Below are 57671 nucleotides of genomic sequence, written 5' to 3'. Positions count from 1 at the left end.
TCCGGGAAATCAGAAATAATGGCATCAACGCCTAAATTCCTGACAAAGGTAATATCTTCGGATGAATTTACCGTCCAAGTATGAATCTGGAAACCATTTTGTTTTGCTTTCCCGACAAAATCGCCATTCAGCGAACCAAAAAAAGGATGGATACTGAAAGCACTGATTTCTTTCGCAAACACCAAAGCTGCTTCCGGATCTCCCTCAGTCAGGACACCAATCCGGATCAGCGAATTTAATTCTTTTACCTCTTTGAGTATTGGCCATGCAAAACTCGACACCAGAATATTTTGCAACTGGATTTCCCCCAACCGCAAAATTTTCCCGATTTCTTCCACCACGATTTTAGTCGCTAACGGATCTTTTATTTCAATATTCAGAAGTTTGTCTTCGGGCAGTATATGAAAAACCTCAACCAATGTCGGAATTCCTAATTTTTTAAATTCATCAACTGTAAAATCTTTTACGAAACCGGCCGCATTCTTAATAGTCCGGTCAACGGTTTCATCATGAATGACCACAGCTTCGCCATCTGCAGATAAATGCACGTCGAGTTCAATTCCGTCTGCGCCCAATTCAAAGGCTTTCAGAAATGATTCGATGGTATTTTCGGCCACATGACCTTTTGCACCGCGATGACCAATTTTAAGCATACCCAAAATTAAAAAAAACGCCTTTAAAAAAGACGTTTTTCTGATTACTTAACAGTTAATATTTTGTATTCCCAGGGTTTGAAACCCAGTTTTTGCCCTTTTGTAAGAATTACCTCTTTACCCGACATGTAATCCAAATATTTACCATCAAATCCGACGGTAAATTCCTGTGCGGTTTTACTTAAATTTCCCAAATAAATTACCTTTTTACCTTTTGCTTCACGCTGAAAAGCCAATACTTTGTCATCTGCTGAAGTTTGGATTCTTTTGTAAGCTGCAGCCGATTTACCACCGTTCAATGCCGGGTTTTCTGATTTCAGTTTTCCTAACTTCTGATATACTGCCATCATTTTACCAACCGTATGTGGAAATTGATCTTTTTCAAAGAATTTCAGTCTTCTGTTCAAATCATATTCCTGTCCGTTATAAACCAAAGGCATTCCAGGCATGATAAAAGTCAGTGCCGCAAACGTTTCCACAGCATCATTCAGACGCTCATATTCGGTACCGTTCCATGAATTTTCATCATGGTTTGACGTAAAGTTCATATAGATATCATCGGCTTCATTTGAAGTTGACACTTTTTCGATATAAGCATCAAAATCTTTCACCGTGTTCTCCCCTTTGTAAATTTTATTGAAAATATGATGCACTGTCCAGCCGTATTGCATATCAAAAGCATCCTGCATCAAATCAGGCTGTTCGGCTTCCATTAACATAAAAACAGGTTTCACCTTATTCAATTCGGCCGATGTGTTATCCCAAAAATCCCTTGGCACTTCCATGGCCACATCACAACGGAAACCATCAATATTATGATCAGTAATCCAGTATTTCATGTCTTCCAGCATTGCTTTGCGCATTTCAGGATTATCATAATTCAGGTCGGCCACATCAGTCCAGTCAAAAGGAGATACAAATTTCCCGTCTTTACCTTTTGTGTAATATTCAGGATGGTTTGTCATCCAGGCATGATCCCAAGCCGTGTGGTTAGCCACCCAGTCCAAAATAACATACATTCCGTTTTTGTGGGCGGTTTGCACCAGTTTGTCAAAATCTTTTTGGGTTCCGTAATTAGGCGTCACACTTCTGTAATCTTTAACCGAATAATGACTTCCGAAATATTTCGCTTTTTCATTTTCCGGAATTTGCTCAATTGAAACATTCCCGTAAGCTTTGCGGTTTTTCATTCCCACTTCGTGAATGGGCATCAGCCAGATAATTTTCACGCCCAACTTTTTCAATTTCGGAATATCTTTTGTAAACGCGTTGAAAGTTCCTTCCTGAGAATACTGACGAATGTTTGCTTCGTAAATCACTGCATTATCCAATGCAGAAGACTTATAATTATTGGTAATTCCTTTTTTGTTTTGGGCTGTCATCTGAAAACTGATGACCAGAATACCCAATATGCTGATTAATTTCTTCATTATAGTTTGATTTTAATTTTGGTTTCCTGATTTGGTTTTACTTTACATTTAATCTCCAGCACTTTTGCTGAATCTGTATAAGAGGTTTTAATTTCTCCGTTAATTGATTTAACCGATTTTGGTTTGGCAGCTATATTATGAAGCAGAAGTGTGATGGTTTTATCAGCTGATTTATACTTTTCACCCAATTCACATTCAATTTCCAACTCCAAGGTTTTACCTTCAGAATTAGATTCAAACTCCAACATCTCGTACATTCCTTTTTCATAAGCCTCCGGGGTTTTACCGTCATCGAAATAAAATTCCCTTTCACTTTCTTTGACCGAAGCATCATGATAATAATGAACCGTTAACTCATTTTGATTGTAACCTTCCGTATTTTGGGAAACATAAGCCATCGGGATAAAGCTTCCGCCACGGACAAAAACCGGAATACTTTCTTCAGATACATCTACCGATTTTATAGTTCCGCCATCATATTTCTCATGCGTATAAAAATCATACCAGTTGGCAGTTTTAGGAAAATACACCTCAGCCGTCTGTTGCCCTTTTTCTTTAATGGGGTGCACCAAAAAATCCTCACCCCACAAGTAGGAATCCGATTGTGTTAGTAAATTAGGATTTTCATCTTCTTCAAAAAACAAAGGACGCATTAGGGGAACTCCTTTTTTATGATTCTGAAAAGCCAGATTGTAATTATACGGCAGTAACATATAACGCAATTCAATCGCTTTTTTAGCCAAAACTTTTGCTTTTTCACTTCTGAAAACCGGCTCGGAAGGCACTTCTTCCTGTGCATGTGGACGGAATACCGGATTGAAAACACCATATTGCAACCAACGGATATACAACTCATCGTCAAGATTAGCTCCGGCAAATCCACCCAGATCCGAATGCATATAGCCAAAACCCTGCATCCCCATTTGCAATGCAATTTCGGTCTGACCGGACAAACCACCCCAGGTACGGTTCACATCACCGCTCCACGGAATCATGCCGTACCGTTGTGAACCTGAAGTTCCGGCACGCATTAAGATAAAAGGCCGTTGATTTGGAAAATCTTTCTGATAGCCTTCAAAAATCATTTTCGCCCAATGATTACCGTACAAGTTATGCACTTCATCAGCAGTTCCGGCCACGGTATTAGCAAATGACGGAAACACTTCGGGTTCACCAAGATCGCCCCAAACACCTGCCGCTCCTTTATTGGCCAAATCTTTATAAATATTCCAGAACCATGATTTTCCTTCCGGTTTGAAAACATCAACTAAACCTGTATTCCCGAAATAAAAATCCCAGGTTGCCGGAGTTCCGTCAGATTTTGTAACCAATACTTTTTTATCGGCTGCTTCGTTCCATTTGGATGAAGTCGTTAAAATAAACGGTTCGGTAATCGGAATGGTTTTGATTCCCATTGTATTGAAATCGGCTACCATTTTCTCAAAATCCGGAAAACTATCCCGGAAGACTTCCAGATTACCCATCGTTCCCTGAATATCTTTTCCGAACCAGTACAAATCCAGAATGATGGCATCCACCGGTATTTTTTCTTTCTGAAATTCCGCAATGGTTTTACGGGCTTCCGCTTCCGAATGATAACCAAAACGGGAGGCAAAATTACCCAATACCCAACGCGGCGGCATCGGTTGTCTTCCGGTTAATTTTGTATAATTCGAAATCAAATCTTCCCAGGAATCATCAATTATAATCTGGTAGGTTTTTCTTCCTGAAATGGTTTCATATTCCAGTGTATTGTTCTGCTGACTGTCTAAATCCAGATAACCAACCGGAGCATTGTCAAAATGAATCAGGTATTTTTTAGACGAAATCACAATCGGTAACGTGAAGTTCATCAGTTCAGAACGTGTTTCATAACCATAGTGGGCACGGTTGTACAAGGGTAATTTATTCCCGCGCCGGTTCATTCCCAACACACGCGCTCCGCCTCCGTATAAAACCTCATCAGATGCAAGATTGAATTGGATCACTTCAGTAGAATCGGCTTTGATATTATCTTTCACCAAATCCATCGGCAGGTGTTTCCTTTTGAAATAACCTGCTTTTTCGGAAGTAATCAACTTGCCGTTATGGTAATACGAAATTTGAAAGGGTTTATAATTAATTCTGACAGAAACTGTCTTACTGTTCAGTTGCAGAAAATCCTCCGATTTTGTCTGACTGTGACCAATTTTTTTATCCAAAACCACCGAATGCGATTCCGGTTTAAAACTTTCACCTTTTGGAACAAAAGAAGTTTCACAGATGAAATCATTTTTGAAATGAATAAAATAAGTCCCGTCTGAAACTGAAACTTCCAAACCGTTTGGCGTGGATTTATGCGAAAGGTATTTCCGTTCCGGGTTTTGGGCAAAAGAAAAAGCCGAAATGAATAATACGATTAAAAACTTCTTCATGTTTAGTTCAATTCTAAAATTAAGGCCGATTTCCCATCAACGGTAATCTCTTTGGTTACATCATATGTCATTCCTGAAAGCACATCTTTCCCTGATTTATAATATTGTATACTTTCTTTAAAACGATCCAACTTTATTATTTGCTTTTCCTTATTATTATTGATTACAACCATCACATTTTCGGTATCGCTGTAACGGAAATACACATAGACATTATTTTCGGGAATGTAATGTTTCAATTTTCCGGAGTGGATTACAGCTTTATTTTTTCTCCAGTTGAACAATTTAGCCGTAACATCAAAATATTGTTTTTGCAATTCGGTTCGTCCTGAAGCCGAAAAAGCATTATTGGCATCTTCTTTCCAGCCTCCGGGAAAATCCTGACGGATGTCAGCATCACCTTTTCCTTTATCGCCGGCCATACCGATTTCAGATCCGGCATACAATTGTGGTATTCCGCGCATGGTTGCTAAAATTGCCAAGGTCATCTGATATTTTTTGAAATCATTTTTATAAATCTGGTTCAATCGGTTGGTATCATGATTCTCAGCAAAAATCAAAAGGTTATTTGGATTCGCGTACAGAAAATCATTAGTGAAGTTTTCATAAAACTTAATCATACCATCGCTCCAATTGGCATTGTCTTCATTGAACACATTTCCGAAAACATCATGTAACGTAAAATCCATCACACTTGGCAGATACGAATTATAACTTTGTATTTTTGAAATCGGACTGTCTTTTTGCCAATAGGATATTTGCGCCTGATTGTGCATCCATACTTCACCTACAATATTGAAATACGGATATTCATCAGTAATTGCCTTAGTCCATTTTGCAATGCCTTCCTTGTCGTTATAAGAATACGTATCCACACGGAACCCGTCCAAATCGGCATATTCAATCCACCAAATGGCATTTTGCACCAAATAATTCACCACCAAAGGATTCGATTGGTTCAAATCCGGCATCGAAGGCACAAACCATCCATCCATACAATATTTTGCATCTCTTTCGGAAGCATTGGAATCAAATTGTGTCGTCATCCGGTAATTGCTTTGTGCAAATCCCGGAAACTGATGAAACCAATCATACGAAGGCAAATCCTTAAACATCCAGTGTTCGGCACCCCAATGATTTGTTACGTAATCCATGATCAATTTCAGGTTACGCTTTTTCATTTCTGCGGAAAGGCGTACATAATCTTCATTGGTTCCGTAGCGCGAATCAATTTTATACACATCCGATTGCCCGTAAGTATGATAGGAATAGACTTTATCATTGTCTTCACAAAGCGGTGTACTCCAAAGTGCCGTTACTCCCAGACTTTGCAAATAATCCAGATTTTGAACAATCCCTTCGATATCTCCGCCGTGTCTTCCTCCCGGATTTTTACGGTCGCCTTTTTCCTGCGTATCTACTGTAGAATCATTATTCGGATTTCCGTTCGCGAAACGGTCCGGCATTATGAGGTAAACCATATCCGAGCTGTCAAAGCTTTTTCTTTCCTTTGAATTGGTTTTCCTTTTCTTAATCGGATATTTCTTCGTAAACGATTTTTTCCCGTTTTTGAAAGTAAAAACCAAATCCTGCGCTGTTACATTTTTGGTATCAATGGTCACGAAAAGGTAGTTTTGGTTTTCGGTTTTTTGGACCGATTTAATGACAACACCATTGGAAACCAAAACTGTATTTTGTGCTATATTCTTACCATAAAATAGTATTTGCAGATCTGAATGGGTCATCCCTTCATACCAAAAAGGCGGTTCGACCTTTTCTATTTGGGCCAAAGCCGAAAAACTAATTAAAAGGAAGAAAAATATATGTTTCATTTTATGAAAGATAAAAACCCTAACAAAGCAAAAAAGCTCCATTAGGGTTATAAAATTATACGGTTACTAAACTGTTCGGTTGCACGGCTATTTCTTTTCCGAAAACATGCACCTCAATTGCGGCATTTCCTTCCAAAGAAAATTGGGTTTGATTTTGCGAAACAGAAACTTTAAGAATCTGGTTACGGAAATTAATTTTAAACGAATAATCTTTCCACTGAGAAGGAATTCTTGGTTCAAAATACAATTCGCCTTTTTTAACACGCATTCCACCGAAACCTTCCACTATACTCATCCAGGTTCCTGCCATAGATGTAATGTGCAATCCTTCATGAACTTCTTTGTTGTAATCATCCAAATCCAGACGGGAAGTTCTTAGGTAAAAAGTATACGCCTGTTCCATCCGGCCTAAAACAGCAGCCTGAATTGAGTGTACACAAGGCGATAACGAACTTTCATGAACGGTAAACGGCTCATAAAAATCAAAATGACGCTCCAATTCTTCTTTTGAGAAATGATCCTCAAAGAAATAAAACCCTTGTAAGGTATCAGCCTGTTTGATATAAGGTGAACGCAAGATACGATCCCAAGACCATTTTTGGTTGATCGGTCTTTCGGCTTTATCCAAATCGGATACTTTTACTAATTCCTTATCCAGAAAACCATCCTGCTGCAAGTAAACATTATGCTCTTTTGAATACGGGAAATACATATTGTCCGCTACTTTTTTCATGGATTCCATTTCGGTAGCAGTCAGTTTTACTTTATCAATGATTCTGGAATAATCAGCCGGATATTCTTTTTCAACATGATGGATTTGTTCCAAAGCATATTGAATACACCATTTCGCAATGTAATTAGTGTACCAGTTATTATTGACGTTGTTTTCGTATTCGTTTGGTCCTGTAACACCCAAAATCACATATTGGCTGCGCTTCGTTGAAAAGTTTGCCCTTTGGTGCCAGAAACGTGCAATCCCGATTAACACTTCCAATCCTTTTTCAGGTATGTAACTGTAATCACCGGTAAAACGATAATAGTTGTAAATGGCAAACGCAATGGCTCCGTTGCGGTGTATTTCTTCGAAAGTAATTTCCCATTCGTTGTGGCATTCTTCACCGTTCATAGTAACCATCGGATAAAGGGCCGCTCCGTTTTTGAATCCAAGCTTACCGGCGTTTTCAATCGCCCTGTCCAGTTGGTTGTAACGGTATGCCAATAAATTACGGGCTACTTCCTGGTCTTTGGTCGCCATATAAAACGGAATACAGTAGGCTTCAGTATCCCAATAAGTTGAGCCACCATACTTTTCTCCTGTAAATCCTTTCGGACCGATATTCAATCGCGAATCTTTCCCTAAATAGGTTTGGTTTAATTGGAAAATATTGAAACGGATTCCCTGTTGGGCTTTAACATCTCCTTCAATAGTAATGTCACTCATTTCCCAGATTTTTGCCCAGGCATTTTTCTGATTTTCAATTAAAGTATCAAATCCGTTGGCATTAGCTTTCGCAAGTATATTTTGAGCTGCCTGAACCAGGCTTTCTACAGAATGATTCATCGAAACCGTATAACCACCATATTTCTGAATGGCTACAGTTTGACCTTTTCCCGCCGAAATTTTATATACAAAAACTACTTTATCTGAAGTTTCTTCAACATTTACCGGAATAGCATTCTGATTATTGCCATCTACAAAAAAGGCATTTTGCATGAAAGTCGTTGCCGTAAAATGCGTTTTAAACGTACGTGCAGTCACAAAAGCTTCATTCCCGGAATGTTTTACATTTTGAGGCTCCCAGAATTTTCCTTCCCAGTTGGCATCTTCATTATGCACACCTGCATCAACGTATGGTTTGAAAACAATATCTGCTTTTGAATTCAACGGAGTGATTTCATATTTGATCGCACCCATTTCATCCAAATCCAGTGAAAGAAAACGGGTTACCTTTACCGAAACTTCTGTTCCGTTTTGAAGTAGAGCCTCAAACGAGCGGTAGTAAATTCCTTCCTGCATGTTTAATTCACGACGGAATTTTTTTACTGAGGAACATTTAGCCAAATCAAGGTTTTCCCCATTGATTTCAATATTGATCCCAATCCAGTTGGGTGCATTCAATACTTTGGCAAAATATTCGGGATAACCGTTTTTCCACCATCCCACTTTGGTTTTATCGGGATAATAAACCCCTGCTATGTAACTTCCCTGAAATGTTTTCCCTGAATATGCTTCTTCAAAATTGGCACGCTGCCCCATGGCTCCGTTACCAATACTGAACAAACTTTCAGATGATTTTACTCTCTCTGCATCAAACCCTTCTTCTATGATGGACCAATTATCTGGTACAATATAATCCTGATTCATTTTTATTTTGAAATTTGAAAATCTGAAAAACCTAAATTCCCAGATTCATCATTAATCTGTTTTAATTTTTAATTAGCGTTTCGATGAAACTATTGTCCATGTACAGAAAATTCGGGAAACAGTACTCAGCTTCTTTGAGTACATTTTTGTCTCCTATTCCGATGCTTAGCATACTGGCAATATTTGCAGCCTGTATACCGGCAACCGAATCTTCAAAAACAATGGCATTTTCGTTTGAAACACCCAATAATTGAGCTGCCCTGACAAATACCTCAGGGTCAGGCTTAGCATTGGTAACATCGTTACCATCAACAATCACGTCGAAAAAATGCAGTAATCCAACTTTTTCAAGTATGGGACGTGCATTTTTACTCGCAGATCCCAAAGCGACACCTTGGTTATTTCTTCTTATAAATTCGAGTGTTTCCCTGACATTTGGCAAGATTTCCGATTCATCCATCTTTTCAATATAAGACAGGTAATCTTCATTTTTTTGAATCAGCCATTTTTGCTTATCCTCTTCGGAAGCTTCGACACGCCCCAATCCTAAAATGATTTCAAGGGAACGAACCCGGCTTACTCCTTTGAGTTCTTCATTGTGTTCGGGAGTAAAAAGTATATCTAAACTCTCCGCCAATTTCTGCCAGGCCATAAAATGATATTTTGCCGTATCGACGATCACGCCGTCCAAATCGAATATGAATGCTTTTTTACTCATGACTTTATCCTTTTATTGCTTTTTCCTCTGTAATTAAAAAGTTACACAACCCTCCCAACACAAGTGAGGTTCCTGCCAGAAGCATTGGAGCAATTGCTGAATCTCCGAACAGTTTTGACAACGTATTGACTCCTCCCAATGAGGCGATGATTTGCGGAATTACAATAAACATATTGAACAATCCCATCATCATTCCCATTTTGTTCTCATTGACAGAACTCGAAAGCATGGCATAAGGCATGGACAAGATACTTCCCCATGAAAGACCTATAAGAAGAAATGAAACATTGAGCCAGCTTTGGTCTTTAATAAAACCCATTAAAATAAAACCAACTCCACCGGCAATCAATGAAAACATATGGATATACTTTCTGTTCACACTCCTTTTAGCCGCATAGAATGTCAGCAACAATGCAAAAGCCATAGAAGACAAACCGTACAATCCCATGGCTGAGCCAACTTTATCAGATGCCGTCTGGAATAATTTATTGGCAGTATCAAACACTTCCTGTTGGCCCGGTTTTGTAAAATCAAAAAGTTCTTTGTTGGGAGCCGGGGAATTAAACACATGTTCAGTCAAAGCCGGTGTAGCCATACTCCACATGGTAAAAAAAGCAAACCAACTGAAGAACTGGATAATTCCCAGTTTCTTCATTGTGGAAGGCATTTCCTTCAAAGAAGCCAACAAGTCACCAAAGAAATTTTTATCCCTTTTTTCTGCTTTGAAAGCTTCGATATCCTTTGGCGGATATTCTTTAGTAGTCAGAACAGTATACAGAATACTGATGAGAAAAACCAAAGCACCGATTCCGAACGCTATTTTTACATACTCGGGAATAACTCCGGGTGCTGAATTATCCTCAAACCCCATTTTATTCACTAACCAAGGTAAGTTTGAAGCGATCCATGTTCCGATACCGATAATAAGTGTTTGCAATACAAACCCATAAGACCGTTGCGAATCGGGAAGCTTATCAGCAACCAAAGCCCTGAAAGGTTCCATACTGACATTAATGGAAGCATCAAGAATCCACAAGAAACCGGCAGCAATCCATAAAGCTGATGAATACGGAACAAAAAAGAGCGCAAAAGAACTCAGTATCGCTCCAATTAAAAAATAGGGTTTTCTTCTTCCAAAACGGGGTGACCAGGTATTATCGCTCAGATAACCAATAATTGGCTGAACAATCAATCCTGTAAGAGGGGCTGCTATCCACAGTCCCGGAATTTCATGCGGTTCTGCACCCAATGTCTGGAAGATCCTTGACATGAACCCGCCTTGCAGTGCAAATCCGAATTGTATTCCCAAGAAACCGAAACTCATGTTCCAAATTTCCCAGAAACCTAATTTACGCTTTTCCATTATCGTAATTTAAAGTTTATACTACGATAAGCGTTTTGTGCTTATCAATACATATTTTTATTTTCGAAGTAAAAGTATATGCTTGATAATTGTGGTAAATATAATGATTGATTCCAATCATGCTCCATCCGGAAAATGAATTTCTTCACTACAACGTTAGAGTCTTAATAACTTTTTATCGGGTCGACTCTCTTTCGACCAGATACGTCTCTACAATTTCAACTGTGTAGAACTCATCATCCTCATCATTTTCCAATCGGTCAATCAATAATTTAGCAGCCCTCTTCCCCATTTCCACTCCATCCTGACTTACGGTTGTAATCGATGGTGTTGAGAATTTGGATATGATCCCGTCCGTAAATCCGATTACCGATAAATCTTCGGGAACTCTTTTACCTAATTTACTGGCTGCTTTGATGGCAGTTACGGCAAATAATTCATTAACGGCAAAAATTCCATCCATATCATGTTCGGCAACAAACTTTTCAATTTCAACTGCGCAATTTTCTATATCCTCGATTTTTAAAATCAGTTCATCCTTTACAATCAGGTTATTCTGTCTGAATGCCTGTAAATAACCATCGGTTCTCAGTTTACCCACACTCACATAATCAACCGTGGTGATGATACCAATTTTCTTCATTCCTTTAAAAACCAGGAAATTCACAGCATCCTGCGCAGCCGTTTTATCATCAATAATTACCTTATCACAAAAAATATCATTGGTCACACGGTCAAACATGACAACCGGCATTCCCTGATTGATTGCTTCTGATATATGATGAAAATCACCTTTATTTTGTGTTTCTTTAGACAATGACATTATAAATCCGTCTATACTGCCACCGGCCAACATTTCCATATTGATTACTTCCTTGTCAAAAGATTCATCCGAAAGACATACAATAACATTGTATCCGTAATCATTAGCGTAGTGTTCTATACCACTGATAACAGTCGCAAAAAAGTGATGTACGATTTCAGGAATAATGATTCCGATGGTCTTGGTTTTTCTGTTTTTTAAACTCAAAGCAATATTATTTGGCTTGTAATTATACAATTTGGCGAAAGCCTGTACTTTTTCTCTTGTTTCTTCTCCAATTTCCGGACTGTTCCTTAATGATTTTGACACGGTGGAAATCGAAACATCCAATTCTTTTGCAATTTGTTTCAGGGTAATTTTTTTCCTCATTACAGAATATAAAATTGATAATTTGAAAATAAAGGTAAATTTTATTTTTATGAATGAAAATTTTTTACCTAAAAATATGCTTTTTCTTAAAAGTTTTCAACACGAAAACGTTTGCGGTTATGTTTTAACAAGTGTTCCTGAAAATTGTTTTAAAATTTATATAAATTTAACTTATCGAAGTAAAATGTATGCCCACCAAAACAATTTTCTAACTTAAACAAAATGTATGAAAACATCGTATAAAAAGTTGTTACTTTTAGTACTTATGTTACCACTTAATTTACTGGCTCAAAGTAAATTACAAGGAGTTGTCACCGACAAAACCACGGGTCAGCCACTCCCTGGTGTCAACGTAACGGTAAAAGGAACAAATAATGGGGTTTCCACAAATTTTGACGGACAATTTTCATTATCAAATTTAAAAAATGGTGATGCTGTCTTATTTACTTTTTTGGGCTTCAAAGAACAAACCATAACATTCTCCGGGCAAAACAACATCACTGTTGTAATGCAGGAAGAATCTTCAAAACTGGATGAAGTGGTTGTGGTTGGATATGGTTCCGTAAAGAAAAAGGATGCAACGGGATCTGCTTCAGTACTATCAACCAAAGAATTTAACAAAGGTGCTATCTTAACAGCTGAAAACCTGTTGAATGGCAGAGTTGCCGGAGTAACCATAAATACGAGCGGAGCACCCGGATCAGGTTCGGAAATCAGAATCAGGGGTGGTTCTTCCTTATTTACAAGTAATGACCCGCTTATTGTTATTGATGGACTTCCGATTGAAAACAAAACAGCAACCGGAAGTACTTCATTCCTTGCTTCTTTAAATCCAAGTACGATTGAATCAATGACAATTTTAAAAGATGCTTCTGCAACTGCAATCTATGGGTCAAGAGCTTCAAACGGGGTCATTATCATCACAACTAAAAAAGGAAGCAAAAATCTTTCAGTCGATTACAATGTCCAATTCAGTATTGGAAAATTACAAAAAACAGTAGATGTACTGAATAGTTCTGAATTCGTCAATGCTATTGAAACTTACTTCCCGGATGAGACTAATCTTTTAGGCATTGATGATCCAACTACATCTGCAACTGATAATCTGGCAACTCCGGGCATTATTGAAGGTAGAATTCTATACAACACTGATTGGCAGAAAGAAATTTACAGAAAAACCACAGAAACAGTAAATCAGGATTTAACTTTAAGAGGTAACTTATTTAAAGCTGTCCCAACTCGTTTAACGCTAGGAAACACTTATCAGTTAGGTCTAAGACTCACAAATAAATTCACCCGAAATTCTGTTGGTTTAGCTTTGAATCCAACATTATTTAAAGATCATCTTAAGCTTTCCGTAAATGCAAATTACTCAAACGAAAGAAATAGATTCACTAATGGTGTTGAAGGCGGTGCTTTGCGTTTTGACCCTACAAAACCTGTTCGCTTGGACGGATCCATTTGGGGAGGTTATTACGAAAACACAACCAGCCCAACTGAATTATCCAATACAGCCCGAAATCCGGTTTCTGAACTTTTACTGAGAAATGACACAGGACTTGTAAACCGAATTTTCGGAAACGTACAGGCTGACTACAAATTACACTTTTTCCCTGATCTAAGAGCTGTAGTAAACGTAGGTATAGATAAAATCAAAGGAGAAAGATCCCTTTTCTTACCTAAATATGCCGGTACGGCAGACGGAAACGGAACCAGTTTTTCAGGAAAATACGGTAACGACCAGTTTGAAAGCTCTGAATCGACAAATAAACTATTTGACGGATACTTAGTGTACAATAAGCAAATTGGCAAACTAAACCTGGAAGCCACCGCAGGTTATTCATATCAGAAATTCGAATCAGAGAATTTCACAACAAGAAACAGATTAAACCCAACTTCTGCAGGGCCGGAGACAACAATTGACACTGATTTGGTTTTAATTGGTTTTTTCGGAAGAACAAACCTTACTCTTAATGAAAAATACTTATTAACACTGACATATAGAAGAGACGGTTCTTCCCGTTTTCCTACCAATGAAAAATGGGGTAATTTCCCAGCCGCTTCCTTTGCCTGGAAAATGAACAAGGATTTACTGAAAGAAGACAGTGTAATTTCAGATTTAAAACTGAGATTGGGATGGGGTATCACAGGACAACAAGATTTACCTAATGATGCAAGGAATTACTACCTTCCTATTTATTCAACAGGTAATACAAATTCTCAGTATTATTTTGGTCCCGAAACTTACATAGTGGGATTGCCTTCACCAACAAACCCTTTCCTGAAATGGGAAGAAACCACTACGTATAATGCAGGCTTGGATTACGGAATCCTAAACAACCGAATTACAGGAAGCATTGATGCATTTTACAAACAATCAGATGATTTATTAGCCAATGTGGCTTTTGCAGATGGAGGTAACTTTTCTAATGCCGGATGGCAAAACATTGGTAGTTTTACCACTAAAGGTATTGAATTGAATATTAATGCTGAAGTTGCTAAAACCGAAAACTGGAACTGGAACCTTAATTTTAACGCCACTAAATACGAAAGACGCATCAAAGAGTTGGCTTTCGGATCAAATATTCTTGTTGGTGGAATCGGAGGTGGTACCGGTGGTACAATACAAGTACACAGTGAAGGATATACTCCTAATTCATTCTTCGTTTACAAACAGTTGTACGATGCTGACAACAATCCAATCGAAGGTGCTTATGCCGATTTAAACAACGACGGAATCATCAACAATAACGACCGTTACATTTACAATAATCCGGATCCGGATTTTGTTCTGGGATTCCAATCCAATATGAATTATAAAAACTTTGACTTCTCTTTTAACCTGAGAGCGAGCATCGGAAACAGGATTTACAACAACGTGAATTCTTCAAGAGCACAATTGAACCTATTAAAAGACAATACTGTATTAGGCAATATACCTTCTTCTGCATTGGAAAGCGGGTTCACTACAACTTCAGACGTTATTTTATCTGATTACTACATTGAAAACGCTTCATTTTTAAGAATGGACAATGCCACTTTAGGCTATACCATTCCGAAATGGATAGACGGAAAAGCATCTTTAAGATTTAACATTGGTGTCCAAAACCCATTCGTTATCACAAAATACAGCGGATTGGATCCAGAAATCACCGGAGGTATCGATAATACGATCTACCCAAGACAAAGACAGATTTTATTTGGTGCAAACGTGAAATTTTAAAATTTAAACCATGAAGAAATTAAAATATAACATAATTTACATCCTTGGATTTCTGACATTTTTCACTTCATGTACCGATGATTTGAATGTGACACCGGAAGATGATGACATTTTCCTTTCAGATGCCTTTTTCTCAACAAATGAATCATACAAGCAAGGATTGGCAGGTATTTACGGAAATTTATCTTTAACCGGACTAAATGGTGCCGAATCATCAAATATTCAGGGAATAGACGCCGGAACAAGTCAATATGGACGATGTTTATGGTACATGCAGGACTTAGCAGCAGACCAGGCCATCTGGAGTTATGAAAGTGACCCGGGTGTTGGTGAAATCCAAAGAAATACATGGAACGCAAACAATCCTATTTTAAGAGGTATGTTCGGAAGAGCAATGTTCCAGGTAGCATTGGTAAATGAATATTTACGCCAGACAACTCCTGAAAAATTAAGCTCAAGAGGTGTTACAGATACTCAATTATTAAATGATATTGCATTATACAGAAACGAAGTTAAAGTATTGAGAGCTTTGGCTTATTATCATTTAATGGACTTATTCGGAAAAGCAGCTCTGGTAACTGAAAATGATCCAATTAATACTGCCGGTCCTGAATACGACAGAGCCGAATTATTCAATTACATTGAAAGTGAATTAACTTCTGTCCTACCTTCTTTAAAAGAACCCAGAACGAACGAATATGGCCGTTTGGATAAGGCAATGGCATGGATGATTCTGGCTAAATTATACCTGAATGCAGAAGTATATATCAATCAGCCTAAATATACTGAGTGTGCAGCAATGTGCAATAATGTAATTGGCGGCGGGTATACATTGGAAGATAATTATCTGGACAATTTCAAAGCAGATAACCACACATCGACCGAAATGATTTTCAGCATCCAGTCTGACGGAACAGCAACGCAAAATTATGGACCAACTACGGTGATGATCAATGGTCAGGTAGGATCACTTGAACAAAATGGAGCTTCAATGGGCGTTGGTGCCGGAGGCTGGGGCGGTGCCATCCGTCTTAGAAAACAGTTTGTTCAGAAATTTGACGGCATTCAATTCAACAATGATGAAAGAAAAACGATTATTTCAGCTGAAAGACCAATTGAAATTGCATCTATTTCAACACAAAAACAAGGATACATTTTAGCCAAGTATTCTAACATAAGCTCTACCGGAGTTCCTGGATCCAATCAAACTTTTGTGGATACTGATTTTCCCTTGTTCAGATTAGCCGATGTTTATTTAATGTATGCAGAATGCGCATTAAGAGGAGGCGGAAATACCACAACAAGCCAGGCCTTGACTTATGTTAACAATTTAAGGGAAAGAGCTAACAACGGAACAACAGCAAACATCCTTTCATCTGATTTAACATTGGATTTTATATTAGACGAAAGAGCAAGGGAACTACACTGGGAATCCCACAGAAGACAAGATCTTATCCGTTTCCATAAATTCACCGGAGGTTCTTACAACTGGACCTGGAAAGGAAACAGTCAAAGCGGTATTGCGTTACCGGCTCATTTTAACGTGTACCCAATACCGGCGGCTAGCTTAGCTTCCAACCCTAATTTAACCCAAAATCCTAATTACTAAATTCATTAGCTATGAAAAATATATTCAAATATTTATCTCTCAGTATAATCGCATTGATATTGAATTCGTGTGAAGATGAAAATAATTTCAAAATTCTGGAACCTGAAGACGCGTCTTTCGAAATCGTTACGCCTTCAACAGGAACTTCAATAATTTTATCAGAAGCGACTCCTAATAATCCGGCCGTTACTTTCACATGGGAACCTGCAATTTACACTGTTCCTACTGCTGTAACCTACACAGTTCAATTTGCTAAAAACGGAACAAATTTTGCCGCGCCGGTAGACATTACAACTTCTCCTACAACAAATGCAACGGTTAATGTTGCTGAACTAAATCTTAATTCTTTGTTATTGGGAGTAGCGCCATTCACGGAAGGAACAATTGATGTAAGAATCAAAGCCACTGTTGGCACTACAGGTGCAGAACCTCAGTATTCAAACAGCATTACTCTTTCGGTTACTCCTTTTGGATGCCTGAATCAATATGCAGTTGGTGCAGGTTTGGTAGGTGCAGGATGGAACTGGAACAGTCCTGTCGTATTATTCTGTAATGACAACGTTTTAACTTCAACAGTTGATTTTGCTAATGATTCATTCCGTTTTTTCACAACAGAAGGAGATTGGGGATCAGGAAGAAATTATCCATACTATACTGGTGCCGGATATGTAATCAACTCAACATTAGTCAATGCAAACGACGGTGACAGTAATTTCAGATTTACCGGAACACCTGGTACCCATCGTTTGAAAATAGATGAAAACAACAAAACCATCACTGCTTTCCAGGGATCAAACACGAATAGTTCTTACTGGCTGGTTGGTGCTGCAACTCCGGGCGGATGGAGCTGGGCCGGTGACAACGAAACTGAACTTGGAAAAATTGACACCGGAATATATGAAGTTCCTGTCGAATTAAAGAACAATGAAGCATTCAGAGTTTGGTTTGCTAACGACGGAGGTGACAGCTGGGGTTCTCCTAACAGAAATTTCCCGGGATACATCGCTGACGGTTATACCATTTCTGCAGATTTTGTTAACGCTAATGATGGTGACAGTAACTTTAGATATGTTGGCACAACTGCAACAAAAAGATTTAAAATTGATACAGTTAACAAGACCATAACTTTTAACTAAAAACACACCAAAAAAGGCTGGTTAACCCAGCCTTTTTAATTTATCTATAAGTATGAAAAAAATTATTTTATTCATATTGTTTTTCATATCGATGGTATCTTGGTCACAACAGCAAACAGTAAGCTATAGTGTTTCACCAGGCACATTCGACGAAAATCAATCCGTTACTTTGACTTTTCAGGGATCTTCAATTAATGAAGGCACTTGGGGAGTAGCCGGAAACGCCCTGTATTTATGGTCGTGGTCTTACGATATCAATGATACAAACAGTTTAGATTGCCCTACCAACGGAACATGGACAGCTTCTAATGAAGCTAACCGCTTAACCTACAATTCAGGAAACGACACCTATACCATAACTTTTTCCCCTACCACTTTTTACAGCCGGACAGGAATTGGCAGGATTGGCTTTCTGATTAAAGCAAAAAACGGAACCGGTGATAAAAAATCACAGGATATTTATGCAGAAGTTGGTACTTTTCAGGCAAATCTGACTTCTCCCGGATTAAATTCAAATACCATAATTTCGTCAGGCGGGAACCTCAATATTACAGCCAACAACACTAATGGAAATGCTAATTACATTTTATTGGCCAATGGAACACAAATCAATACTTTTTCCGGTTCTTCCTATAGCTACAACGACACAAACATCACCACTAACAAAGCATACGAACTCATTATTACACAAGGTGTTGTAACATTTTCCAAAAAATTCAATGTCATCATCAACCCGGGAACTATTTCACAGGCAATCCCAGCCGGACTTGAAGACGGAATCAATTACAATCCGGGTGACGCTACACGGGCGACTTTGGTTTTGACCGCCCCGGGGAAAGATTTTGTATATGTAGCAGGTAGTTTCAATAATTACCAACCATCAACGGCTTATGCCATGAAAAAAGATCCTGTTTCAGGAAAATTCTGGCTGGAGTTAACGGGATTAACTCCGGGACAATCAGAGAATTACCAATATTGGGTGGTAGACCAGACGCCAATAGCAAATTCACCTTCCTTTGTCAAAGCTGCCGATCCTTATTCAACATTGGTATTATCTCCTTATGATGATCCCTGGACACCGGTTTCAACCTATCCGAATATGCCAGTTTATCCTGCCGGTCAGGAAAGGGAAGTTACCGTTTTACAAACCGGACAAACGGCTTATCCATGGATAAACACTTCTTTTACAAAACCTAAAAAAGAAGACTTAATCGTCTACGAAGCACTAATCCGGGATTTTGATTCCGACAGGAATTTTCAGGATTTAATAGACAAAATCAGTTATTTCAAAAACCTGAAAATAAACGCCATCGAATTAATGCCGGTAATGGAATTTGAAGGTAACGAAAGCTGGGGATACAATACTTCTTTCCACATGGCTTTGGACAAGCATTACGGACCTTCGGCAAAATTGAAAGAATTCGTAGACCTCTGTCATTCAAATGGAATTGCTGTTATTCTGGATATTGCTTTTAACCATGCTTTCGGAAGAAATCCCATGGTGCGTATGTGGATGAATGATCCTGATGGTGACGGCTGGGGTGACCCAAGCACTGAAAATCCATATTTCAATACGGTAGCCAGACACAGTTACAGTGTTGGATCCGATTTCAACCATGCCTCGGCTTATACCAAAGAATACGTAAAAAAAGTAACTAAATACTGGATACAGGAATTCAAAATTGATGGTTTCAGATGGGATTTAACCAAAGGTTTTACTCAGAACTGTTCAGCTGCTGATGAATCGTGTACAAACAGTTATCAGGCTGACCGCGTTGCAGTTCTAAAAGAATATGTAGACAATTGCTGGACTGCAGACCCAACACATTATGCAATTTTCGAGCACTTAGGCACCGAAAACGAAGAAAAAGAATGGGCAAATTACCGAATAGCGGAAAACCCAAGCAAAGGGGTTATGATGTGGGGTGAAATGACTTCTCAGTATGAACCGCTTATAAAAGGGGTTGCCGGAGCCGATATAACCGGCATCGGACATAAAAGCCGAGCTTCTTTCCTTGGAAAAAGACTGTTGGGATATCCGGAAAGCCATGACAAAGAACGTTTGGTTTATACAGCTATGACAACTGGAAATGCCGCAGGAGCTTTTCCTGTATACAATAATCTCCCGAATACTTTAAACCGTATGTCAGCCATCGGAGCCGTTTCTATTTTGGTTCCGGGTCCGAAAATGATCTGGCATTTTGCTGATTTAGGCATGGATGACTCCATTTATACCTGTAGCAACGGAACGGTAAACACTGAAAGCGACCCTACTTCAGGAGATTGCAAACTGGCCACAAAACCGCAACCGCAATGGACAGAAAACTGGCTTACTGATCCAACACGGAATACCATTTACAATAATTGGACTAAGTTCAATATCCTTAAAACCCAGGAGGCTGTTTTTGAAGGCGATTACACTATCAATACTGACGGAAGCACTGTAAAACAACGCCTGTATGTTTTCGATAATGCCTTACCGGCTTCAACCCTTAAAAATGTGGTAGTTCTGGCTAATTTTTCTGTCGCTAATTTAACCATCAACCCTAACTTTCCTTATGCGGGTACTTGGTATAATTTAATAGACGGAACTTCGATGAATGTGACCGATACACAGGCTGTAATCTCTGTTCCCTCTGGCGGCTTCAGAATTTACGGAAACCAACCCGCACAAAGCTTAAACAATGAGGGTTTCAATTTAGCCAATTCCATTGTTTTGTATCCTAATCCTTCAAATGGTTATTTCAACTTATCGGAAGCTGTCAAAACAGTAGAAATATACAATCTGACCGGTCAGTTGGTAAAAACATTTAAGGGTGGTTTTGCGGCTCAACACAACTTCTCTGTGGAAAACCTGAACAGCGGACTATATTTTGTCAAGCTTACAAATGAAACAAACCAACAGGGAACAATCAAATTGATCAAAGAATAGTTGTTTGAAATAGTTAAATTTGTTAAATCAAAAAAGCCCGGGATAAACCTGGGCTTTTTTATTGTTTGCTGTATTGGAATTATTCTAACTGATCATCATCAATATACGTCTTGTTTCCGTTTTTATTGATGTAATATTTACCGCCTCTCGGTCCTTCAAACACTTTTCTTTCTTTGTATTTCCCGATTACTTTATCAGTAGTGTTCGGATTGGCTTTCTCGGTCGTCTCTCTTTCTTTTTTGGCTACCGCTTTTTTAGCAGTAGTTTTGGTTTTTGCTACTTTATCACTTGCTTCTGCTTTGGTCGTTTTTGCTTTGGCTTTTGCCTTATCTGATTCGTCTTTGACTTTTGCATCGGCTTTATTGGCAGTTGCTTTTGCTTTACCTGCTGTAGATTTTGTCTTACCTGTTTCAGAAGCACTATTCGCTTTTGTTTTAACTTCTTTCTCTTTTTTGGCAGCAGTTTCTTTCGCCTTTGCTTTGGTTGCATCAGCTTTCTCTTTTGTTGCCGCTGCTTTTTCTTTCTTCGCTTCCGCCTTTTCTTTTGTAGCTGCTGCCTTTTCTTTTTTGGCATCGGCTAATTCTTTTTTAGCCTTGGCCGCTTTTGCTTTTTCACGCTTCTCTTTTGCAGCTTTGGCTTTTTCGGCTTTTTCTATCTCTGCTTTTGTTTTCTTTTCAGCAGTAGTTTCCTGGGCAAAGAATGTGTTTGAGAAAATAAACACGAAACACAATACAAGTAACTTTTTCATTTTCAGATTGTTTAAATGTTAACATACTAAAAATACTAAATTTTTTACAATCTGCATTTATAAATTAAAAATAGGCTCTTAACTGAATATTACCTGTATGAATCACATTAATTCCTTCACTTTTCCTTCCTTGGTAATTCACATTGATATCTAAAAACTGGGTCAGGTTTTTTTGGAGTAGTAAACGCCAGGTACTGTTTTTACCGGCCTGAAGTCCTTCCAGCATTTGAAATCCAACAGGCGAAAATTCACTTCCGGAAAATTTATTGCTTACCAAAGAAAATTCTCCGTTAAGGGTTATTTTCTTTTCACTCGCAAGATTAAACGATAAGCCAAACTTATTTTGTTGCAGCGATTCCTGTCCGTTGATTTTATTTTCCTTGTCCTGGAATTCATAAAATACATCCAGGCTGGCATTTTTATTAAACAGATACGAAATCTTCGGCTCAAATTGCTTACCGCTGATACTGAAATTTCTGGAAGCATAATTTTCTGAAGTGTTGGAACTTTCCGAACTCTTTCCGGACACAGAAAACAACCATGTTTTCCGGTACAAATGCAAATATTGCAACTGATGGGATTTATTTTCCACTTCCTGCACGCCAGAACTTTGCAGCGAACGCAACTCATTGGTAATAAAAGTATAGGTCACCGAATGCTTTTGCTTACCGCGGTTGTAAAACAAACTGTTCCGGAAACTTGAATTCAACCCTAATAAATCATCGCCGCTTTTAGCAAACGGGTTCAAATCGAAATTAGCTTCGTCACGTTTTATTTTTCTTTCAATCAAATAAGAAGTCTGATTGTAAAAAAAGGAGGCAATTTTTTTTAATCCGCTCTTATTTTGCCACACAACAGGATTCAAAGTAATCGATTGGGAAAATTTATTCTGGTGGGTTTTCACAAAAATCTGATTTGGCAAAAAGACTTTCACATACTTGGCCTGATCCGGGAAAAGCGCCACTTCAAATTCCTGTATTTCCTGAATCCCGTTATTGTTGTAATCGTTCCAGGCATAAATACCGCGTCCAGGCTCAACCTCCAAGAAAGTAAATTCCTGCTGTGGCAATGTTCCGGAAGTGGTTTCATACGCCGCGGTAAGCTGCACCATTTGGTTAAAATAACGGTCATTGTACAAAATTCTGGAATTCAGCGAAGGTTCATCATCCCTGCCATCCTTGAATTTCAAATTACGGTAGTTGACAAAAACCGACAAATCGCTTTTATCGGTCTGGATTAACTTTGATTTGATATAATACGACCGGGAGGTATTCACCCGTTCCAGTTGGCCTGATTGCAAACTGTCATTTACACGGTTAAGATAACCCAATTCCACATATACCTTAGTCGAATCTCCACGGCCAATAAAAGCACCCATCTCGGTGAACTTCTGGCTTAAAGCAGATAATTGGTTCGTTACTTTATCTTTCTCCTGATTGTCTTCCAAACGAATACTCCCGCCTATCCAGTTCTTTTTATGATGCAATTTTGTGAGGGTTTGATTCCGTAAAAAATCAGAGGTAGCCAAATTGCTGTCACTTTTCATCCAACTCCCATCATTCGTAACAATCCAGTTACCAGTCTTGTAAAACCCGGAAATCACATTTCTTTTTCCTGAAAAGCTCTCGGAGAAATCCAGCACTTCCAACTGATACTTCCAATTGGACTGGTTACCCAATGCAAATTGCAATCCGGTAACGGCTAATAATTGATTCCCCGTAGGATTCGATAAATTCCAGTCCCGATCAAACTCAATCGAAAACAAACGTTCAATACTTTTAAAATTCTTCTGAATTAACTGGTAATTCCCAAAACCGTCTATTATCCACTTTTTAGTCCACAAACGCTGTCTGAAATTAATCTTCCCGGCTAAACCGTGATTATCCCCATCATCAATTCCTGAGAATAGATTTTTATCGTTGTTGCTTACGGCCAACTCAAAATCGGCAGTGGTTTTTTCACTGGGATTATATTTTCCCAGCAGAGTAGCCAATTGTATTTTTGTAGGTGCAACCAAACGGATAAACGACTCATAATTTCCTTGCGGAACACCTCCTATAGGCGACACATACTCAAATACACGTCCGTTTGTGATGGTACTTTTTTGTCTGTAATTCCCCAAATTATTCCCTACCAGACTGAATTTTACATTATACAAAACGTCATTGGGATTTGTGGAATATTCAAAAACCTCAACAGCATCTATAATCACTTTTTTATACAGGATTTTATTCTCCGAATAGGATTCTTCAACAGCTGAAGGCGCAGTCATCTGATTGGGATCATCGCCGGCATCGGCTAAAACAGCAACCTGCTCTTCCGAAAGATTTTGCTGTACGGGTTGGTTTTTCACATCATTCTCCGAATAAAGATAACCGGAAAGGCTCCACTTTTCCTGCTCATGATTAACACCGGCATAGGTCACAAAACGGGTATAATTGCGGTCGGAATACTGATACTCTATCGAAATACGCATTTCCGAAGTAATCGGAAAAAGCGAAGTAAAAATGACTTCCCCGGCATTGTAGTCAATGATATAGTCATTGTTTTCCCCACGCTTGAGCAGTATTCCGTTTACATAAACCCGCTCAGAACCGGAAATAACAAGAATGTACAATTCACCGTTCGGTCCTTTTAACTTATAAGGTCCTTGATTCCCTTCCTGACCGGTAAAAGTACTCTTTGCATATTGCCCGCGCACCAATGCGCCCGATGCATATACCTCAGTTTTCTTTTCAGGTGTCCCAAAAGTAAAATGTGTCGCCAGACCCTGCACTTTTTTATTGAAATTCAGGAACTTTGATTTTCTGTTTTCCAAAAACAAATCCCCGGCCCGGATATTCCACTTATCCGAAAAAAGTTCAATAAAAATCTGGTCAAATTCATCTAACCGCTGGGAATAACCTCCTTCCTGTAACGGAATATTACTATCCTGGATGGAAGCTCTCAAACTTACTTTATCAGAGAGTTTCCCGGTTATCTGCAAGTCCAGGTTAGAATTTACCGAAGCATTCTGGTTGTTACCGATAGTAATTCCCCTGGTAATGCTCCCCGAAGTATTCAAGCCTTCAAACGGAGCATTTTTCCGCACGGATGCGTTCGACACTTTGTACAATGAAGTCAGTCCTTTATCGTTACTTACAACCCTGCTTTTATCATAAATTGTATATTCTTTAGTAAGGAATTCAGGAAACTTAAGATAACGGACGGTTAAAGTATCTTTGCTTTCATAGTCACTTTTAAAAACCAAAACCGCTTTTTTGAAATCAACCTTATAAAAAGCAGTATCTATAACTTCACCTTTGGAATCAAGTACTTTAAAAAAACTTTGATTGATACTCACACTGTCAATACGGATGGTGTCTTTTGTAACCGGGATTTTTTTTAAATGGTACGGAGTTTCTTGTGCCAATACATTCAGCGATACTAGAAAAAAAAGAAAAACTACGTAAAAAGCCTGACTTTTAGCCATATTAAAAAAAACTCAAAAGTTCCAAAGATATTGTAATTAAGCCAAAAAAGCTATTACCAAATTCAATTGGGAAGTGTAATGTGCTCAATTTTGGAATTCTTCTTATTGAAGGAAATAATCAACGAACAGGTTCCGTTGGTACAGCAATTATTGGAAATGATTTTTTTGGATGTCTGCGCACTGATGACGCCGTTTTCCGCAATACCCCAGGAAAGTGAAAACATATTGGATTCAAAATCTTCTTTGGCAAAAGAATTCAATGTAAAACTGGAAAGCAGGAAAGGCTTATAATCCCTTTTATGAAGCGGAATAACTTCCGATCTGCGGCCTATGGCAACCGGTTGTATCATCACCAGCGTGTTTTCCGGCAATTCAACCCATTCATTCCAATTGACCACATCAACAATCCAGGACTTCTGGTCATTAATTTCTACCATCAAATAAGAATCAGGAGACGGAAAAACCAAAAGATGGTCATTCCAAGAGGAAGCATCTACCGGATTTTCTACTTTCTTCTTCTCAAAAATCCTGATACTCCGATCATTAACTTGTGAAAAACAGTCAAAACAGCCCAACAGGATGAAAAAAAATAACCAATAGAATCTGAATTTTGTTCTCATAAATCCTCTGGTAAATATTTAAGCGAATTAAATATAAGGAATTTTAAAGTAAAAAACTCAAAATCAATTGGTTATTCTACAAAATACAAGTATTCAACGGTGCATTCATCCTCTGATGGATTGAAACACAACCGGATTTGTGTTTTTATTTCAGCAATGTCACATGTCCTGATTTTGTATGCTTCTTATCAACGGAAACAGTTACGGTACAAACACCGTCACTACAGCAGCCACCACCTGGAGACACTGTTCTTTTCACATTCTCTTTCACATTATATCCGGCTTTTTTTCCGTTGGAAGCGGATGCACCGGAACTCATCGCTCCCGCATTCGACATACCCCATGAAAAAGAATAAACTTCAATACCGTCACCGTCTGAATCAGGATCCAAAGCATCCAATGTAAGACTACTCAACATAATAGGCTTATGCTGTCTTTTTCCTGTAGCCAAACCGGATGCAGCATCTCTTGGTGATTTCACTCCTCTGGTAACAGCTTCAGCTACCGGTTTTGGCTCTGCAACACAAGTGGTAACAACTGTGGAACTCGACATTTCGGTCCAATCATCTGCCGCCATGGTTTTCACTACGGTACAACCACCGGTACTGCTGGTCATAACCATTAAAGGTTCCGGGCTGTTCGGAAATACAATTAAACAGGCATCATCCGATTTGCTCTGAAAAATTTTTACTTTTTCATTCTGTGCAAAAACAGCAACTTGGATTAACAAAAATCCAGTTAAAAACAATCTTAATGTCAGTATTTTTTTCATAATAATCTGTTTTTAAATGTTTTACATTATAAAATTACTACTAAAAATATGCCAAAAATTCATTTTTACCGGCTAATTACCGACTAAATAAACCGTTAATCGATTATTTATTCTTTCGTTACCACCTGAAGTGTTTCACGGCTCATCTGACGTAATAAAACTGTTTTGTTCTGTTCCACCATTTTCATGGCTTTATCATCAAAATGACGGATGGTATATAACGAAACGTTTTCATTGTAAGATACTTTGAATTTCTTCGCGAGCGTTTTATGCAATTCTTTAAAGTTTCCGAATTTATCTTCCACACAAACAGAGAAACTGATAGCCGAATTTTGGATTAAACTTACTCTGATTTTGTGCTGGTGAAGCAATCCGAAAATTTCACTAATGTTCTCTTCCATAATAAATGAAAAATCAATAGATGACAATGAAATCAGCAACTGGTCTTTCTTCACGATAAAACAAGGCAATTTCGGCTCTAAATCTTCGCCCTTTGAAACACTCGTTCCTGGCAATAAAGGATTAATAAAGGATTTCACATACAAAGGAATCTCTTTTCGCTGTAATGGCTGTAACGTCTTCGGATGGATTACACTAGCACCGTAGAAAGCTAGCTCGATGGCTTCACGGTATGAAATCTGGTTTAAAAGGGTAGCGTTTTCAAAATAACGCGGATCGGCATTCATAACTCCGGGAACGTCTTTCCAGATCGTTACGCTTTCAACATTTAAACAATAAGCAAAAATAGCCGCGGTATAATCTGAACCTTCACGACCCAAAGTAGTCGTAAATCCGTTTTCATCAGCACCTACAAATCCCTGGGTCACAAACAACGATTTCTTTTTAGCGATCTTGGCAATGGCTTTTTGGGTAGTATCCCAGTTCACATTGGCATCACGGTATGTATTATCGGTTTTAATATAATTGCGCACATCAATCCACTCGGATTTAATTCCCTGCGAACTCATGTAGTGACTCACGATGGTAGTGGAAATAATCTCCCCGTAACTCACAATCTGATCATATACGAAGTTGTAATTTGGCGATTTGTTACTGCGTAAGAAATACTCCAGGTCAGCAAAATGGTCACGCACATCAAGGAAAACCTCGTGTTCTTCTTCAAACAAATCAAGGAGAATCTGGTTATGGTACTTCTTTATTTCCTGAACCGATGCATTCAACTGGGAAGACTTCTCGAAATAGTTCTTTATCACTACTTCCAAAGCATTCGTAGTTTTTCCCATTGCGGAAACTACTAATAATACTTCCTCATAACCTACTTTTTGCAGAACGTCAAAAACGTTTTTCACACCGGCAGCATCTCTCACAGAAGCTCCTCCAAATTTAAAAATTCTCATAGTTGTTTAAATTTCAAAACACGCCGGCCCCATAACCGAAGCCTCATGGTTTTGATTGTTGTTAATATTTATAATTTATTCAGGAATGCACTGATTCCTTCTTCGCTCATTTGAACCACACTCCAGTCATCAAGAACCACAGCTCCTGATTTTTCATAAAAATCTATGGCATGCTGGTTCCAATCCAGCACATTCCATTCAATACGGCGTACATTGTCCTTTTTACCCTGCTTGATAATTTCCTGGTACAGGGCAAAACCGGCTCCTGTCCCGCGCTTATCTGCTTTTACGATCAAATCTTCCAAATGGATGGTTCTTCCTTTCCAGGTCGAATAACGGTAGTAATACAATGCCATACCGATAATCTCTCCGGCTTCTTCAGCAATGAAAGTCTGGAATAAAGGATTTTCTCCAAATCCGTCACGCTCTAAATCCCCAACCGTAATCACAACAGCATCAGGTTCTTTTTCAAAAATAGCCAGTTCACGGATAAGCTCCAGCACATCGGCCATGTCATTTTGGGTTCCTTTTCGGATAATCATATTATTTTTTCTTTTTAGCAGTCGTTTTTTTAGGAACAATCTTAACATACGGTTTGTACAATCCTTCAGCCACGGCTCTTTCTTTTGCTTTTTGGGCTCTGTCTTTCGGATCAGGATGCGAACTCATCATCTTGGTAATGATATTGGATTCTGCTCCTTCATTCAGTTTCGCCAGAATGGCAAAAGCAGATTCCACCGCATTCACATTATATTTATTACGCTTCATGAATTCATACGAATAGGTATCGGCATCACTTTCCTGCTTACGGCTGTGGGCATTGTTTACCAAAGCCGCCCCTATTTTACCCAATTGCCCGTCAGTCACTTTAGCCACTTTGTCTGACGAAGAACCCGCCGCATCCAAAAGAGCTTCATTACGGTAAGCTGCCTTAATAGCATCACGCGAATCATGATTAATCACATGGCCGATTTCATGACCGATAACCGCCAGCAACTCATTGTCATCCATAATATCCATCAAGCCTGAAAAAACACGCACACTTCCGTCTGCTGTTGCAAAAGCATTAACTTCTTTCACTTTATAGACTTTATAATTCAAAACCAGTCCGCCCTCATTTTTGTGCTTACCGAACAGTTTGTTCAATCGGATAGTATAAGGATCCTTAGGTCCCGCCACAACATTTTCCTTATCCATTTTATCTACAGCTTCTTTCGATAATTTAGCCGCATCTTCATCGCTGAATGTAAAACTGGTAACGCCTTTCTGCAAAGCTCCTAGCGCTTTTTCTCCTAAATTAATCTGGGCCTGCAACGAGCAAAATCCCAATAACAGAACAGAACAGAATATCTTTTTAGTTTCCATGATTGTATTTTTTATTGAATAACAAAGATAAAATAACTTAAAGTGATAAAAACAACCTGTTTGCAAGTTTTTTGTTAATTCACTTCTCTTTTTGAAAACGTGCAAATTAGAAAACAAGTATGCCGGATCTTTGAAAATAAATGATGATATTTGCGGGACTAACTACAACGATTTCTTACATGGAAGAACGCAATAAAACCCTTGGTGAATTTATCATCGAAAAGCAAAATGATTTCCAATACTCTTCAGGTGAATTATCCAGAATTATCAACTCGATCCGTTTAGCCGCAAAAGTGGTCAACTACAAAGTAAACAAGGCCGGATTAGTTGACATCGTGGGCGCGGCAGGCGATCAGAATGTTCAGGGCGAAGACCAACAGAAATTAGATGTTTACGCGAATGAAGTTTTCATCCAAACCCTGATCAACAGGGAAATCGTTTGCGGAATTGCCTCAGAAGAAAATGACGATTTCATTACGGTTGCCGGATCAGACAACAGCCACAACAACAAATATGTCGTATTAATGGATCCTTTGGATGGTTCTTCGAATATCGATGTAAATGTTTCGGTAGGAACCATCTTTTCTGTTTACAGAAGGGTTACTCCTCTGGGAACACCGGTACAACTGGAAGATTTCCTGCAACCCGGAGTCAATCAGGTGGCCGCAGGTTATGTGATTTACGGAACCTCAACCATGCTGGTATACACAACCGGCCATGGCGTTAACGGATTTACCTTAAACCCGGCTATCGGAACATTTTACCTTTCACATCCGAACATGCAATACTTAGAAGACGGAAAAATTTACTCGATCAACGAAGGTAACTATGTGCATTTCCCACAAGGTGTAAAAGATTACATCAAGTATTGTCAGTCAGAAGAAGGTGACCGTCCGTATACTTCAAGATACATCGGAAGTCTGGTTTCCGATTTCCACAGAAACATGATCAAAGGAGGAATTTACCTTTACCCGACCAGCTCAAAAGCTCCTAAAGGAAAACTGCGTTTGTTATACGAATGCAACCCAATGGCTTTTATTGCCGAACAGGCAGGCGGAAAAGCTTCTGACGGTTACAGCCGCATCATGGAAATACAACCTACTGAACTGCACCAACGCGTTCCTTTCTTTTGCGGAAGCCGTAACATGGTCGAAAAGGCAGAAGAGTTTATGACAAATAATAAATAATGAGCATTATAACCTACTTAAAAGAAACACCTTTACCCAAGAGGATTTTCGGATATCTCGTGCTGATAATAGGAATTTTGGGATTTTTCCAAAACATCTTCATGGGTTCTATTTTTATCGCAATAGGCTTGGGATTGATAACCAAAGAAGGTTCTGAAATAAATTTGGACAACAAAACCTACCGGAATATGAAATCCTTATTCAGATTAAAATTCGGAAAGTGGATTCCGTGTCCGAAGTTTGATTATGTCTCTGTTTTCAAAACAAAAGAAAAACAAACAATTACCGTGGTTACAGCAAGTACATCCGTCACCAGTGATATAATCCTGCTGAATGTATTCTACAACAAAAACAAACACATCACCTTTTTCAAAACCAACGACAAAGAAGAAGCTTTCCGGATAGCCGAAAAAATGAGGTTTATTCTTGAGATCGATGTTCTGGATGCAACGGGAGTAGAAAAACAATGGTTGTAAATCTTTTATACAGAAAAGGCCCTGATAATATCAAGGCCTTTTTTATTTTCATCAAAAATACATGCTATTTATTCGTTACATACGTATCGGCAAACGAACAACTCATACCATGAAGGCCACAGTCGCTTTCCGTTACTTCTACCTTATTTTTCCCGAATTTAAATACCAGTTCCCGGCAATCCTCTGACGAATACCTGCCCATACCGTTTTCATCAATCACAAAATAACCATCAACTTCTCCGGTACAATTAGTACTCCCCACTAAAATCTGAAAATAATACTTCGTATCTGTTTCCTTTCGTATCGAAAGTGTAGCGACATAACCACCATCTCCATCTTCTTCATCTACTTCATCATCACCCTCACTATAAGAAGCACTCTCATACTCCCCTTCCAAAACAACTTCTTCCTTGCGCTTAACGACTTTCTTCCCTTCTCCCATTTTAAACACATAAACATGAGGCGCTATATTGGAGAACCATTTCCCGGAAACTTCGGAACGGTTTTTTGAAACAACTCCTTTAAATGTAGCAGTATGATTTTTCTTCTCATCAAATTCCTTCAAAAACAACGAATCTTTTTCCAAATAACCTTCTAAACGGACAACCTTACCCACTTTAACATATTCATATTCCCCGCTCACTCCGGAATCTGAATATTCAAGACGCATAAAAAAGGGAATAGATTCGTTTAAAAAACCATTATACGTTTTCAAAACCGGTTGCTCAGCAGATACTTCTTCAGTTTTCACCTCTGTCTTTTCTTCAGCTTTTTCTTCCTTACAGGAAAACAATAAAAAACAGAGAATCAGTATACTTATTTTTTTCATACTGTTCGAATTAGCTAACCCAAATATAAAAAATATATAAAAAACAAAAAAGCCCTGATTTCTCAGAGCTTTATTTGTTGGTCCACTAGGACTCGAACCTAGAAAGACGGCACCAAAAACCGTAGTGTTACCATTACACCATGGACCAATTTTTTTGCTTAATTTCTTAACACCGGCGGCATTAATTCCTTATTGCGAGTGCAAATTTACAACGTTTTTTCAATTCCGCAAGTTTTTTTTAAAAAAAAGTAAAAAAAATATTTTTAACCTTTTCTTTAGACAAAAAAACAGTTTCTTTGTGTAGCAAATTACAAAACGAATACAAATTCTATGTCATTCAACTTCAATAAGTGGAATACCATTCTGGGATGGGCTTCCTTCTTTATCGCTCTTTTAGTTTATTCCCTGACCGTTGAACCTACCATGAGTTTCTGGGATTGTGGCGAATATATCGCTACAGCAGCCAATCTTGAAGTAGGACATCCACCCGGAGCTCCTTTGTTCCAAATGATCGGTGCCTTTTTCTCAATGTTTGCCATCGGAAAAGAAAATGTAGCATTAATGGTCAACATGATGTCTGTATTCTCCAGTGCTTTTACCATTCTGTTCTTGTTCTGGTCTTCAACTATAGTATTAAGAAAGATAACAGTAGCTGTAACCGAAATAACCAAAACGAATTCAATTGCAATTTTAGGAAGTTCTTTCGTTGGAGCTATGGCTTTCACCTTCTCTGACAGCTTCTGGTTTAACGCCGTGGAAGCCGAAGTATACGCCATGGCCACTTTCCTTATCGCTTTACTATTCTGGCTTGGCCTTCGCTGGGAACAGGAAATGGATTCGCCGCGCAGCAACAAATGGCTTTTATTAATTGCTTTGGTAGTCGGACTTTCATTCGGAGTTCACTTCATGGCTTTATTAACAATTCCGTCAATCGGATTCCTATACTACTTCAAACACTACAAACAGGTTACAATCAAAAATTTCATTATTGCCAACATTGTAGTGGTTTCAATATTATTATTCATTTTCAAGTTATTATTACCTTGGATCATGACGTTCTTCGGTGCCACTGAAGTTTTCATGGTAAACAGTATCGGATTACCATTCAACTCGGGAACCATCTTTGTCACTATTTTATTGGTTGCTTTCTTTCATTTCGGATTAAAATATACCCGCGAAAAAGGAAAAGTTTTATTCAATACACTTCTACTGTGTGTTTTATTTATCCTGATCGGATTCTCAACTTGGCTAATGCTGCCAATACGTGCCAATGCAGAAACACCAATCAATGAAAACAAACCTTCGGATGCCCGCGAACTTCTAGCCTATTACAACCGTGAACAATACGGTGAACAAAAATTATTTTACGGCCCCCAGTTCTCTGATGCATACGCAGGTCTGGACGAAAACAACCCATACAGCGACGAAAAACCGAACTACGAGCGTGACTACGCTACCGGAAAATACGTTATTGTAAACAATTTCAAAAACGGAAAACAAAATACCGACGATAACCACAAAGCGATACTGCCCCGTATGTGGAGCGGCGAGCACAATGTAAACTACATGCGCTTTACAAGACCGCTGGAATTTACCATTAACCCTGGAGCATTTGAAGACGAAAACGAAATGGATCAAATGACTCAGATCGTTAGTGAATTCAAAGCTGCATACGCTTCCGGAAAATTAGAACTTGAAGACTACGATAAGTTCCTGAAAACATACGGACAATATCTTATTGTGGAAAAACCAACTACAATGGATAACTTACAGTTCATGTTCGAATACCAATTCGGATACATGTACTGGAGATACCTGATGTGGAATTTCACAGGAAGACAAAACGACAAACAGGGTGAATTTGACTTAAAAGACGGTAACTGGATCAGTGGTATCGACGCCATCGATTCGTTCCGCTTGGATTCCCAGAAAAACCTTCCGGCCGACTGGAAAAACAACAAAGGAAGAAATGTATATTATTTCCTTCCGTTTATCATAGGTCTTATCGGCTTCTTCTTCCATGCAAAAAAAGACCTGAAAAGCTTCTATGTGCTTTTGGCTTTGTTCTTATTTACTGGCTTGGCTTTGAAAATATACCTGAACGAAAGACCTTTCGAACCTCGTGAACGCGATTATGCATTGGTGGGCTCATTCTATGTATTTGCTATATGGATCGGTATTGGTGTGTATGCCATCTATGATTATATCAAAAAATTCATCACGCCAAACATTGCTGCTCCGGTAGCAATCACAGCATGCTTACTGGCTGCTCCGGTATTGATGGCTACCCAAAACTGGGACGATCATGACCGTTCAGACAAATACACTGCCGTTTCTTCGGCAAAAGCCTACCTCGATTCCTGCGCACCTAACGCTATTTTATTTACCATCGGTGACAACGATACTTTCCCGCTATGGTACTTACAGGAAATCGAAGGATACAGAACCGATGTACGCATTGTAAACACAAGTTTATTAATGACCGACTGGTATATAGACGCCATGGTACGCAAAGCACATGACTCAGACCCAGTTCCAATTTCATTTAAACACAAAGATTATGTGGGTGAAAAACGCGACTATCTGATTTTTGACAAGGCTACTGACGAACGCATGAATGTAAATGAATTCTTCAATTTCATTTCAAGCGACGACCCAAGAACATTGGTGGAAATGCGAAACGGACACATGATCCAGTTTTATCCGACAAACAAAATCCGCATCCCTGTTGACAAAAATGCAGTTATCACAAACAAAGTGGTAAATACCAAACTCAATGATTCAATTGTTCCTTACATTGATATCGATATCAAAGGGGATGCCTTATACAAAAACCGCTTAATGATGCTGGACATCGTAAGAAACAACAACTGGAAAAGACCTATCTATTTCTCTCCGGGTGCCTTTGCCGATGACGACTACATCTGGATGAAGGAGTTTTTACAACTGGACGGTATGATTTACCGCTTGGTTCCAATCAGAACACCTCTTGAAAAAGACTCTTATAGTTTCGAAATGGGAAGAATCGATACAGACATAATGTACAACAATGTTATGAAATGGACTTGGGGTAACGGCGAAAGAAACGATATCTACCACGATCCTGAAACCAGAAAGAACAGCATCTCATACCGCACTAACTTTAACCGTCTGGCTAATGCCCTGATAGCTGAAGGCAAATTTGACAAAGCAGAAAAAGTGGTAGACCTGGCTATCGCAAAATTACCATTGGACTACTATGAGTTTTACAGCCTTGTTGATCCTTTGGCCGACAATTACTACAAACTGGGCAAAAAAGCGAAAGCACAGAAAGTATTAAGAGACCTGGTAGCTAAATACCAGGATGAACTGAAATATTTTGCATCGCTTAAACCAGTCGAGCAGAATGATTTCGGTATCGATATCGTTACAGATGTAGAACGCTACAGAGGTTTACTGGAAGTAGCCAAAGAAAATAAAGACATAGCCTTTTACAACGAATTAAAACCGGCTTTCAACAGCTTCGCACAGCGTTTCGAACGCTTTGGCCTTGAGCTGGAATAAAACACAAAAACATAGTTTTTCAATAAAGCTTTCGGGGTTAAACCGAAAGCTTTATTTTTACAGTATGTTTTACTGGATCAAGACAAATAACACAATCAAATGGCTTTTCAGAAGCCAAATCTGGTCTATTCCCAACCCGGACAATAAAATATACCTTACGTTTGATGACGGACCAACTCCTGAAGTCACAGAATGGGTTTTAAACATCCTGAAAGAAGAAAACATCCCGGCAACCTTTTTCTGCATCGGAAAGAACATTGAAAACCATCCGGATATTTTCCGGAAGATAATCCAACACGGACATGCTATAGGCAATCATACGTTCAATCACCTTAACGGATGGAAAACAAAAACATCAGTTTATTTACAAAATATTGAACAATGTGAAGCTTCAATCCTATGCAACGCAAATGAAACCAAAGCAAAACTATTCCGCCCGCCTTATGGCAAAGTCACCATCAAACAATCAGCCAAACTAAGAAATCAAGGCTATAAAATAATCATGTGGGATATTCTGACTGCCGATTTCGACAAAACGGTCACGCCTGAAAACTGCCTGAAAAACGCTACCCGTAAAGTAGAAAACGGAAGCATCATCGTTTTTCACGATAGCCTAAAAGCAAGAAAAAACCTTGAGTATGCGCTACCCAAAGCAATTAAGTTTTTAAAAGAAAAAGGATTTGTGTTCGCTACTGTCCAATCAGATTAAATCTGATCCTGAACCAAAGTAATCAGAGTGTTGGCATCTAATTCTCCTGACTGACGCCATTTCATCTGCCCTTCTTTGTAAATCATCAATGTAGGCAAGCCTTTAATACGAAGTGCTTCGGCTAATTCCTGGTTTTTATCTACATCAATCTTAATGACTTTGGCCCTGTCACCCAATGCAGCGGCGACATCTTTAATTACCGGATGCATCGACTGTGAAGATTCATTCCAATCGGTATAAAAATCGATTAAAACCGGGACCTGGGCATTGATAAGTTCTCCAAATTTTGACATAGTTTATTATTTTAATTAAACTTTGTTATACAAATATAGTGTTTTTACTAAATTACGCTATATTTTGTCCTTTTTTTAACCTAATAACCGTAATTTCAGGCATAATACCCACTCTTCCCGGATAAGCATGAAATCCAAAACCACGGTTCACATACACATAACGTCCGGCACTTTCATACAATCCTGCCCAGCATTTGTACATATACTGCGCTAAACTCCACTTAAAATAACCCGGAATTTCAATACCAAACTGCATACCATGGGTATGACCGCTCAGTGTTAACTGGAAATGCTTATCATCATGCTGCACCTTCTCTTCCCAATGGCTCGGGTCATGACTCATCAATACTTTAAAATCTTTATCGGTCAACCCTTCTGATGCTTTTACAAGATCTCCCATCTCACCAAAATGCTTCCCCCAGTTCTCAACTCCTACAAGCGAGATTTCCTGTCCGTCTTTTTTCAGCTTGACATGCTCATTCAACAATAACTTAAAATCAATCTGACGGTGCAAATCTTTGATTTCTTCAAAATTCTTAGCCTTTGCTTCTTCCGAATCCCATTCCAGATAAGCACCATAATCATGATTACCCAAAATCGAATATTTCCCAAAAGAAGGCTTGGTCAAACGGTTAAAGGTATCAATCCAAGGATGCATCTCTTCTGCCTTGGCATTCACAATATCACCAGTAAACAATAAAATATCTGAGTTTTGCTCATTGATCAGATCAACCGCATAATTGATCTTGTCCGGGTTATCAAAACTGCCCGAATGAATATCAGATATATGGGTAATGGTAAAACCGTCAAAAGAATCCGGTAAATCAGGAAAGAAAATATTTTGCCTGATAACTTTGTAATTGTATTTTCCAACAGTAATTCCGTAAATCAATGATAAAAAGGGAACAGAAGCTAAACCTAAGGCTATCTGACTCACAAATTTCCTTCTCGAGGGTAAAAATTCCGGACTGTTATCATACTCTATGAAATAATTAATGCTACCGGCAATTAAACGCACCACATCCTCACCAAACATAAAAACAGTCATCACAATCTTAGGAAGGTAAATCGTAAGCATCAATCCCAATGCAAATAAACTTCTATGGGTCTGGCCTACTTTACGGTCATAATTGAAAATCGTGTAAAAAATATACACAAATACAATCAAACTCAACACCTGATACCCATAAAGAAACCACTTGGATTTCAATAAAGTTCTGACTACCTGATAGGAATACACCTCAACAAGCAATAGTATAAAAGCTATAACGAGAAAACGGAACATCATTTTTCAAAAAATTTTACACAAAATAACAAAGAAACTCAACACAATAGGTTTTTGTTAATCAAAATTTAACTATTTGATTATTTCAAACTTCTGAAAACAAAAAAAGGCTGAATTTCTCTCTTCTATTTTGCACATTCGAAATAAGAACATTCATTTTTTTAATCTTCTGAATTTTTACTGCCGGAAAAATAAAAATTCAACAAAAGTGAATACTAAATTATTTTTATTTAGTCTAAATAAACTAGTTTTGCTGTTCTAAAATTATACATTCTATGATGAAAAAATATGCGTTCCTGGCGATGTTACTGATACATGGCCATTCACAGGCACAAACCACCAATGATCCCGGAAACAACCCGGGCGATTTAGGCTCGGTAACTTTTAACTACAAAGGTACGACAGTAACATACACAACAGTAAGGGCGAAAGACGGAAATGTATGGCTTCAACAAAACCTGGGCAGTTCAAATGTAGCCATTGCAGCTACTGACGAAAATTCATATGGAGACTGTTTTCAGTGGGGACGCTGGGACGACGGACACCAAAACAGGACTTCTTCTCTCGCCTCTGCTTCATTGAATCCAAATAATCCATTTGGTTTGAATGGAGGATCTCATGACTTTTATGGTGATTGGTGGTCTGGCAGCCTGCAGTCTGATACTTGGGAAGCGGCAACACCAGCTGCGGCAACCGCCGAAAATGGATGTGACCCCTGTAAATTACTTGGAGTAAACTGGACAACTCCCACCGAAGCAAACTGGGAAAAGCTAATTACTGATGAAGAAATAACTAATGTAGCCAAAGCTTTTGCCAGCAATCTGAAATTAACGGTAGGTGGTACCAGAAATGCAACGGGAAACTACTCATTTGTGGGCCAAAGAGGTTATTACTGGAGTAAAACCACAAGCAACACTAATCCCAATTATGTCAAGCATTTATACTACAGCAATGCCATTGCAAATCCGTCAGCCGGTACTTTCCGCAAGCAGGGTGCATCTCTCCGTTGCATGAAAACCATCCCTCCGGTATCCTACTGCACCGTATCGGTCGACCATGATGTGGAACCGCTTACTTTAGTGAATTTTGCAGATATCAGCAACATCACTTCTGAATCGGTAAACGGTACGGCTGCGTACGAAGATTTCACACAGATTATTGGCAATGTCCAGCGCGGAAATACGTACACATTGACGGTAAAAGGAAATACGGCAGGACAATTCGAACATGACATCAGGGCATTTTTGGACTGGAATAATGACGGTACTTTCGACATGGCAACCGAATATTACCACACAAGCTTGATGCCTTCAACAGGCACTGATGCGGTCGAAGCTGCAATAACAATCGAAATACCTGCTAATGCTACAATCGGAACAACCAGAATGAGAATCATCAAAGACCAATGGAATGTCTATGAAGAAGGGGAATTCGATGCATGCCTGAATGCCTACTACGGACAAGTGGAAGATTATACAATCAATATTCAGGAAAATCTCGGTAATGATGATTTCAATGCAACAGCTTTTAATATATATCCTGTACCAACAAACAATTGGGCGAACATCGAAACTACTGAAATAATAAACACAGTCAGTATATACAATAGTCTGGGCCAGCTAATCGCCGAAACTAAAGAAAAACAAATCAATCTGTCAGGTTACCCTAACGGCATCTACTTTGTCAAAATCAACTTTAAAAACGGTAACCAGGCAACCCGCAGCATAATCAAAAACTAAGTAAAGTCCATTTTTACACCTGCTTTTACCTACTTACTGTGTAAAAGCCATAAGCCCGGTACAATTGCATGGCACCGGGCTTTTTATTGCTCAAAAACTAAACTATGAATAAAAGGCAAAACGCAAAAAACCACACCCCGGTGGAATGTGGTCTTAAGCGGGACAAAAAAGTAATCATTTTACTATTAATGTCATATTCGGTGTTATAATCGCATCATTGTTCCCTCCGGCATAACGCTGGGCATAAACTTCAACATAATCATTGGTCACTAACTCAACCGTTGCACCCAAAGGCAATACCAGAATATCATTGGCAGCCAGTCCCCTACCGTAAATCTTATATTGGGAAATAACGGTACCGTTTTTGGCTATGTAAATAATATAAGTCCCCACCCCGGCAACCTGAAAAGAGATGGAACCGGTCACCTGGAAAATACGCTTCTTTTTACCTAAGTATTTCAACCGGTTGCTCACACCGCCATCTGTGGAAAACCGGAATAAATTAGAGGATGTGGAAACGCCCTGCACTTTAATTATATTACTGGGATTGGAATTATTAAATGTCGTACTCGCCCCGCTGCCCACTGCATAATCAACCGCAAAATCACCAACTGCGGAAGCGTCAATTTCTGTAGGAATCCCGGGACAGCGCACACTCCAGTTATTATTAAAATTATACCCGGTATAGGTACCTACTGTATAAGCATTAACATATTTACCCGTTGTAAGCGTTCCGGTAAAAACTGTAGCTTCCATCACGGCATCACCGGTTATGGTCGGGTTCGCAGAAACATCAAAACCAGTATTTGCCCCAACCACCTCACTGAAACCTCCCTGCTTGGTCACTAAAGCAAATGTCCCTGTTAATTTCTCGTAGGTCCCAGAATTGTTACCAAACCATCCTGCGTTACTGATTAACAGCTTACTGATGTTTTCATATGTTACACCGTTGGTATTCCCAATATACTGGACAATACTCACAAAAAACAGGGCAAAATTCTTTACGGATCCCACCGCAGACGAACCCGTCACAATGCAATCCCGGAATACCATACTGGCTGTCCCGCCACCGTCTATATTGAAAACATTGCCCGAAGGGGCCGAAAGGGTAAGCACACGCAAAGTGCCTCCGGTCGTACCGGTAAAAAGATCTCCCGAAGTTCTTATTAATTTATCTTCCCCCGAATCCTGCCCGTTGAGATAGGCATTGTTCAATTCTATGGGTAAATTCAGATTGACAGTCCCGTTGATTTCATAGAGTGTCCCGGTATCCAAAAGATATTTGGTACCGCCTCCTGCTGCCAGTTCAGCAGCCAGCACTGTCGCAAGGACATCAGTAGATTTAACAATTTTGTATTTCAGCCTTCCGTCAGTTGCAGAACTGACTTTTATCCAGCCCGCCGAAACGGTGTCATAGTGATAAAAAGACTTTAAATCGGTGTCATACACAAGCAAACCGTTCGCAGCATTTAATATGGCGGTTCGCTGTGCAGTAGTCATTCTTGGTGTTAACATTCCTTTAGTTGTCGATACGACATCTAATACAGAGCTTGCGTCGGGGGTAACTGTCCCTATCCCGACCTGTCCAGACATAGTACTTGTTATCAGCATAAAAAACAACAAGCAGGTTAACATAACCTTTCTTTGCGGTGGTATTTTTTTCATGTCCAATAAATTAAAAATTTCAAATAACGAACTGACTTTCAAATCAATACATAAATTTAATAATTTATAACTTACAACATCACTTCCTCTTTGTTAAAATTTACAGTTAAATACCCCATCAGTTTATTCGCAAACCTTGTAATCTTTAAATCCCGTAATTCTACAATCCAAGTAATGGATATAGCGTAGATATAGCACTGTTGTAGCACTGTTGTAGCACTGTTGCAGCACGAAAAAGCCTTATACACCATTAAACAAATCAACACGGGAATAGAGAAAAAGCAACCACAAACCACAAACAATAAATAACAAACTACAAACCATAAACTACTAACAACAAACCCTAACCAACTTCACAAAAGTTTTGTACTTTTGGATTCTTTACAAATTTTCAGTCATGTCAGAACAAAAACGCCTTTTCCTGCTCGATGCATACGCCTTAATCTTCAGGGGATATTACGCCTTTATCAAAAACCCGAGAATTAACTCCAAAGGAATGGACACCTCAGCCATCCTGGGATTCATGAACTCTTTGATCGATATTATCCGCAGGGAAAAACCGAATCATCTGGCCGTTGCTTTTGACAAAGGCGGAAGTGACTACCGACTGGAAATGTATACCGAATATAAAGCTAACCGCGACGCAACTCCGGAAGCCATCAAAATAGCCGTTCCGTATATTCAGGATTTCCTGAGAGCCATGCATATCCCCATTATTGAAAAATCAGGGTTTGAAGCCGATGACTTAATCGGAACTTTATCAAAACAGGCCGAAAAAGAAGGCTATCAGGTTTTCATGGTAACTCCTGATAAGGATTTCGGACAATTAGTCTCCGAAAATATCTTCATGTACCGCCCAGCCCGATTAGGAAATGATATCGAAATCTGGGGCGTGGAAGAAGTAAAAGCCAAGTTCGAAATACAGGATCCGTTACAGGTTATCGACTTCCTCGCTATGATGGGGGATGCAGTGGATAATATTCCGGGACTACCGGGCGTAGGGGAAAAAACAGCCAAGAAATTCTTAGCTGAATACGGTTCTATCGAAAACTTATTGGATAATACACACCAACTGAAAGGTGCCATTAAAGATAAAATTGAAGCGAATAAAGAACAAGGGTTACTATCCAAGAAATTAGCCACTATCCTACTCGACTGTCCGGTAACTTTCGACGCCGAAGATTTCGAACTGTCTAAACCGGATGTGGAGAAAACAGATGCTATTTTCCAGGAACTGGAATTCCGCCAACTTAAAACACAATTCGACAAATTATTCGGATCGGGTAAAGATTACAATGAAATAGACGGTAACGGTAATGGCGAAGCAACTAAGTCTGCTAAAAAATCCACCCCGAAAAACGAAAACCAATTCGACCTGTTCGGTTTCTCTGACGAAGAAAACGATACGCCCGTACCACATTCAGGCTATGCCACTCTCGAGAACACAACGCATTTGTATCAGATTGTACAGGGTGACTTACCGGTAAAACTATTGATTCAGAACTTAATGAATCAGCCTTCGGTATGTTTTGACACCGAAACAACCGGTATCGATGCCTTGAATGCTGAACTGGTAGGAATGTCATTCTCCTACGAAAAAGGTAAAGGCTTCTACGTTCCGTGTCCGGAAAACCAGGAAGAAACCCAGGCTTTAGTAGATAAATTCCGTCCGTTCTTCGAAAATGAAGCCATTGAGAAAATCGGCCAGAACATGAAATACGATTTAAAGGTATTGGCTAATTACGGTATTGAAGTCAAAGGAAATTTATTCGATACCATGATCGCCCACTACTTAATCAATCCTGATATGCGCCACAACATGGACGTATTATCGGAAACGTACTTAAAGTATTCCCCGAAATCCATCGAATCCCTAATTGGTAAGAAAGGCAAAAACCAATTATCAATGCGTGACGTTGCACTTGAAGACATCAAAGAATACGCCACCGAAGATGCCGATGTAACCCTACAGCTGAAAGAACATTTCCAGCCTATCCTGGAGAAAGTAGGCACCAAAAAACTATTCGATGAAATCGAAATTCCTTTGGTACAGGTGCTCGCCGATATGGAACGCGAAGGCATCAACCTGGATGAAAACTTCCTCAAAGCAATGTCTGCCGATATGCAAATAGAAATAGACGCTTTTGAAAACAAAATATACGAAGAAGCAGGAGAGAAATTCAACCTGGCTTCTCCAAAACAGTTAGGCGATATTTTATTCGATAAATTAAAGATTGGCGGTGCCAAACAAAAGAAGACCAAAACGGGTCAATACGCTACCGGCGAAGAGGTATTGAGTTACTTAGCCAATGACCACCAGATTGTAAAAGATATTCTGGAATGGCGCCAACTGGTAAAACTGAAAAGTACCTATGTGGATGCATTGCCAACACAGGTAGACAGCAAGACCCAACGCGTACATACTGATTATATGCAAACCGTTGCCGCTACCGGACGTTTGAGTTCGAACAACCCGAACTTACAAAACATTCCTATCCGCACCGAAAGAGGCCGCCAGATCAGAAAGGCTTTCATCGCCCGTGATGAAAACCACACCTTACTCTCTGCCGATTACTCACAAATTGAATTGCGCATCATCGCCGCTTTAAGTGGAGAAGAAAATATGATTGCCGCTTTCCAAAATAATGAGGACATCCACAGAAGTACCGCTGCCAAAGTATTCAACGTAGCCTTGGAAGAAGTAACAAAAGAACAGCGAAGCAATGCTAAAACGGTTAACTTCGGAATTATATACGGGGTTTCTGCCTTTGGATTGTCAAACCAGACGAATTTATCCAGAAAAGAAAGCGCCGACCTGATTGATGCTTACTACAAAACCTACCCGAAACTGAAATCTTACATGGCAAACCAAGTGGATTTCGCCCGTGACAACGGTTATGTGGAAACCATTTCGGGAAGAAGACGATATTTAAAAGACATTAATTCAGCAAACGCCATTGTACGCGGTGGTGCCGAACGTAATGCCGTGAACGCTCCTATCCAGGGAAGCGCCGCCGATATCATCAAAATAGCCATGATCAACATCCATAAAAAACTGAAAGCAGAAAACTGGCAGTCTAAGATGTTGTTACAGGTACATGATGAATTGGTGTTCGATGTCCACAACTCGGAACTGGAAAAAATCAAATCCATGATCAAACATGAAATGGAGAACGCCTTCAAAATGGCCGTTCCCCTTGAAGTGGAAGTCGGACTGGGAAGAGACTGGCTTGAAGCACATTGATTTTAATTCATGAAACACCTACTTTTCATACTAATCATATTATCTCCAATGATTTCCTTCGGACAAAACATTGGAGATAACGTTTTATACGAAAATTACAAGAAAGCACTGAACACTTGCAATTCAACCGCACCTTCATTTTTGGTGATTACTTACAAAGACCTCAATCAAAACACCATAAAAGAGGTTTGCCTGGAATCACCTGATTTAATCTCCGCCCTAATGCGCGAGTTAAAACTCACCGATTACACAGGAGAGCAAATACAAACAGCTTTTGATTTTGCACTAAACAAAAAAGACCGATATTTTGAGTTTTCAAATCCAAAAGCTATTGAAAGAGTTAATCCACATCAATATTCTCTTGAAGATCTAAAGAAGTTTTCCATCGAAAAAGACATAGCCAAAATCGCAAAGAAATTCAATAAGGAGAAGAAAGGAAAAATCTATCCTGAAAATGAATTGGAAACCATAAAGTATGCTCACACCTTATTTAATGCAGGTCTAATTATGGGCACTAATAATTGCATGGGAGGCATGACTATTTTCTGTACTAATTGGAGTAATGAGTAAATCAACAAACATGAAGTTTCTTGTTCTCTTTATAAAATTCTTAGTCACATTTTCTTTGACGCTCTATACCACACTAGCCTTAAGTTCATGGTGTTTTGGAGAAATAGGCATAAACAAAACGGTAGGCTGGGCATGGGACATAAGTAATTTGACATTACCGTTCGCTAATATTCTGGCATCACTTTATATTACCAGGTTTATTTTAAAAGTTAAAACTAACAATTACATATCTGCACTATCTGTTATTTTACTATTAGTCTTTTATTTTTCAATAAACAGTTACATACTATTTCTTTTTATTTTAAGCATCCTTTTTCTTCTTGGAAACATAATGTATTCCATTATTCAGAAGGTTAAAAAAGAAAAGAATTAAACCGGCTTCCGTACCGAATCACGATAACGCAACTCCGTTTTTATAATGGTGGTTTTGTAAACGTTTTTCTCTGCTTTTTTCTCAATGCGGTCAATAAGTAGTTTAGCAGCCTCCGCACCAATCTGCGGTCCGTGCTGGCTGATTGTGGCTAAACTCGGCGTCAGTCTTCTCGACCAGGCACCATCGGCAAACCCCACCATCGATAATTCATCCGGTATTTTAATACCTTTCTTCACGGCCAGCTTCATCGCTAAAGTTGAAGCATGTTCATCCAAAGCAAAGATGCCGTCCACTATAATATTATCAATTAAGTTCGTCAGTCTTTCATCGTATTCTTTTACAGAATTCACTGCAATAATCAAATCTTCATCTCTGGCAATATCATTTGCCTTTAACGTATCCAGATAACCGTTGATACGCAATTGAGACACACTCAGGTTAGCTTCACAGGTCAACAAAGCAATCCGTTTGCATCCAGTCGTAATCAAATGCTGTGTGGCATGCACCGCCGAGTCATAATCATCCACCACGACTTTATCACAATCCACAATCTCAGAGATCCGGTCAAACATCACAATCGGCACTCCTTCTTTTATCACTTCCTTAAAATGGGATATCTCATTCTTCTTCTGTGTTTCTTCCGCAATCGACAATATAAAACCATCAACCGTACCATTGCTCAACAAATCAATGGCCTGTTGCTCTTTGGTAAAAGATTCATTTGAGATATACGTAATCACATTATAGCCCTTGGTATTGGCATACTTTTCAATCCCACTGAAAACCTTCGCAAAAAAAGGATTCAGGATATTCGGAATAATCACACCTATGGTATTGGTACGCTGACGCTTCAGGTTCTGCGCCATACTGTTTGGCTTATAATTACGGATCGCCGCATATTCCTTGATGCGTATTTTCGAAGCCTCACTGATTTCCGGGCTGTCACTCAACGCTTTCGAAACAGTTGATACAGAAACTCCTAAATCTTTGGCTATTTCTTTTAAGGTCGCTTTTGGCTTCATGATATACGTATTATCCTGTAAAAATAACAAATAAAATTATTATCTATCCATTAGTAAAACAAGAAGAAACTTATTGACAATGATTCAAAAACAGAAGAAAGACATAACCAATTGAATAGCAACAAAAAAAGAATTTTTAAAATGCTATTTGCTTTATAAATAAATAATTGTACTTTTGCACTCCCTTAATTGGGAATGGAATGTTTAATTAAAAAGTAATTATTGTGAACACATTAAGCTACAAGACAATTTCGGCAAACAAAGCTACTGCAGATAAACAGTGGATCGTTGTTGATGCTGAAGGTCATAACTTAGGTCGTCTTGCTTCAAAAGTTGCGATGCTTTTAAGAGGTAAGTACAAACCAAGTTATACACCGCACGTGGACTGTGGAGATAACGTAATCGTTATCAACGCAGAAAAAATCAACCTAACTGGAAACAAATTAGATGACAAAACTTACGTTCGTCACACAGGTTACCCAGGAGGTCAAAGATTTTTAACAGCTAAAGTAATGCAACAAAAAAACCCTGCATTATTAGTAGAAAAAGCTGTAAAAGGAATGTTACCTAAAAACAAATTAGGTGCTCAATTATTCCGTAATTTGAATGTTAATGTAGGTCCAGAGCACAAACATGCTGCTCAAACACCTAAAACCGTTAATCTAAACGATCTTAAGTAATGGCAGTTATTCACAAAATCGGTAGAAGAAAATGTGCCGTGGCACGTGTTTATGTATCAGAAGGTACAGGAAACATCACTGTAAACAAAAAAGCATTTAATGCTTACTTCCCTACTGCAACTTTACAGTACAAAGTAATGCAACCTCTTGCTATGACTGAAAACGCTTCTAACTTTGACGTAAAAATCAATGTTTACGGAGGTGGTACAACTGGTCAGGCAGAAGCTGTTCGTATGGCTATTGCAAGAGCAATGTGTGAAGTTGGAGAAGGAAACAGAGCAATCTTAAAACCAGAAGGTTTATTAACGCGTGACCCTCGTATGGTTGAGCGTAAGAAATTCGGTCAGAAGAAAGCTCGTAAGAGATTCCAATTCTCTAAACGTTAATATTTATTATTATTTATTAAAACTAAGTTATTGTTGCTTTTCCGCGCTGAGGCCGGAGACTAGTTTAGCATCTAAATGGTTCAGACCGAGACAATCGCTACTCAACCATTGCTAATTCAACAGAACGTAAACTATTACAAAATGGCAAATAAAGTAGAAGTTAAAGACTTACTAGAAGCAGGTGTTCATTTCGGACACATGACTAGAAAATGGGACCCAAACATGGCTCCTTACATCTATATGGAGCGTAATGGTATCCACATTATCAATCTATATAAAACTGCAGCTAAAATTGAAGAGGCTAACGAAGCTTTGAAAAAAATCGCTGCATCTGGTAGAAAAGTACTTTTCGTAGCTACCAAAAAACAAGCTAAAGACATCGTTGCTGAAAAAGCAGCGGCTGCAAACATGCCTTACATCACTGAAAGATGGCCAGGTGGTATGTTAACAAACTTCGTTACTATCCGTAAAGCCGTTAAGAAAATGGCTTCTATCGACAGAATGAAGAAAGACGGTACATTTGATACTCTTTCTAAAAAAGAGAAATTACAAATTGAGCGTCTACGTGCAAAATTAGAGAAAAACTTAGGTTCTATCTCTGATATGTCAAGATTACCTGCTGCATTATTCGTAGTAGATATCAAAGCTGAACACATCGCAGTAAAAGAAGCTCAAAAATTAAACATTCCTGTTTTCGCAATGGTTGATACCAACTCTGACCCACGTCAGGTTGACTATGTAATCCCTGCGAACGATGATGCTTCAAAATCAATTGACAAAGTATTATCATTAGTTACTGCTGCTATCACTGAAGGTTTATCTAACAGAACTTCAGACAAAGAGGCAGAAGCTACTGAAGAAGCGAAAGTTGAAACTCCAGCTGCAGCTTCAGAAGAATAAATAAAATAGATTCCAATCTCAATTCCAAGTTCCAAAGAATTGTCAAATTTGATGATTTATTAAAGTTGGAATTTGGAATTTGAAGATTGGAATTTTTTAATTTTAAAAACAACAAACATTAAATTTAAAACACTATGGCAACAATCACTGCTGCAGACGTAAATAAATTAAGACAATCTACAGGTGCCGGAATGATGGACTGTAAAAAAGCTTTAGTTGAAGCTGATGGAGATTTCGATAAAGCTATACAAATCCTTAGAGAAAAAGGGCAAAAAGTTGCTGCTAACCGTTCTGACCGTGAGTCTTCTGAAGGAGCTGCTGTTTCTTTTATCAATGCAGACAACACTAAAGGAGCTATCATCACTTTAAACTGCGAAACTGACTTCGTAGGTAAGAATGAAGCATTCGTAGCTTTAGCTAAAGATTTAGTTGAAAGAGCTATTAACTTCTCTTCTAAAGAAGAATTTTTAGCTTCAGATTTCAACGGAATTACTGTTGCCGAAAAATTAATCGAGCAAACTGGCGTTATCGGTGAAAAAATCGAAATCGGTGGTTTTGAAATCTTAGAAGGCGCTTTCGTTGGATCTTACGTTCACGTTAACAAAATTGCTGCTTTAACTGCAATTTCTACTCCAATTGCAAATGCTGATGTTTTAACTAAAGACATCTCAATGCAAGTTGCTTCTATGGGAGCTGATACATTATCTTACAAAGATTTTGATCCTGCTTTCGTTGCTTCTGAACTTGCCGCTCGTATTGCTATAATTGAAAAAGAAAACGAAGAAGCAAAACGTTTAGGAAAAACTTTAAAAAATGTTCCTAAATATATTTCTTACTCTCAATTAACTGAAGAAGTTTTAAAACAAGCTGAAGAAGATGCTAAAGCTGAATTAAAAGCCGAAGGTAAACCAGAACAAATTTGGGACAAAATTATTCCAGGAAAAATTCAACGTTTTATCTCTGACAACACTACTTTAGATCAAGAAAAAGCATTACTAGATCAAAACTTCATCAAAGATGACAGTAAAAAAGTTGGTGATTACGTTAAAGGATTCAATGTTGAAATCACAGGTTTCAAAAGAGTTACTTTAGGATAATTCTTAAAAATCCTCAAAATAAAAAATAAATCCTCTGTCTTTTATTGACAGAGGATTTTTTATATTTACCTCAAATCCATTTTGCCTTGAAAAAAACTTTACTTCTTTTAGCTTCGCTACTTGTGCTAACCGGCTATGCCCAACAAAAAAACAGTTTACACTGGGAAATTTCCGGTAACGGACTTGCAAAAAAATCCTACTTATATGGTACAATGCATGTCAATGAAAAAATCTCATACAACTTATCGGATTCATTTTACCAAAATCTTGTGAATGCTGATATGATTGCCACTGAAAGTAATCCCGAAACATGGTTGGATTCATATCAGTACATCAAAACAGACAACCTGAACAGCTACAGAAATTACTACACAAAATCAAACCTTACCCCAATCAGCAAGGAGGTAATTTCTGCTATTTTCACAAACAATGTTTTTTTCAAAAACGTATTATCCGAAACCAGTGACGATCAATCTGATTATTCTGAAAACACGATATTAGACACCTTTATATTTCAGACAGGTAAAAAATACAATAAGAAAAGTGTCGGACTGGAAGATGCCACCGAATCACTTTTATCCATCATAAACGCAAGTAAAGAAAAAAAAACCGAGGACAAAGATCAAGCTTTGAAAACAAAGCAACTAAACCTTATTTTAAAAGACAGAAGACAAAATGATCTTATGTTTGAGTTATACAGGGAGAAAAACATCGTAATGCTCGATTCCATTTACAAGCTAATGTATCCAAATCATTTACACCATGCACTTATCATTAACCGCAACGAAATAATGACCAAAAGCCTGGACTCTATCCTTAAAAAAGGAAACAACATTTTTGCTGCTGTTGGTGCTGCCCATTTAGCAGGAAAAAAAGGGATGATCCAGCTATTGATCGACAAAGGCTATAAAGTCACACCTGTTTTTGACGTATTGACAAACAAAGGAATCAGCATCAAAAAAAATATTGAGGAAACTTTTGCCAAACCTAAATTCAAAAAAACGGTCACTTCAGACAAAATGGTTGAACTCATGTTAAATGAAAAACATTATGAGGAAAAGAACCAGGTTTATTCACCCGACTTTGGGAACGGAGGCCTTCTAAGCCTTAACAGAATTCCGTTAAATGACTTTTTAAACAAAAAAGACGAATTATTCAATCATAAATCCCTGGACAGTCTCTTTTTTGAAAATATACCAGGTGAAATCATCGACAAAAAATTCATTCAACATGAGGGCTTCTGCAAATATGATTTAAAAAGCAAAACAAAAACCGGAAACTATCTTCATTTCCAATTTTACATAACCCCGCTTGAATTGATCTCAGTTTCGTTCACAGGAGTTGGCAATTATGTAAAATTATTCGAAAATCAGTTTTTTGATGTAATCAAACTTAAAGAATTTAAAAACAGTTGGGAAACTTATACTCCTAAAAAAGGAGGCTTTACAGTTACTGTCCCTTATTACAATTTGGCATATGGCGACACCGACAACAGTATTGAAGATATTTCGCTACAAGCTTTTGATAAAACCAAAAAAGAGTATTTTTTCCTTTTGGAAAATTCGACACACAATATCGATAATTTTGAAGATCCTTTATTCCAACAAAGAGAAGTACATCAGGATTTCTATGACGTTTACGAGGTAAAATTCAATGACATCACATACACAATCAATAACGGCAATATTGAATCAACTACTAAAATAGGAAACAAAACTATAACTTTAAAATCAGTTATACATGGCGAAAAAACATTCTTACTTGGAGCTGTAAATGCTGACAATTTAGACATACGTAAGTTTTTTGATTCATTTAAAACTGAAAAATCCAATTACAACAAAAATACAAAGGTGTATACCGATTTAGATTCCAATTATAAAATTGAAATCCCTGAAAAAGAAAACAGACCTTTATTCATTTACAAAAAAGAAGAAAGAGGAAAAAACAAAAATTTATTTGAACCAAAGGTAGACACTCAGGATTTTGTTGCATCATCCAACAAAAAGATAAATTTCGCCTATTTCAAATACCCAAAATATTTTCAAGCTGAAAACGTTGACACCATAAAAAAATTGGTTAAAAAAGAGTTCATAAAATTTGAAAATGTTTTAGGTTCTAATGACGATTTCGACCGCTCAATATGGTATGACGTAGATGTTCCAACCTCTAAATGGTCAGAATTACTATATGCAAATAAAATAGAAAGCTGTGATGTTTTGGAAGAAAAAGAAACTATTGACACTGATAAAAATATTTTCAGTTTAAGCTCTTTGGTTTCAGCAAAAAAAAGCAATCAGGCCTTAAAACAAAAAGTAGTTTTTAGCAACAATGGGATCTATTTACTAAGAACAGTTGTCGATAGAAATTACAAAAACGATGATGCCTTTATAGAAAAAGCATTCCAAAGTTTTGAACCAATACCAACTGAAAGCAACGCCGCTTTTACAAACAAAATAGAATTATTCATAAGCGATGCCAAAAGTAAAAACGACACCATACGTTACTCAGCATTGAATTCAGTTCAAACACTGAAAATTGAAATTAAAGACTTAAAAAAAATAACAGATTTTGTTAACTCATTCAAATACAAAAGCTCAGAAACTCCCGAATTTGAAGCACTGATTGCAAAAATCGGAGAAGTCAAAAGTCCGGAAGTAATCACACTTTTCGAAAATTTATACAAAAAGAAAACAACAAAAAGCAGTACACAAATAGCAATTCTAAATGCATTGGCCAGCCAAAAAAGCAAAGATGCCTATAAAAAAATACTGGAATTAATGGAACATGACTTACCGGTTACCAGCAACAAATCATTGGTAAGTGATTTATTTTTAACATTTGGACAGGACACAGCCTATAGCAAAGAATTATTTCCGGAAATATTCCAATTTTACAGTAATGAGCAATATGGCTTCCCGATTGTTGAGCTTTACAACAACTTGTCTGATGCTAAGCTTGTAACACCTAAAAAAATCAAACAATACCAAAAAGCGATTTTAACACAGGCAAAAGCAGAATATAAAAAATCTTTGAACAATTCTCAAACTATGTTAGAGAGTGAAGAAGAAGCTATATTAGAAAATAGCAATGGAGAAACGATCAAAGAAGAAGAGGCTGCAGTGGTAGAAGTCGAGGAAGCAGCCATGGCAATTGACGAAGCTGTTGTTGCAGTTGATGAAGAACTTGAAGAAAATGATCCAAATACCAAATTATTTGAGTATTTGAAAATATTAAAACAATTTCCAACTAATTCATCCATCAATGAATTAACACAAAATTCAAAAGACTTAAAAGATCAGGTTTTGAATTACAAACTTTTATGTTTAGATATTTTAAATGATTCGCCAAATAAAAATGAAGTTAAAAACACTCTTGAAAACTCACATTTAGCTTTTCCATTAGTACAGTTTTTAGCCGAAAATAAAAAAATACAACTTAATCATTTGAAAGAAGATGAAATTGCAAGATCAATATTCTACAAATCATCCAATTTCAACAAAAAAGACAATCTGAACTTAATCGAAAAAAGGATTATTCAAAAAGAAAACAAAAAAATTACCGTTTTCTTCTTTGAAGAAAAAACAAAAAATGAAGATTCTAAGGAAGAAGAAATTGAAATACAAACTGTTGCTTTTGTAAATGAAAATGATAAGATAAACATTCAGGCTTATAAGGTATTCAAAAACCACACAGTTACAAGCAAAGATGATTTTAAAGATACTCTTGAAAGAATCATTTACGAAATAACAAACGACAACCACAAATTTTCAATCCCGTCAACCTATAATGATAATTATAGTTATGATGAAGAATTCTAATTTTTAACACAATGTTCAAGACCAAAAAAGATATTGTTTTTATCATACTCACTGGCATTTTCATCACGAATGCCATTGTAGCGGAATTAATTGGAGGTAAATTAATCCAGATTGGACCTTTCCTGATGAGTATTGGTATTTTACCTTGGCCCGTTGTATTTCTGACTACCGATTTGATTAATGAACATTTCGGGAAAGATGGTGTCCGGAAATTATCATTTATCACTGCCGGACTTATTGCATATTGTATCCTACTCCTTTTTATCGGAACAAAGATTCCGGCATTTGAAACAGGAGAAACGGTAAACGACGAACAATTTCATGCAGTTTTCGGACAGGGCTTATTTATCATGGTAGCCAGCATCATCGCCTTTTTAGTTTCACAGTTGGTAGACGTATCCGTTTTTTGGATTCTCAGAAATAAGACAGGAAAAAAAATGATTTGGTTGCGCAGTACCGGCTCCACAATCATTTCACAATTGATAGACAGCTTTATCGTTTCGGGAATTGCTTTTTGGCTCACCGGAAAAATTTCCACAAATGATTACATAAACATGTCGCTTTCCGGCTATTCGTTCAAATTAATAATCGCCATAGCTTTGACACCGATGATCTATCTGGGCCATTATCTGATTGAAAAATATTTACATTCAGAAGAAAAAACAACCTAAAAACAGTATTTCCAAAATCAGAGATAATCTCTATATTTGCAGGGCAAAACAAACAATCATGAAATACAAAAGAATACTTTTGAAACTAAGCGGAGAAGCGCTTATGGGAGATCGCCAATACGGAATTGACCCTAAAAGACTGGGAGAATACGCGGATGAAATCAAACAAATTCATGATTTAGGTGTCGAAATTGCCATTGTAATCGGTGGAGGCAACATTTTCAGAGGTGTAGCCGGAGCCAGCAATGGTATGGATCGCGTACAAGGAGATTATATGGGAATGCTAGCCACTGTTATCAACGGAATGGCTTTACAGGGAGCATTAGAAGAAAAAGGAATGCTGACCCGCCTTCAAACGGCTTTAAAAATAGAAGCTATTGCAGAACCCTACATCAAAAGACGCGCTGTAAGACACCTTGAAAAAGGACGTATCGTAATTTTTGGTGCCGGAACCGGAAATCCATATTTCACAACAGATACTGCCGCTGTATTGAGAGGTATTGAAGTTGATGCAGATGTAATTTTAAAAGGAACACGTGTGGACGGTGTTTACAACGCTGACCCTGAAAAAAATGCGGATGCCGTAAAATTTGATTACATTTCGTTTGAAGACGTACTAAAGAAAGGTTTAAATGTTATGGACACCACAGCATTTACACTAAGTCAGGAAAATAAATTACCAATTGTTGTATTCGACATGAACAAAGAAGGTAACCTCTTAAAAATCTGCAAAGGAGAAAACATAGGAACAGTAGTTAATATATAAGTTTGGAAATCTTAGACACTTAGAACTAAAATTCTAAGCAGTCTAACAATCTAACAATCTAACAATCTAGAAAATGACTGAAGAAATTAATTTTATACTGGACAGCACAAAAGAATCTATGGACGGTTCTGTGGCTCACTTAGAAAAAGAATTTTTAAATATCCGTGCCGGAAAAGCTACACCACAAATGCTTGGTGGTGTATTTGTTGACTATTACGGTTCCCAAACACCTCTTTCACAGGTAGCAAACATTAACACTCCTGATGCGAGAACCATTACGGTTACACCTTGGGAAAAAAACATGTTACAACCAATTGAAAAAGCGATTATGATTGCTAACATTGGATTTAACCCAATGAACAACGGTGAAAACATTATCATTTCGGTTCCACCATTAACAGAAGAACGCAGAAAAGAATTGGTAAAACAAGCTAAATCTGAAGCCGAAGATGCTAAAATCGGTATCCGTAATGCCCGTAAAGATGCTAATACTGACATCAAAAAATTGGAAAAAGACGGTACTTCTGAAGACATATGCAAAACAGCAGAGGATAATGTTCAAAAATTAACGGATACTTATATCAAGAAAATTGATGATCATTTAGTTATTAAAGAAGCTGAAATCATGAAAGTTTAAGTCACTTCCGATATAAATTGTTAAAAAAATCCGCCTAGTGCGGATTTTTTTGTTGAAATATAAATTTATTACTATTATTAACAAAATTTTAATAATTTTGATAACCTACAAACAAATAGCCCATGAAGACTACTAAACTACAACTACTATTAGCCTTTTTCCTCATTTTCCAGACTTACTTATTTGCTCAGGAAAATTTATTTGCCGGAATTGAAATCGGAAGTAAAGGAATTAAAATGTCTGTTCTGGACGTTTACAACATCAAAAAAGGAAGTTATAACATTCAATCCTACTGGTCAGAAAATGTCGGAATCGCAAGAGGAATTGCCATGGACGGCAACTTATTGAAAGAGGATATAGACAAAGCTGCTTCAGTAGTAGCTGAAAACTATAAAAAACTAAAAAACGAAATCAATGTTCCGGATGCCAACATATTTATCGTTGGTTCGTCAGGTGTGGCAATGGCCAAAAACACTCAGGAATTAATTGACAAAGTAAAATCATTAACTGCCAAAGACATGGAGTTTATCGATGCCCAAACAGAAGGAAAAATGCTTCTGAAAGGCTGTATTCCTCCTGTTGATTATAAAGATTCAATGGTTTTGGACATCGGTGGCGGTAATACCAAAGGAGGTTACGTAGATGTTTTTAACAGCGAAAACTTCGTTTTCTTTCCGTTAGCCCTTAACTACGGAACTGTGACCTTAACAGAAGCGGTAATCAAAAAAACCAGAAATGATGAGATTGGAGAATTCAACATCAAATCGTTTGGCTTCTTACCAATCTTAAGAGAGCAGGTTAACGCGATGTACAACTCAAAACCGGTTGCATTAAAAAAAGACAAAGTATACATGTCCGGTGGTGCTGTATGGGCTTTCTACACACTATTAAACGGCGAAGCCCCAGAACATTTCAACGAATTCAAACTGGAAGATGTAATCAACTATGATGCAATCGTAAAAAACAACTTCAAACGCTTTGAGGATTTAGCCAAAACTGATAAAAATGTAGAGAAAGTACTGAAAACTTATTCCCAAAAATATTTAATTTCAGCGAGTAACCTTTTACTGGTTACACTTGAGGCTATACCTGACATCAATGACAAAAAATTGTACTTCGCAAAAGAAGGACAAATCGCTTGGTTAGTTTCATACATTGCAGACCGCTCCAAAAAAGTTAAAAAAATATACTAAATACCCAACAGTTGCTCATGGTTCCCCAAACCATGGGCAATTTCAATTTAAACCTACGTCATGAAAAGTTACTTAAACTCATACTTTGATAATTTCAAAGGGTTCTCAAGAGAAGTTTGGGTACTGACACTGATTACCTATATAAATCGTACAGGCGCAATGGTTATGCCTTTTTTAACCAAATACCTCAACGAAGGTTTCTTTTTTAGTTTACAGGAAATAGGTTGGATTTTACCCTGCATAGGATTAGGCTCACTTATTGGTTCCTGGCTGGGCGGAAAACTGACCGACAAAATAGGTTTTTACACCATCATGCTGTCCAGTTTGTTCCTGACGGGATTTGGCATCATTGCACTCATGTTCCTATATGATTTCACGGAACTGTGTATTGGTTTATTCCTAATAACTGCCATTGCCGATATGTACAAACCTGCCATGTATGTTGCCGTATCAAATTTTACCGATGACAAGAACAGAACAAGAGCATTAACCCTGATTCGTCTGGCCGTTAATCTCGGTATAGTATCCGGACCGGTCATAGCCGGTTTATTGGTTCAGGAAAGCAATTATGATTTATTATTCTGGATAGACGGAATAACCTGTCTTATCGCTATTTCAGCATTTATGCTGTTAATAGATGAGAGTAAAATGTACAAAGCCCGAAAAAAAATACAACAGCGAAGAGAAAAAGAGATCATTAAAAAAAGCACCCGCTACGACAGTAATTTTATTCTTTTCCTGTTCGCCAGTTTTATAACTGCATTTCTGTTTTTCCAATTGTTCACGACAATTCCGCTGTACAATACCCAAAAACTGAAACTGAGTGAATTGGAGATCGGGATGCTTTTGGCATTAAATGGACTATTGATTTTTCTTTTTGAAATGCCATTAATCGGACACCTCGAAAAAAGAAAATACGAAGCCACTAAAATCATTTTAGCCGGATCAGTCTTTATGACCTTAGGCTTCTTCTGCCTGTTGATTTCAAAATCAATTACAATCATGGCGTTGAGCATTTTTTTTATCACACTAGGGCAGATACTTCTATTTTCGTTCTCAAACACTTTTGCCTTCACACGTGCTATTAGCGGTCATGAAGGAAAATATATGGCATTATACACCATGAGTTTCAGTGTAGCACAAATCACTAGTCCCAAAGTTGGTTTTTCGGTTATTGTAAGCTTTAGTTATTTCTCAAATTGGCTATTGATGGGAGTTGTCGGCCTTGTAGGAATATCGCTGTATTATATTCTTGATAAAAAAATAAAATTGGAAACAATTCAGAAAAATATGTCCTAAATTGCAGCCGCAAGGAAAGGATCAGAATACACCATGTCAAAAAAAACAAGGAAACAAATCAACAACAGTTTTAAGATTATCATTATT

At 38.1% G+C, this 57671-nt stretch carries 42 protein-coding genes and 1 tRNA gene (2 of these 43 cut by a window edge); 22 read left to right on the top strand and 21 right to left on the bottom strand.

Annotation, left to right across the window (positions count from 1 at the left end):
- From NAT51_RS13300 to NAT51_RS13265, 8 genes are all read right to left on the bottom strand, one after another.
- A protein-coding gene (locus tag NAT51_RS13300) for a glycerophosphodiester phosphodiesterase (protein WP_250599403.1) crosses the window boundary here: on the bottom strand, nucleotides 1-653 show its 5' portion. Its footprint begins 10 nt before the window's first position; 653 of the gene's 663 nt are visible here — the first part of the coding sequence; the start codon lies at nucleotides 651-653; its stop codon lies off the left edge, out of view.
- Nucleotides 654-697: 44 nt separating this feature from the next.
- Nucleotides 698-2083: an alpha-amylase family glycosyl hydrolase gene (locus NAT51_RS13295; RefSeq protein WP_250599401.1), complete on the bottom strand. Its 1386-nt coding sequence runs from the start codon at nucleotides 2081-2083 to the stop codon at nucleotides 698-700.
- On the bottom strand, nucleotides 2083-4497 hold the full coding sequence (locus NAT51_RS13290; protein WP_250599399.1) for a TIM-barrel domain-containing protein: 2415 nt from the start codon (nucleotides 4495-4497) through the stop codon (nucleotides 2083-2085). The genes NAT51_RS13295 and NAT51_RS13290 overlap by 1 nt, the downstream gene beginning before the upstream one ends.
- A 2-nt stretch (nucleotides 4498-4499) precedes the next feature.
- Nucleotides 4500-6329: a glycoside hydrolase family 13 protein gene (locus tag NAT51_RS13285; protein ID WP_250599397.1), complete on the bottom strand. Its 1830-nt coding sequence runs from the start codon at nucleotides 6327-6329 to the stop codon at nucleotides 4500-4502.
- 55 nt (nucleotides 6330-6384) lie between these two features.
- Nucleotides 6385-8694, bottom strand: a complete 2310-nt coding sequence (locus tag NAT51_RS13280) for a glycoside hydrolase family 65 protein (RefSeq protein WP_250599395.1) — start codon at nucleotides 8692-8694, stop codon at nucleotides 6385-6387.
- A gap of 61 nt (nucleotides 8695-8755) precedes the next feature.
- Nucleotides 8756-9412: a beta-phosphoglucomutase gene (gene pgmB, locus NAT51_RS13275; protein WP_250599393.1), complete on the bottom strand. Its 657-nt coding sequence runs from the start codon at nucleotides 9410-9412 to the stop codon at nucleotides 8756-8758.
- Between the two features lie 4 nt (nucleotides 9413-9416).
- Nucleotides 9417-10775: an MFS transporter gene (locus tag NAT51_RS13270; RefSeq protein ID WP_250599391.1), complete on the bottom strand. Its 1359-nt coding sequence runs from the start codon at nucleotides 10773-10775 to the stop codon at nucleotides 9417-9419.
- Nucleotides 10776-10950: 175 nt separating this feature from the next.
- Nucleotides 10951-11967: a LacI family DNA-binding transcriptional regulator gene (locus tag NAT51_RS13265; protein ID WP_250599389.1), complete on the bottom strand. Its 1017-nt coding sequence runs from the start codon at nucleotides 11965-11967 to the stop codon at nucleotides 10951-10953.
- A gap of 226 nt (nucleotides 11968-12193) precedes the next feature.
- Here NAT51_RS13265 and NAT51_RS13260 point away from each other — a divergent pair, with 226 nt between their 5' ends.
- From NAT51_RS13260 to NAT51_RS13245, 4 genes are read left to right on the top strand one after another with little or no spacing between them, the layout of a single operon-like run.
- Nucleotides 12194-15190 (top strand): SusC/RagA family TonB-linked outer membrane protein, encoded by a 2997-nt coding sequence (locus tag NAT51_RS13260; protein WP_250599387.1) that lies wholly within the window; start codon nucleotides 12194-12196, stop codon nucleotides 15188-15190.
- A gap of 10 nt (nucleotides 15191-15200) precedes the next feature.
- Complete coding sequence (locus NAT51_RS13255) at nucleotides 15201-16799, top strand: RagB/SusD family nutrient uptake outer membrane protein (protein WP_250599385.1); 1599 nt, start codon at nucleotides 15201-15203, stop codon at nucleotides 16797-16799.
- Nucleotides 16800-16810: 11 nt separating this feature from the next.
- Nucleotides 16811-17935, top strand: coding sequence for a SusE domain-containing protein (locus NAT51_RS13250; protein WP_250599383.1), 1125 nt, complete (start codon nucleotides 16811-16813; stop codon nucleotides 17933-17935).
- A 52-nt stretch (nucleotides 17936-17987) separates the two neighbouring features.
- Nucleotides 17988-20867, top strand: coding sequence for an alpha-amylase family glycosyl hydrolase (locus tag NAT51_RS13245; RefSeq protein ID WP_250599381.1), 2880 nt, complete (start codon nucleotides 17988-17990; stop codon nucleotides 20865-20867).
- Nucleotides 20868-20946: 79 nt separating this feature from the next.
- Here the strand turns inward: NAT51_RS13245 and NAT51_RS13240 are convergent, their stop codons facing one another.
- The 7 genes from NAT51_RS13240 to NAT51_RS13210 all read right to left on the bottom strand — a co-directional run bounded on the left by NAT51_RS13240 (nucleotide 20947) and on the right by NAT51_RS13210 (nucleotide 29202).
- Nucleotides 20947-21615: a hypothetical protein gene (locus NAT51_RS13240; RefSeq protein WP_250599380.1), complete on the bottom strand. Its 669-nt coding sequence runs from the start codon at nucleotides 21613-21615 to the stop codon at nucleotides 20947-20949.
- 64 nt (nucleotides 21616-21679) lie between these two features.
- Nucleotides 21680-25087 carry a hypothetical protein gene (locus NAT51_RS13235; protein WP_250599378.1) on the bottom strand — a complete coding sequence of 1136 codons (3408 nt, stop codon included), beginning with the start codon at nucleotides 25085-25087 and terminating at the stop codon, nucleotides 21680-21682.
- Between the two features lie 62 nt (nucleotides 25088-25149).
- Nucleotides 25150-25707 carry a hypothetical protein gene (locus NAT51_RS13230; RefSeq protein WP_250599376.1) on the bottom strand — a complete coding sequence of 186 codons (558 nt, stop codon included), beginning with the start codon at nucleotides 25705-25707 and terminating at the stop codon, nucleotides 25150-25152.
- Between the two features lie 145 nt (nucleotides 25708-25852).
- A complete protein-coding gene (locus NAT51_RS13225) occupies nucleotides 25853-26479 on the bottom strand; it encodes a hypothetical protein (RefSeq protein WP_250599374.1) in 627 nt (208 codons plus the stop codon).
- A gap of 107 nt (nucleotides 26480-26586) precedes the next feature.
- The gene (locus NAT51_RS13220; protein ID WP_250599372.1) at nucleotides 26587-27837 is read right to left on the bottom strand and encodes an aspartate kinase; all 1251 of its coding nucleotides are present in this window, start codon (nucleotides 27835-27837) and stop codon (nucleotides 26587-26589) included.
- A 68-nt stretch (nucleotides 27838-27905) separates the two neighbouring features.
- Complete coding sequence (locus tag NAT51_RS13215) at nucleotides 27906-28379, bottom strand: GNAT family N-acetyltransferase (protein WP_250599370.1); 474 nt, start codon at nucleotides 28377-28379, stop codon at nucleotides 27906-27908.
- A 1-nt stretch (nucleotide 28380) separates the two neighbouring features.
- A complete protein-coding gene (locus NAT51_RS13210; protein WP_250599368.1) occupies nucleotides 28381-29202 on the bottom strand; it encodes a M48 family metalloprotease in 822 nt (273 codons plus the stop codon).
- 179 nt (nucleotides 29203-29381) lie between these two features.
- Here NAT51_RS13210 and fbp point away from each other — a divergent pair, with 179 nt between their 5' ends.
- Nucleotides 29382-30389 carry a class 1 fructose-bisphosphatase gene (gene fbp / locus NAT51_RS13205; RefSeq protein ID WP_250599469.1) on the top strand — a complete coding sequence of 336 codons (1008 nt, stop codon included), beginning with the start codon at nucleotides 29382-29384 and terminating at the stop codon, nucleotides 30387-30389.
- Nucleotides 30389-30865 (top strand): hypothetical protein, encoded by a 477-nt coding sequence (locus NAT51_RS13200; RefSeq protein WP_250599366.1) that lies wholly within the window; start codon nucleotides 30389-30391, stop codon nucleotides 30863-30865. Before fbp ends, NAT51_RS13200 begins: the two co-directional genes overlap by 1 nt.
- Before the next feature lie 64 nt (nucleotides 30866-30929).
- Here NAT51_RS13200 and NAT51_RS13195 read toward each other — a convergent pair whose 3' ends face one another.
- Both NAT51_RS13195 and NAT51_RS13190 read right to left on the bottom strand, forming a co-directional pair.
- Nucleotides 30930-31694, bottom strand: a complete 765-nt coding sequence (locus NAT51_RS13195) for a hypothetical protein (RefSeq protein WP_250599364.1) — start codon at nucleotides 31692-31694, stop codon at nucleotides 30930-30932.
- A 77-nt stretch (nucleotides 31695-31771) separates the two neighbouring features.
- Nucleotides 31772-31842, bottom strand: a tRNA-Gln gene (locus NAT51_RS13190).
- Between the two features lie 182 nt (nucleotides 31843-32024).
- Here NAT51_RS13190 and NAT51_RS13185 point away from each other — a divergent pair.
- Both NAT51_RS13185 and NAT51_RS13180 read left to right on the top strand, forming a co-directional pair.
- Nucleotides 32025-35237, top strand: coding sequence for a DUF2723 domain-containing protein (locus tag NAT51_RS13185; RefSeq protein WP_250599362.1), 3213 nt, complete (start codon nucleotides 32025-32027; stop codon nucleotides 35235-35237).
- 64 nt (nucleotides 35238-35301) lie between these two features.
- Nucleotides 35302-35946, top strand: a complete 645-nt coding sequence (locus NAT51_RS13180) for a polysaccharide deacetylase family protein (protein WP_250599360.1) — start codon at nucleotides 35302-35304, stop codon at nucleotides 35944-35946.
- On the opposite strand, the gene NAT51_RS13175 is transcribed toward NAT51_RS13180, so the two are convergent.
- Both NAT51_RS13175 and NAT51_RS13170 read right to left on the bottom strand, forming a co-directional pair.
- Complete coding sequence (locus tag NAT51_RS13175; RefSeq protein ID WP_250599358.1) at nucleotides 35943-36239, bottom strand: thioredoxin family protein; 297 nt, start codon at nucleotides 36237-36239, stop codon at nucleotides 35943-35945. The genes NAT51_RS13180 and NAT51_RS13175 overlap by 4 nt on opposite strands.
- Before the next feature lie 52 nt (nucleotides 36240-36291).
- Nucleotides 36292-37527, bottom strand: a complete 1236-nt coding sequence (locus NAT51_RS13170; protein WP_250599357.1) for a metallophosphoesterase — start codon at nucleotides 37525-37527, stop codon at nucleotides 36292-36294.
- A gap of 272 nt (nucleotides 37528-37799) precedes the next feature.
- Here NAT51_RS13170 and NAT51_RS13165 point away from each other — a divergent pair, with 272 nt between their 5' ends.
- Nucleotides 37800-39263 (top strand): GEVED domain-containing protein, encoded by a 1464-nt coding sequence (locus NAT51_RS13165; protein ID WP_250599355.1) that lies wholly within the window; start codon nucleotides 37800-37802, stop codon nucleotides 39261-39263.
- Nucleotides 39264-39437: 174 nt separating this feature from the next.
- On the opposite strand, the gene NAT51_RS13160 is transcribed toward NAT51_RS13165, so the two are convergent.
- On the bottom strand, nucleotides 39438-40928 hold the full coding sequence (locus NAT51_RS13160) for a hypothetical protein (protein ID WP_250599353.1): 1491 nt from the start codon (nucleotides 40926-40928) through the stop codon (nucleotides 39438-39440).
- A gap of 397 nt (nucleotides 40929-41325) precedes the next feature.
- Here NAT51_RS13160 and polA point away from each other — a divergent pair, with 397 nt between their 5' ends.
- Nucleotides 41326-44172, top strand: coding sequence for a DNA polymerase I (gene polA / locus NAT51_RS13155; protein ID WP_250599351.1), 2847 nt, complete (start codon nucleotides 41326-41328; stop codon nucleotides 44170-44172).
- A gap of 9 nt (nucleotides 44173-44181) precedes the next feature.
- Nucleotides 44182-44742 carry a hypothetical protein gene (locus tag NAT51_RS13150; protein WP_250599349.1) on the top strand — a complete coding sequence of 187 codons (561 nt, stop codon included), beginning with the start codon at nucleotides 44182-44184 and terminating at the stop codon, nucleotides 44740-44742.
- A 369-nt stretch (nucleotides 44743-45111) separates the two neighbouring features.
- Here NAT51_RS13150 and NAT51_RS13145 read toward each other — a convergent pair whose 3' ends face one another.
- Nucleotides 45112-46137: a LacI family DNA-binding transcriptional regulator gene (locus NAT51_RS13145; RefSeq protein ID WP_250599347.1), complete on the bottom strand. Its 1026-nt coding sequence runs from the start codon at nucleotides 46135-46137 to the stop codon at nucleotides 45112-45114.
- A 224-nt stretch (nucleotides 46138-46361) separates the two neighbouring features.
- On the opposite strand from NAT51_RS13145, the gene rplM reads away from it, so the two are divergent.
- From rplM to NAT51_RS13090, 11 genes are all read left to right on the top strand, one after another.
- A complete protein-coding gene (gene rplM, locus NAT51_RS13140) occupies nucleotides 46362-46817 on the top strand; it encodes a 50S ribosomal protein L13 (RefSeq protein ID WP_136667823.1) in 456 nt (151 codons plus the stop codon).
- A complete protein-coding gene (gene rpsI / locus NAT51_RS13135; protein ID WP_250599345.1) occupies nucleotides 46817-47203 on the top strand; it encodes a 30S ribosomal protein S9 in 387 nt (128 codons plus the stop codon). The genes rplM and rpsI overlap by 1 nt, the downstream gene beginning before the upstream one ends.
- A 141-nt stretch (nucleotides 47204-47344) precedes the next feature.
- Nucleotides 47345-48103: a 30S ribosomal protein S2 gene (gene rpsB / locus NAT51_RS13130; protein WP_250599343.1), complete on the top strand. Its 759-nt coding sequence runs from the start codon at nucleotides 47345-47347 to the stop codon at nucleotides 48101-48103.
- A gap of 134 nt (nucleotides 48104-48237) precedes the next feature.
- On the top strand, nucleotides 48238-49200 hold the full coding sequence (tsf, locus tag NAT51_RS13125) for a translation elongation factor Ts (protein WP_250599341.1): 963 nt from the start codon (nucleotides 48238-48240) through the stop codon (nucleotides 49198-49200).
- 86 nt (nucleotides 49201-49286) lie between these two features.
- The gene (locus tag NAT51_RS13120) at nucleotides 49287-53018 is read left to right on the top strand and encodes a TraB/GumN family protein (RefSeq protein WP_250599339.1); all 3732 of its coding nucleotides are present in this window, start codon (nucleotides 49287-49289) and stop codon (nucleotides 53016-53018) included.
- Nucleotides 53019-53029: 11 nt separating this feature from the next.
- Nucleotides 53030-53689 (top strand): queuosine precursor transporter, encoded by a 660-nt coding sequence (locus NAT51_RS13115; RefSeq protein WP_250599337.1) that lies wholly within the window; start codon nucleotides 53030-53032, stop codon nucleotides 53687-53689.
- A 58-nt stretch (nucleotides 53690-53747) separates the two neighbouring features.
- Entirely contained in the window at nucleotides 53748-54455 is a 708-nt protein-coding gene (gene pyrH / locus NAT51_RS13110) for a UMP kinase (protein ID WP_250599335.1), read from the top strand.
- A gap of 73 nt (nucleotides 54456-54528) precedes the next feature.
- The gene (gene frr, locus NAT51_RS13105) at nucleotides 54529-55092 is read left to right on the top strand and encodes a ribosome recycling factor (protein WP_250599333.1); all 564 of its coding nucleotides are present in this window, start codon (nucleotides 54529-54531) and stop codon (nucleotides 55090-55092) included.
- A gap of 122 nt (nucleotides 55093-55214) precedes the next feature.
- Nucleotides 55215-56285, top strand: coding sequence for a Ppx/GppA phosphatase family protein (locus NAT51_RS13100; RefSeq protein ID WP_250599331.1), 1071 nt, complete (start codon nucleotides 55215-55217; stop codon nucleotides 56283-56285).
- 60 nt (nucleotides 56286-56345) lie between these two features.
- Entirely contained in the window at nucleotides 56346-57584 is a 1239-nt protein-coding gene (locus tag NAT51_RS13095; protein ID WP_250599329.1) for an MDR family MFS transporter, read from the top strand.
- A 33-nt stretch (nucleotides 57585-57617) separates the two neighbouring features.
- Nucleotides 57618-57671 carry the 5' portion of a hypothetical protein gene (locus NAT51_RS13090; protein ID WP_250599327.1) on the top strand. Its footprint extends 810 nt past the window's final position, so only the first 54 of its 864 coding nucleotides appear in the window; the start codon lies at nucleotides 57618-57620; its stop codon lies beyond the right edge, outside the window.

The sequence above is a fragment of the Flavobacterium amniphilum genome (assembly GCF_023634845.1).
GTDB classification, from domain to species: domain Bacteria; phylum Bacteroidota; class Bacteroidia; order Flavobacteriales; family Flavobacteriaceae; genus Flavobacterium; species Flavobacterium amniphilum.
The sequence above is the reverse complement of the archived record's forward strand: the minus strand, read 5'-3'. Positions and strand labels throughout refer to the sequence as shown.

Bases quoted from the DNA above. Each gene is read 5' to 3' on its own strand.
- NAT51_RS13295 (WP_250599401.1), bottom strand. From the start codon at position 2,083: ATGAAGAAATTAATCAGCATATTGGGTATTCTGGTCATCAGTTTTCAG.
- NAT51_RS13290 (WP_250599399.1), bottom strand. From the start codon at position 4,497: ATGAAGAAGTTTTTAATCGTATTATTCATTTCGGCTTTTTCTTTTGCC.
- NAT51_RS13285 (WP_250599397.1), bottom strand. From the start codon at position 6,329: ATGAAACATATATTTTTCTTCCTTTTAATTAGTTTTTCGGCTTTGGCC.
- NAT51_RS13280 (WP_250599395.1), bottom strand. From the start codon at position 8,694: ATGAATCAGGATTATATTGTACCAGATAATTGGTCCATCATAGAAGAA.
- pgmB (WP_250599393.1), bottom strand. From the start codon at position 9,412: ATGAGTAAAAAAGCATTCATATTCGATTTGGACGGCGTGATCGTCGAT.
- NAT51_RS13270 (WP_250599391.1), bottom strand. From the start codon at position 10,775: ATGGAAAAGCGTAAATTAGGTTTCTGGGAAATTTGGAACATGAGTTTC.
- NAT51_RS13265 (WP_250599389.1), bottom strand. From the start codon at position 11,967: ATGAGGAAAAAAATTACCCTGAAACAAATTGCAAAAGAATTGGATGTT.
- NAT51_RS13260 (WP_250599387.1), top strand. From the start codon at position 12,194: ATGAAAACATCGTATAAAAAGTTGTTACTTTTAGTACTTATGTTACCA.
- NAT51_RS13255 (WP_250599385.1), top strand. From the start codon at position 15,201: ATGAAGAAATTAAAATATAACATAATTTACATCCTTGGATTTCTGACA.
- NAT51_RS13250 (WP_250599383.1), top strand. From the start codon at position 16,811: ATGAAAAATATATTCAAATATTTATCTCTCAGTATAATCGCATTGATA.
- NAT51_RS13245 (WP_250599381.1), top strand. From the start codon at position 17,988: ATGAAAAAAATTATTTTATTCATATTGTTTTTCATATCGATGGTATCT.
- NAT51_RS13240 (WP_250599380.1), bottom strand. From the start codon at position 21,615: ATGAAAAAGTTACTTGTATTGTGTTTCGTGTTTATTTTCTCAAACACA.
- NAT51_RS13235 (WP_250599378.1), bottom strand. From the start codon at position 25,087: ATGGCTAAAAGTCAGGCTTTTTACGTAGTTTTTCTTTTTTTTCTAGTA.
- NAT51_RS13230 (WP_250599376.1), bottom strand. From the start codon at position 25,707: ATGAGAACAAAATTCAGATTCTATTGGTTATTTTTTTTCATCCTGTTG.
- NAT51_RS13225 (WP_250599374.1), bottom strand. From the start codon at position 26,479: ATGAAAAAAATACTGACATTAAGATTGTTTTTAACTGGATTTTTGTTA.
- NAT51_RS13220 (WP_250599372.1), bottom strand. From the start codon at position 27,837: ATGAGAATTTTTAAATTTGGAGGAGCTTCTGTGAGAGATGCTGCCGGT.
- NAT51_RS13215 (WP_250599370.1), bottom strand. From the start codon at position 28,379: ATGATTATCCGAAAAGGAACCCAAAATGACATGGCCGATGTGCTGGAG.
- NAT51_RS13210 (WP_250599368.1), bottom strand. From the start codon at position 29,202: ATGGAAACTAAAAAGATATTCTGTTCTGTTCTGTTATTGGGATTTTGC.
- fbp (WP_250599469.1), top strand. From the start codon at position 29,382: ATGGAAGAACGCAATAAAACCCTTGGTGAATTTATCATCGAAAAGCAA.
- NAT51_RS13200 (WP_250599366.1), top strand. From the start codon at position 30,389: ATGAGCATTATAACCTACTTAAAAGAAACACCTTTACCCAAGAGGATT.
- NAT51_RS13195 (WP_250599364.1), bottom strand. From the start codon at position 31,694: ATGAAAAAAATAAGTATACTGATTCTCTGTTTTTTATTGTTTTCCTGT.
- NAT51_RS13185 (WP_250599362.1), top strand. From the start codon at position 32,025: ATGTCATTCAACTTCAATAAGTGGAATACCATTCTGGGATGGGCTTCC.
- NAT51_RS13180 (WP_250599360.1), top strand. From the start codon at position 35,302: ATGTTTTACTGGATCAAGACAAATAACACAATCAAATGGCTTTTCAGA.
- NAT51_RS13175 (WP_250599358.1), bottom strand. From the start codon at position 36,239: ATGTCAAAATTTGGAGAACTTATCAATGCCCAGGTCCCGGTTTTAATC.
- NAT51_RS13170 (WP_250599357.1), bottom strand. From the start codon at position 37,527: ATGATGTTCCGTTTTCTCGTTATAGCTTTTATACTATTGCTTGTTGAG.
- NAT51_RS13165 (WP_250599355.1), top strand. From the start codon at position 37,800: ATGATGAAAAAATATGCGTTCCTGGCGATGTTACTGATACATGGCCAT.
- NAT51_RS13160 (WP_250599353.1), bottom strand. From the start codon at position 40,928: ATGAAAAAAATACCACCGCAAAGAAAGGTTATGTTAACCTGCTTGTTG.
- polA (WP_250599351.1), top strand. From the start codon at position 41,326: ATGTCAGAACAAAAACGCCTTTTCCTGCTCGATGCATACGCCTTAATC.
- NAT51_RS13150 (WP_250599349.1), top strand. From the start codon at position 44,182: ATGAAACACCTACTTTTCATACTAATCATATTATCTCCAATGATTTCC.
- NAT51_RS13145 (WP_250599347.1), bottom strand. From the start codon at position 46,137: ATGAAGCCAAAAGCGACCTTAAAAGAAATAGCCAAAGATTTAGGAGTT.
- rpsI (WP_250599345.1), top strand. From the start codon at position 46,817: ATGGCAGTTATTCACAAAATCGGTAGAAGAAAATGTGCCGTGGCACGT.
- rpsB (WP_250599343.1), top strand. From the start codon at position 47,345: ATGGCAAATAAAGTAGAAGTTAAAGACTTACTAGAAGCAGGTGTTCAT.
- tsf (WP_250599341.1), top strand. From the start codon at position 48,238: ATGGCAACAATCACTGCTGCAGACGTAAATAAATTAAGACAATCTACA.
- NAT51_RS13115 (WP_250599337.1), top strand. From the start codon at position 53,030: ATGTTCAAGACCAAAAAAGATATTGTTTTTATCATACTCACTGGCATT.
- pyrH (WP_250599335.1), top strand. From the start codon at position 53,748: ATGAAATACAAAAGAATACTTTTGAAACTAAGCGGAGAAGCGCTTATG.
- frr (WP_250599333.1), top strand. From the start codon at position 54,529: ATGACTGAAGAAATTAATTTTATACTGGACAGCACAAAAGAATCTATG.
- NAT51_RS13100 (WP_250599331.1), top strand. From the start codon at position 55,215: ATGAAGACTACTAAACTACAACTACTATTAGCCTTTTTCCTCATTTTC.
- NAT51_RS13095 (WP_250599329.1), top strand. From the start codon at position 56,346: ATGAAAAGTTACTTAAACTCATACTTTGATAATTTCAAAGGGTTCTCA.